This window comes from Marinobacter maritimus, from assembly GCF_007671675.1.
Lineage (GTDB): Bacteria > Pseudomonadota > Gammaproteobacteria > Pseudomonadales > Oleiphilaceae > Marinobacter > Marinobacter maritimus.
In genome coordinates this window covers 1-57,671 of sequence record NZ_VCGW01000007.1, presented here as the reverse complement: position 1 = coordinate 57,671, position 57,671 = coordinate 1, and the positions used below count along the sequence as shown (strand labels likewise).

Sequence of the window (57,671 nt, the reverse complement as noted above, 5' to 3'; positions counted from 1 at the left end):
CGGGAAACTTCCGTGCTTTTTCGTCCATTTTTACACGAAGATCCTTCAAAAAGCGCTGCATGTAGATCTTTCGGCTGCGCAAAGCCAGCATATCGGCACTGCCCGCAAGATCGCAGGGCACCGAATAAGCCACCGCCCCGCAGATTCGGCTGTCAACGCGCTCACCCTGTTCACCAAGATACAGAAGTGTAAGATTCCCCCCCATGCTGAAACCCGAGAGGAACACTGTCTGGTAACCCTGTTCCAGGCCATGGTCAACAACCTGGCGCAGATCTTCGGTGGCGCCGCTGTGATAAAACCTCGGTTGCAGGTTCATAACACCTCCACAGGAGCGGAAATTCCACGCCAAAACATCCCAACCCTGTGCCAACAATGCTTTTGTCAGCCCCAGTACGTAGGGTCGTCGGCTATGACCTTCCAAACCGTGTGAAACGATGGCCAGCCGACTGCTGCCCTGGCGATGCCAGTCCAGATGCAGCTCATCGTTGTCGGCTGTCGGAAGCACTTCTGTTACTGGATCCGCCACTTGAACCTTGCGAAACAGTACCGGCCATACAGACTGAACGTGACCACTGCGCAGCCAAGGAGGCGGACGATATTGATGAGCCATACTGGAGTACAAAATTTGACCTTTTATATCAGGGGGTTGACCAGCTAATGCAAAGCGCTTACTATGCCGCCCGACTTGACGCTGTTCCCCGATAGCTCAGTTGGTAGAGCAACGGACTGTTAATCCGTTTGTCGCTGGTTCGAGCCCAGCTCGGGGAGCCATTTAGTCAAAGCACCTGCTCACGCTGCATGAATTCTGCCAACACGCGGAACATCGTGAAGCCATCCTCAGTACCAATCAGTTCGCGAATAGAATGCATGCCGAACTGGGGTACGCCAATATCCAGTGTTGTCACACCCAGATTTGCTGCCGTCACCGGTCCAATTGTGCTGCCGCAACCCATATCGCTGCGCACCACAAACGTTTGGTGTGGCAATCCCAGCTCGTCACTGATATGCCGGTAAACAGCGGCTGAACGGCTGTTGGTTGCATAGCGCTGGTTATGGTTCACCTTGATGACCGGGCCTTTATTCAGGATGGGGCCATGATTTTCATCGTGCTTGTCCATATAGTTCGGGTGCACGCCGTGGGCATTGTCTGCCGAGATCATCATGGAACGGGCAATGGACCTGGCCTTGCCTGCGCCACACCAGCGATCCAGAACCGCTGTCAGAAATGGCCCCTGTGCGCCTTCGGAGGACATGCTACCCACTTCTTCATGGTCGTTGCAGACCAACAGCGCCGCTTCATCGCCGGAGGCATTCAGCAAAGCCTGCAGGCCAATGTAACAGCTCAGCAGGTTGTCCAACCGGGCGGAGGCGATGAAGTTATCACGCAACCCGACAACCGATGCAGCCTGGGCATCGTAGAAACTCAACTCATAGCCGAGGATCTTGTGAACTTTGGCGCCGGATTCACGGGCAATCTGCTGAGCCAGAAGCTCATTGAAACTGGTGGCGTCGTCTTCCGGAACCTGCATCAGTACAGGAGGAAGATCTGTCTGGGGATTCACTGTGCGACTGCTGTTGGCTTCCCTGTCCAGATGGATCGCGAGGCTGGGAATGAAGGCTACAGGTTTGCGGAAATCAACCAGTGTGTCACTGACCTTGTTATGGCCGTCAAGAAAGGTCACCCTTCCCGCCAGCGAGAGATCCCGATCAAACCAGGGATTCATCAGAACACCGCCGTAAACCTCAACACCGAGCTGGAAGAAGCCTTTGCGGCGCAGCTCCGGGTTAGGTTTTACTTTCAGACACGGGCTATCGGTGTGAGCACCTACCATGCGGATACCGGATGCGGAAGCGTCTCGGGCGCCGGTACGAAATGCCACGATTGAGGAACCGTTGCGAATGACGTAATAACTGCGATTCCGGTCAACAGACCAGTCGTCCTTTTCATCCAGCTCTTCGAAGCCGGCCGCATCGAGCTGACTTTTCATGGTCGCCACAGCATGCCAAGGCGTCGGTGATGCGTTCAGAAACTTCAGTAAACCTGTGTTGAATTCAGCGCGTTCCATGGTGTCCCTGATAGAATGATAATTATCGCAATAGTATGGCACGAAGCCTTGATACCTCATACCGGGTCAAAAGACATTACTCGCCCGCACCACGAATCCTGAGCTTACTTGCCCCCCTCATCGAACGGAGCCCGACATGCCTGCACCCAAATTTCTCGACATTGAATACTGCCAGACCGACGACGCCCTGTTCCCGATTGCCATGGCCTGGTCGCTGGAAGATGGCCAGATGAAAAACGTAGTGATTGCCCCGGCGGATGAATGGCTGCCTGAAGACGGCGATCTTGGCGATCTGGACCTGCTTTACCTTGAAGAACAAGGCGTTCCATTGATCGAGCTCGTCCATGAGCTGCACCAGGATCTGCCCGACCAGACGGTCTACGTTGATGGGCTGGACCCAGATGAGATCCTGGTGGATATGATTTTCAGCGTTCTGGAGCAAGATGCACCGTTTGAAATCGCCCCGATTACCGACCTGATCACCAACATGAGCAGCGATGCCCTGGAAGACCGTCGCCGTCAGCTTCTGTTCGAGGCAGGCCTCGAGCCACAGCTACCGGAAAACGGTGTATACGCCCTGCTTTTGATGGCGCAGGAAGAGGGCCTCTTTGACGATAACTGACGCTTCTGCCGAAGCGACACAGGAAGTGTGACACGGGTCGACGTAACAAACGGTTACACAAGGCAAACTCAGCCCGTAACCGCTCACGTCAGGATGCCCGATAACAATGAACAAGGTCGTGCGAACGTACCAGATACTTACACTGGTGCCGGCTTGCCTACTCTGTGCCCAAGCCGCCCAGGCCCAGGAAACGCCCCGGGAAGACAGACACTATGCAGGCCTGCTGGTAACGGCGTTCAACCACCGGACCATAGGCTCCTTCTCAAATGAGACTGCCACCGGAAGCGGTGGAACCTTGATTGCGGGCAGCCATATCAACCATTTATTTCACGCTGAGCTGCGAGCAGGAGGAGGTTTCAGGGATGCAGAGGTATCAGGAAGCGACCTGACCCTCTCTGTCGATTACTTTGCCAGCTGGTACATCGGCCTGCATTACCCCATTACAGACTACGCCAACGTCTATGCGCAAGGCGGGTTTTCCTTTGTTCACGGCACCGCCGACATCGCCAATACAGACGAAAAGCAGAACGCCGAGTTCCGCGACCTGGAAGGCGACTTTCCCGGCAGCAGCTTCGGTATGAGCTATGTGGTCGGTATGGATATTGAAGTGTTGAGCGACACCTATCTTGTATTCGAGGGTGGAAAACTGTTCAAAGACACCAGCACAGACATTAATACCTTTCAGTTTTCCACCGGACTCAAATACGAGTTCTGACGCGCACGGCGGCAGCCCCGTACCAAAAGACTACGCGCTTTGCCGAATGTGCCAGCACCGGTGAATCCGCGCGTTGCGCTGAAAATCCTTATCAAGAGTGCTGGCACTCACTTCCTTAATCTCAAACTCAGCGGCCAGATCTTCATCCAGTTTGAAGCGCCGGAAGTTATTGGAAAAAATCAGCAAACCATCTGAACTCAACCTCGACATCGCCTGCCGGATCAACTTTGCGTGGTCCTTCTGTACATCCAGAACGCCAGCCATACGGGCCGAGTTGGAGAAGGTTGGCGGGTCCATGAAGATCAGATCATAAAGCTGATCGGGCGTTGGCCTCGCTGCCAGCCATGCCAGACAATCCAGCTGCTCCACCTTATGCTTGCGGGGATCTGCCCGGTTAAGTGCCAGGTTATCCTGTGCCCAGCCCACGTAGGTTTTTGACAGATCCAGACTCAACGAGCGACTGGCGCCGCCGGCGACCGCATGAACAGTCGCCGCGCCGGTGTAACAGAACAGATTCAGGAAGCGCTTGCCCTGGGCGTTCTGCTGGATCCAATGGCGCACAGGGCGATGGTCCAGGAACAACCCGGTATCGAGATAATCTTTCAGGTTCACCTTGAGTGTGACGCCGTGCTCCTGCACCTGAAAGAACTCTCCGCTGACGTCCTGTTTTTCGTACTGACTGATGCCAGCCTGGCGCTGCCGCTGCTTGCAGACCATTTGATCCCGTTCAATGCCCAGAGCCTCTGGAATAACCGCCAGAGCTTCAGCCAGGCGGTCCCGTGCGGAGCGCTCATCAATCGATTTGGGCGCGACGTATTCCTGCACGTGGACCCTGCCCTCATAGATATCGATCGCCAACGCGTACTCCGGCATGTCTGCATCGTACAAACGGTAGCAGCTTATTTGCTGCTTACGCGCCCATTGACCTATCGTCTTCATGTTTTTCTTCAGCCGGTTGCGCAGCATATCGGCACGCTCTTCGTTCGCAATCCGGGGCAGAACTTCACCCGGCGCTGCCGGTTCCCGAGGCGTGCGCACACTGGCTTCGTCTATGGTAAACAGCAGAAGTTGCGCAGGCAGTTTGCCATTGAACAGCTTGTACTGCTTAAAGCTGCGCAAGCCAATGGATTTGCCGAACTCCGGGGCACCGGTAAACACGCCAAGGCGCCAACCTGGCGCAGCCTTTTTCACAGCATCGCCAAGGGATTCGTACAAACCTGCAAGGGCTTTTCTGTCGCTCAGGCGTTCGCCGTATGGCGGATTTACCAGAACAAGACCGGTTTCAGCCCGGTCGTCTCCCAATGAGAGCTCTTCTATCGGTTGAGCCTGGAAATCAATCAAGCTCTCCAGACCCGCTCGCTGGGCGTTATTGCGGGCGGTAGAAATAACCCGGCTATCATGATCAAAACCCGTGAACCTGGGTACCCGGCCCTGTTTACCTTCATAGGCACGCTTTTCTGCTTCCTGGCGCAAGCGTAACCAGGCTTCAGGCTGGTGCCCAAGCCATTTTTCAAAGCCAAAGCGCTCCTGACGACGGCCCGGCGCGATATCCAGCGCCATCATGGCAGCTTCAATCACCAGAGTACCTGAGCCACACATAGGGTCTGCAAAATCGCCCCCGGCAGCCGCAATTTCAGGCCAGCCAGCACGTATCAGCAAGGCCGCTGCGAGATTTTCCTTTAAAGGCGCCAGCCCCTGTTCTGTGCGATAGCCACGCTGATGCAAGCTGTGGCCGCTGATATCGATACCCAATGCAAGCTTGCCACGATGCAGTCGGGCAGACACGGTTACATCCGGCATTTTCGCTTCTACCGCCGGGCGCTTTCCGCCGCTCATAGTGAAACGGTCCACAATGCCGTCTTTTACTCTTTGGGCCCCAAACTGAGTGTTGCGAATAGCCTCATTCTCGCCAATAAAATTAACGCGAAAACTGCCATCAACGGGGATGTGCTTCTGCCAGTCGAGGTGAACGACACCGTCGTAAAGCTCATCGGCACTCGTAGCCGCCACCTCATCAATGTGAAGAATCACTCGGTTTGCCAAGCGCGACCAAAGGCAGGCCCGATAACCGGCTTCCAGCGGGCCTTCTACCCAAGCGCCCGCTGGTGCGTTTCTCACCAGCCCGAGACCAAGCGTACTGAGCTCGTCCGCCAGAAGGTATTCAACACCCTTTGGGCAGGTTACAAAAAAGACAGATTTGGACAAGTTCAACTCCAGGTTCTCAGGCGATTCCCGGTAAGTCCCGGGAATCGCAGCGGTCATAGGTTTGGGTAATTCTTTTTATCACCTTTAGGTCTATATAATGTTATTTATAGACCAAAATGATAGTGTACTTCTGCTCAAGGTTAATATTACCTTGTAGGTGACGCGTCGTTCGAGAAGGGTAACTCCCCTTCGTTAACAGGATCCTGACTGCTCTGGCTGGAGCTGGCAATAGTGGGTTTTCCATGAATGGATTCCACATGCCATAGCCACCGCAGAAGTGTACACGCTTGTTCTGTTAATCCATTAGTGAGGAACGGCATGAAAAGACAGAAAAGAGACATGTTCGCTCGAGCATTCAAGCGGGGTTATCTCGCTGGTGTGTCCGGAAAATCCAAAGACAGCTGCCCGCTTGAACAGGCAGAGGTTCGCCAGGAATGGTTGAACGGGTGGCGTGAAGGCCGCACAGATCAATGGGAAGGCATGACCGGCGTCTCCGGTATTCATAAACTGGCAAACGTCACCACCGCGTGATGCTTGTTCAAACCCCGATATCTTAATCTGATCTTTTATTACACAGTTTGATGCAGTATTCAGAGCAACCAAAACGGGGCCACCCGCCCCGTCTAACGCGCTGATGCGCAACGGGGTTAAGCCCCGCGAGGGCCCGCTTGGCGGGCCCTTCCTCGTTTTATACCTTCCGAATCGCCTCAACGGCTTCACTGATCAGTTCCGGCCCACGATAAATAAAGCCGGTATATAGCTGAACCAGCTTCGCGCCAGCACGGATCTTTTCCGCCGCGCTCTCACCATCGGTAATGCCGCCCACACCAATAATCGGCAGATCGTCACCAAGCTCGGCATAGAGCCCCTGAATAACTCTCAGAGATGCCTCACGAACCGGAGCACCACTAAGCCCTCCCGCTTCTTCAGCATGAATGTGGCCGGCAACGGCATCGCGGCTTATGGTGGTATTGGTAGCAATAACACCGTCCAGGCCTGCCTCTTTCAAGGCTGATGCGACAAACCGGATACCTTCATCGTCCATATCCGGGGCGATCTTAACGGCAACAGGCACGTAACGGCCAAACTGCTTCTGACACTTCACCTGCTCATCTTTGATGGCATTAAGCAGACCTTTCAGGGAATCACCGAACTGAAGATCTCGCAGGCCCGGGGTGTTGGGCGACGACACGTTCACCGTAATGTAGTCAGCTCGGGTGTACACCGCTGAAATACCCTGCCGGTAATCGGACTCAGCCTCTTCATTCGGTGTGTCTTTGTTCTTGCCCACATTGATGCCCAGGATTCCCCGGTAGCTGCGCTTGTCGACGCGATCCAGCATGTGGGCCAAACCTTCATTGTTGAAACCCATACGATTAATAATGGCCTCATGCTCCGGCAATCGGAACATGCGCGGTTTGGGGTTACCAGGCTGCGCCAACGGCGTAACGGTTCCAACCTCTATGAACCCGAACCCGAGTGCACCCAGAGCGTCCAGATGGTCTGCGTTTTTATCCAATCCCGCTGCAAGCCCGACCGGGTTGGGGAAATCAAGCCCCATAACCTTGACTGGCAACGCATCTGTTTTCGGTGAAAAAGCACCCAGTACGCGCAACCGGTGCGCCAGATCCAAACCGTTTAAGGCAACAGAATGGGCCTGCTCAGGTGGTAACCGGAAAAGCAGATTGCGAATAACGCCGTACATCTGAAAGCTCCTCAATAAAATATGGCCGCGAGTATACCGGAAGTTTTCCACAGCGACCCTGCTCCACGTAAAAACGGAGCTAAACAATTGTATCGATAAGCTCCCGGGAGCTTTTCCACGGAATCTGTGGATAACCCTGTTGAAAATTGCGGGGCAACAGTGCCAATCCCTTGTGATCTGCGCCAATCTACAGATTGATCATTTTTTGATCAGTTTATTTTTCGTTATTTTTCAATGTTTTAAATAATTTTTGGTTTAAATGAAGCGAAACCTGAACGGACTGTCATTGATGCACAAGATTGCTATGATGTGCATAAATCACGCAGACAAACATAAAAATTTGCCTTGGCGGCGCTACACCAAAAGCTCCCTACCCTGGCTGATAATAAGGTTATACTGACTCTCGCCAATTGATCCGGAGTTTTTAATGCAGCAGCCCGACTCCCCTGCCCGCCGCCATCGTGAAAATCTCGCGGTGGAGATGAAAGCTGCCTCGCGGGTTACGGTTATCGGAATGATTCTTGATGCTTTTCTGGGAATCATTAAAGTCATCGCAGGCATGCTTTTTCATTCTCAGGCTCTTCTGGTCGACGGAATTCACTCTTTCACGGATGTGGCGTCCGACCTTGTTGTCCTCGGAGTGATGAAACTGTCACGTCAGGAGCCGGACGAGAACCACCCCTACGGCCATCAACGCATTGAAACCTTCGGCACCCTGGTGCTTGGCAGCATTCTGATTGCTGTCGGTGCCGCTCTTGCGTGGGAAAATACCCTCCGACTGATTGAAGGCAACATCGATAATATTCCGGAATGGCCAGTACTGATCGCCGCAGGTGTGTCTGTTGTAGGCAAGGAATGGATTTTTCGCTACACACGACATATCGGCCAAGCCATACGCTCAGACCTTATTATTGCCAATGCCTGGCACAGCCGTACCGATGCGTTTTCTTCCGCGGTGGTTCTGGTTTCAACGGCCGGCGCCATGTTGGGCTTGCTTTGGCTGGATGTGCTTGCCGCTGTAGCGATTGCGATCATCATTATTCACATTGGTTGGAAGTTTACCTGGGACAGCGTTCAGGAACTGGTAGACACCGGGCTCTCCCCTGACGATACCGAGATGCTGACAGCCATCGCCCGCTCTACCGATGGCGTTCTCAACGTACATGAGCTCCGCAGCCGGCGCATGGGGCAGGATATTCTTCTGGATATTCACTTGGTCGTGCGACCAGAAATCAGCGTGTCGGAGGGGCATCAGATTGGCATGCAAGTGGTCGCCGGGATGCGTGATGCACTGGAGAACATTCTCGACATCAACTTTCACATTGATGCCGAGAACGACGAGGATGAGTATCCAACCATCGAAAAGCTGCCCTCCCGTGCGGAAGTGACAAGCATTATTGCGGAGCATCTGGGAGAAATTCCCCAGCGTAGCCGTTTAAGACTTCACTACCTGAGAAACAAGCTGCACCTGGAGATCTTTCTGGACGAGCCTGGACCGGAGACAATTTTTACTCCGGAGAACGTCCGACACCATCTGGAAAACTATCCCTGGTTTGGCAGTGTGAGAGTGTGGGCAGCCGGCCCTTGAGCCGGCTACCAGAACCCGGCTGGCCTCAACGCCGCCGGTTCTCTTCCATCCTGGAAAGAAACTCCTGCATGATCAGTGTGTAAAGCTCGCCGCCGAGAAAACGGTCTTCAACACCCGCATCAATACTGGGGTTATCGTTAACTTCGATAACCGCAACCCGGTTTCCGGACTGTTTGATGTCAACGCCGTAAAGCCCGTTGCCAATCAGCCGCGTAGAGTTCAGAGCTGCCTGTATCACGTTTCTGGGCACTTCATAGGTGGGCATGGTTTCAAATCCACCGCTCTCACTTTCTGACTCACTGTGTTGATAAATCTGCCAGTGGCCTTTCACCATCATATACTTACAGGCATAAATCGCCCGGCCACCCAGCACGCCAATACGCCAGTCGTAGTCGGTATAGAGATACTCCTGCGCAAGGACCAGCGCCGACTGACGGAACAGGTCTTTTAGCCCTGCTCTCAAAGATTTTTCGTCCTCCGCCTTGTTCACACCCCGGGAAAAGGCACCATCCGGTATCTTGATAACAACCGGGAAGCCCAACTCCTGAATCACCTGTTCCGCAGCGTCTTTCTGGTCTTTCGAAAGAATCAGGGTTTTGGGGGTCGGTATCTTGTTATTTTTCAAAAGGTCCGCCAAAAAAACCTTGTTGGTGCACTTGAGGATCGACACTGGATCGTCAATCACCACCATGCCTTCAGCCGCCGCCTTGCGGGCAAAACGGTAGGTGTGGTGGTCGATGGCTGTGGTTTCGCGAATGAACAGGCCATCGTATTCGGGCAGGCGCATATAATCCCTGCGCGTGATCTGCTCCACATTAATACCCAGTTTGCGGCCGGCTTTTTCAAAGCGTTTCAAGGCCACCTTATCACTGGGAGGCATTTCCTCTTCCGGATTGACCAGAATCGCCAGGTCATACCGATAGCGCCGGCGAGTTCTCGGTTTACGCCAGACCATACTGCTGAAGCGGTCCAACGCTGAGGCGAAGGTATCCTGCTCCTGTTCGCTCAAGTCTGCAGGTGCCGCCGGCTTCATGGACTCAATCTGCCAGGCCTTGCGGCGCCGGAAGACGACCTCAAGAATCGGGCAAGGGAACCGATCAAACAAAGCTCGCGCCACCGGTTTGAGGTCCGAGTGTTCCGTTTGCCCGAAATAAGTTCGAATCCGGACTTCATGAGTGGCATTGCGCTCGTCACTGGCCGGATCGATGGCGGAACCTTCCGCCTCCAGCCAATTGATCACGCTGGCGTCGAGCTCTTCGAGCTCCAGTGAAAACAGGCCTTTGCGACTGAGGTCGTTGAGCGTCATGACCGACGGCACAACGTGGTGCTCGCGGGCTTCCGCCAGCAACGAGCAGTAATAGCCACGGCTCAGGTATTTGGCACTTTGGCAGAGGTTGATAACACGCACGCGACTGTTCGCCGGCGCTGAAAACTGGAGGTACTGATCAAAGCTCAATACATCTTCGCTGGGATAATACGGAGCCCAGTCTTTGGTGCGGTCCACAACGATAAGCAAACGGGACATTAAAGGCGCTCCTCCCGGGAGATAATTGCCGATATAACTCGCCGCAACAATACGCCGCTGCGGGTGTTGGAACAATCGGCGGATAGTGCGTGCTTTTACGCATAATCCGCTTATATTCGTAATCTCAACTCTCCACCATAATAGCCGCACACGGGTAGCCTGCCAGCATGCCCCAGCCGATATTCTCAAGGCCGCTTTACATATGTCCGATCTGCAACTCCGGCAAGCCACCAGCGATGATCTGAACGCTCTTTTGCAACTTGAGCACCGCTGCTTTAGCGAAGACCGACTTTCCCGTCGCAGCTTCCGACGCTTTCTGGATATGCCCCGGGACAGACTGATTGTGGCTGAGGCCAAAAGTGAGGGTAAGAACGAGTTACTGGGCTACTGTCTGGTGCTGATGAGCGCAGCAACCCGAATGGCACGCATCTATTCCATTGCCGTGCTTCCAACCGCACGTGGACGCGGCATTGGTGAAAAGCTGGTTAAAGCAGCGGAACGTGAGGCGGCAGACGCGGGCCGTATTCTGATGCGCCTGGAGGTTCGGGAAGATAACAGTGGCGCAATAGCACTCTATAAACGCCTGGGCTATCGCCAATTCGGCACTTACCGGGACTATTACGAAGATCACGGTACGGCTCTTCGCTTTGAGCGGCGCATCCTGTTTTACGAGCCGACAAGGGATTTCATCCCTGTGCCCTACTATCCCCAAACGACCGACTTCTCTTGCGGCCCCGCCGCTCTGATTATGGCCATGGCGGCGCTTGACGAGCAGCAATCACTGACCACTCTGGAGGAACTCAAGATCTGGCGGGAAGCGACAACGATCTTCATGCTTGCAGGTCACGGTGGCTGCGGCCCCCACGGTCTTGCGTTGTCCGCCTGGAACCGGGGTTTTGAATCCAGCGCCTGGATCAGTACCGAAGGTCCATTGTTCCGGGACACGGTCCGAAACGACGACAAAAAACGGGTCCTGGAACTGGTGCATGAAGGGTTCTTGCACGACATAGGCAAGACTGGCATAGAGTTACACCACGATCCGCTCACACTTGATGCCATGGAGCAGGCACTGCACGAAGGCCAGATCCCGGTCATTCTGATCAGCACCTGGCAGTTGAACCGGAGCCGAGTGCCCCACTGGGTGACCGTATGCGCCATCGACGACCAGTTTGTATACCTCCACGATCCGGAAATCGACGTGGAGGAGGGAGAAACCGTGGCGGACAAGCAATATCTTCCGGTGGATAAACGGGTGTTCAGCCAGATTTCACGATACGGTCGCAACCAACCGCTTCAGGCCGCAGTGATTGTCGGCCCGAGGCGTTGATATGCACTTAGCCCGTTCGCAGCACGGCTTCTTTAAGACCTGAAATCTCGTCCCGAAGGCGGGCGGCAGCCTCGAAATCCAGATCCGATGCGGCTTTGTACATCTCGTCTTCAAGGCGCGACACTTCTTTAAGCAACTCGCCAGGCGTTCGGCGGCCAACCCGGGCGCGATACTGCTCAGCTTCTTCGGCGGCTTTGTCGCCAGGCCGCGCAGCTTTATTTCGGCCCCGGCCACCGCCGCCTGCGCCTTCCATAATATCCGCAATCTTCTTGTTGAGCCCCTGCGGTGTAATACCATGGGCTTCGTTGTGCTCGGCCTGTTTCGCCCGCCGGCTTTCGGTTACGTCAATGGCGCGCTGCATCGAACCGGTTATCCGGTCGCCATAAAGAATGGCCTTGCCATTAAGGTTCCGCGCAGCACGGCCAATGGTCTGAATCAGTGAGCGCTCGGAACGCAGGAAGCCTTCTTTGTCAGCATCCAGAATGGTGACCAGCGACACCTCGGGCATATCCAGGCCTTCCCGCAACAAGTTGATACCTACCAGCACATCAAATTCACCCCGACGCAGATCGCGGATGATCTCAACCCGCTCAACGGTATCAATATCCGAATGCAGATAGCGCACGCGGATATCGTGCTCCATCAGAAAGTCCGTGAGATCTTCGGCCATGCGCTTGGTGAGCGTGGTCACCAGAACCCTTTCATTGACCTTCACTCGGGCGTGAATTTCGGAAAGCAGATCGTCTATCTGTGTGGACGCAGGACGCACTTCAATGACAGGATCCAACAGGCCGGTTGGCCGCACAACCTGCTCCACCAACTGACCCGCGTGTTCCGCTTCGTAATTCCCGGGCGTAGCTGACACAAAGATCATCTGAGGCGCAATCCGCTCCCATTCATCAAACCGCATGGGGCGGTTATCCAGCGCAGACGGCAGTCGAAAGCCATACTGAACAAGGGTTTCTTTTCTGGAGCGGTCGCCTTTGTACATGGCACCGATCTGCGGGATGGTCACGTGGGATTCGTCCACAATCAGCAGCGCATTCGGTGGTAGGTAATCAAACAGTGTTGGCGGTGCCTCGCCTGGCTGCCGGCCCGAAAGATAGCGGGAATAGTTCTCGATGCCGTTGCAGTAGCCCAGCTCGTTCATCATTTCCATATCGTAGCGGGTGCGCTCTTCCAGCCTCTGTGCTTCCACCAGACGATTGTTATCACGCAGCTGCGGCAAGCGCTCATCAAGCTCTTTCTTTATCTCTTCAACCGCATCCAGCACCGTCTGGCGCGGCGTTACATAGTGGGACTTGGGGTAGATCGTAATTCGGGGCACGCGCCTGAGTACTTCACCGGTGAGCGGATCGAAGTAGCTGAGGTTTTCAACTTCATCATCAAACAACTCAATGCGGACAGCTTCTTTTTCCGACTCCGCGGGGAACACGTCAATCACATCACCGCGCACACGGTAGTTGGCACGGTGAAACTCAATGTCGTTACGGGTGTATTGCAGCTCAGCCAGCCTGCGCAAAATGTACCGCTGATCAATTTTGTCACCCCGATCCAGGTGCAACATCATTTTCAGATAGGACTTTGGGTCACCCAAGCCGTAAATGGCTGACACGGTTGCCACAATGATGGCGTCCGGGCGCTCAAGCAGCGCTTTGGTGGCAGACAACCGCATCTGTTCGATGTGTTCATTAATCGAGGCGTCTTTTTCGATAAAAGTGTCAGACGAAGGAACATAGGCCTCCGGCTGGTAATAATCGTAGTAAGACACGAAGTACTCAACGGAGTTATCCGGGAAAAACTCGCGGAACTCGCCATACAGCTGTGCAGCCAGAGTTTTGTTGTGAGCCATCACAATGGTTGGACGCTGCACGGCTTCGATCACTTTGGCAACGGTAAACGTCTTGCCGGAGCCAGTAACACCGAGCAACGTCTGGTGTGCCAGGCCCGAGTGAATGCCATCCACCAGCCCTGCAATGGCTTTAGGCTGATCACCCGCAGGCTCGAACGGTGAATCAACCGTGAAGACGCCTTCCTTACCTGAACTGCTGGAATCGTTACTGGCCATAATCGGCAGACAACCTCCGCTCACTCAACATGGATATCCTTGCCAGATCCTGCGTTTGCACGACCTGACCACAGAGAGAAATTTATTGTTGCTCCAGCTTCATGGTACCATCAACTGGATCGACGGCTGGGCGAAAGTCAGCCGCCCCGCCGGTCACAGACCTATCAGTCGCAGCTTTAAGGAGCGCAAGTTTGGACCTTCAACTTTCCAGCCGTGTACAGGCAATCAAGCCATCCCCCACCCTCGCGGTAACCAATAAGGCTGCCGAATTGCGCGCAGCAGGCCAGGATATAATCGGGCTTGGTGCGGGCGAGCCGGACTTCGATACTCCGGATCACATCAAACAGGCAGCCATTGAGGCCATAAAGAACGGCCAGACAAAGTACACCGCTGTTGATGGTACGCCGGCCCTGAAGAAAGCGATTATTGCGAAGTTCAAACGGGACAACGGCCTGGAATACGAAGCCAACCAGATACTGGTATCAAGTGGTGGCAAACAGAGCTTTTTCAACCTTGCGCTGGCCACACTTAATGCCGGCGACGAAGCCATTATCCCGGCACCTTACTGGGTATCCTACCCGGATATGGTTCTGGTTGCTGAAGGCAAACCGGTTATCATCGAAACCGGCGCCGAAACACGCTTCAAAATCACTCCGGAGCAGCTGGAAAACGCCATCACCGAGCGCACCCGTCTGTTTGTGATCAATAGCCCGTCCAACCCCAGCGGTATGGCTTACACCCTGGAAGAGCTGCAGGCGATTGGTGAAGTGCTGAAAAAGCACCCGAAAATCATGATCGCCACTGACGACATGTACGAGCCTATTCTCTGGACCGGCAAGCCGTTCTGCAACATCCTGAACGCTACGCCTGAGCTTTACGATCGCACCTTTGTTCTTAATGGTGTGTCCAAGGCCTACTCCATGACTGGCTGGCGTATCGGCTATGCCGCTGGCCCTGCCCGGATCATCGGTTCGATGAAAAAGATCCAGTCCCAAAGCACCTCTAACCCTTGCTCCATCTCCCAGGCTGCTGCACATGCTGCTCTGGATGGCCCGCAGGAATGCGTCGGTGAGATGGTCAAGGCGTTCAAAGAGCGCCACGACTGGCTGGTCGACGCTCTGAACAAGTTGCCAGGCGTTGAATGCCTCAAAGGCGACGGCACCTTTTATGTGTTCCCCAGTTTCCAGGGCGCGATTGATGCCGATTCCAGCGTCAGCAATGATGTTGAGTTTGCAGAAAAGCTTCTTAGCGACGCTGGCGTTGCTCTGGTTCCAGGTTCTGCGTTCGGCAGCCCCGGCCACATGCGTCTGAGTTTTGCGACCAGTATGGATAATCTGGAAAAGGCAATTGAGCGTTTGAAGAAGGCTCTGAGCTAAAAACTTCGGCAAAGGGTTGACGAGGCGGTGGGGTAATCTTAATATACGCGCCTCGTCATATGACGACGTTCCCCGATAGCTCAGTTGGTAGAGCAACGGACTGTTAATCCGTTTGTCGCTGGTTCGAGCCCAGCTCGGGGAGCCATTATTTTAAAACCCGTTAACTCAAAGAGTTAGCGGGTTTTTTCGTTTTATCCCTATGAACCTTGCTTTGACCCTAGCCTGAGCGGTTTGGTGCCTGGCGTAGTGGTGGGGTCAGGTGGGTGCCCCTCGGCACGCGCCCGCTCTAAATCGATCAACGTTTGCTTCCGCTCCAGGCCCCAACGATATCCTCCCAAGCCTCCATCCCCTCGCAAAACCCGATGACAAGGAATTAGCACGCCAATACGGTTTCTGGCACAGGCTGATGCCACAGCACGCACGGCTTTGGGCTTATCAATGCGCTTAGCCACTTCACTGTAACTGAGAACGTCGCCTTCGTGAGTACCCGTTAGAAACGTCCAGACTTTTATCTGAAACGCAGTGCCCCGCATATCAATTGGCAATTCGGGCCGCGGCGCCCCTTCGCTGAGATGTTGATCTAGCGCTTTTATCCAGGCATCAAGTTCCGGTACGTTACATGAGGTAGAAACGAGCAGCTTTGCATTAGGGAACTCGGCTGCCAGCTCGGAAACCAGCGCAGCTTCATCTTTACCAAACTGTGCAAAGCACACGCCTTTGTCCGTTGCCGCCACGGCCAGCAAGCCAAGCGCGGTGACGCGGCACGCGTATGTTATTACTTCACCTGCACCTCCCACACCGTATGCTTTTGGAGGCATTCCTATATTGCGAGTGGCCTCCCCATAGACACGACTGATGGAGCCAAATCCTGACGCAAAAATTGCTTCAGTGACGCCCTTGCCATCCTTGAGTGATTGCTTGAAGCGCCGCATTCTGGCGGCATCCTGATAAGTCTTGGGCGAGATGCCGAATGTTTCTTTGAAAACCCGTTGTAGCCGGGAAGGAGACAACCCTGCCATATCTGCCAGTGTAGAAAGTGTTAGTCGTTCCTCTGCGTTATTATCAATATAACGAGCTATTTTCGTTAGAACGACAACACGTGACGTCTCATCAGTGGCCAGACAGCGCTTGCATGGACGAAAACCTGCCATCACAGCTGTTTCAACGTTGGGGAAGAACCTCAGGTTTTCAGGTTTAGCAGAACGAGAGTGGCAAGATGGCTTGCAACATACGCCTGTGGTGATCACGCCATAGCAGAAATCTCCGTCACGGGACGGGTCTCTTGCAGCAACCGCTGCTTTCATTTCCTGTTCAGTTGGCACCGTCATGGCTTTGCACTCAATCGAAAGTCTATAACGCCATAAGACCCGACCAGGGCTGATACATCCATCCGTTTATTGCTGGGTAATTTTTGATCCAGCTTTTGGAACCTCATCGACTGATCAGTTGGTTACGGTCGTGATAATAAAAATTGGTGCGCAAGAATCAGATGGAATGTAATTCGAAGCCTCACTAATCTGTTTTTGCTGAAAAAACACGAACGAGGAATTCACAATGACACCATCTATAAATATCTCTGAGCGGATAATGCCTGGCACCCTGTCCGTGTTGTGGGGCGGCTCATTCTTCTTCGTTGGCGTTGCTGTGATGATCGGAACGCCAGTTATGGGCGAAGGTGGTAGCACACTTGCACAGGTGGCGATAATGGGTGCTGCACTATCCTATGCATTTGCAGATGTATGGTCGCCGCTCTAGGAGCATGCTGATAAGCCCATTCGTGACAGCAGCTGGCCAGGTTACCGCATCGGCGCTTGTCATGGCCCCAATTGCATTGATTATAGACGGCCCCCTCAATATTGCGGAGACAAGTGCACATGGATGTGCTCGTAGCGGTTTTTGGAAGGGGGATTCCACCGCACCCAGCACCAAGACTCGAAGGCTAGGGCCAGAGTTCAAACCCAAGTCCAAACTAGAAGCCAATCACCTCCGCATTAATAGCCTCCAAAGCAGCCAAAGGGTCTGCAGCCTGGGTAATCGGGCGACCTATAACGAGGTAGTCGGAACCTGCGTTGAGGGCATCGCTGGGAGTCATGATGCGCTGTTGGTCGCCTTTGTCGGCGGTTAAGGGCCGAATACCCGGAGTAACCAGTTTGAAGTCGCTGCCCTGCTCCGTTTTGAGTTTTCGGGCTTCCTGCGCAGAGCAGACCACGCCATCCAGGCCGCAATTTCTGGTTAGCGTGGCGAGGCGTGAAACCTGAGCCTCGGGGGAACCGGTAATGCCAATGCCGGCAAGGTCTTCAGCGCTCATGCTGGTGAGAACCGTGACGGCGATCAGGAGAGGCTTGTCCGTCCCAAAGGTGTCCAGGCGCTCACGGCACGCCAGCATCATCTTCTCGCCACCGGAGGCATGCACGTTCACCATCCAAACGCCCAGGTCTGCAGCCGCAGCCACAGCCGCTGACGTGGTGTTGGGGATGTCGTGAAATTTCAAATCCAGGAACACATCAAAGCCGCGCTTTTGCAAACCCTCAACAAGTTGGGGACCAGAACGGGTAAAGAGCTCTTTACCGACCTTCAGCCGGCACATGGCAGGATCCAGTTTATCTACCAGCTCCAGAGCCGGGTTTGCGGCCGGGAAATCCAGGGCTACGATGATTTTTGGGTCGTTAGAAGTTTGCACGTCGGAGTGTCCTGCAGAATGTCGATAGATGGTTATTCAGCTTCCACGCCCTGGATCGGGCGAACAGTTTCCCATTGCTTGCAACTCGGGCACAGCCAATGGAGTTGCTGCCCAGAGAATCCGCAACTTACACAGCGGTAAACCGGGCGATTGGCAAGGATCAGAAGGCCGATACGGCTGACCAGTCGGCCTTCGTCGGTGGTCATGCCCTTTTCATAGCCTGCCATTTCCACAAGTCGCAGAAGCGCTCGCACGCTGGGGCGAGTTTCGAGCTCCTGGCGCAACAGGTCAGTGGCAGCAGGACGGCCCGAAACGCGCTCAACCGATTCAACCAGCGCCAACAGCAGGCTGGTGCTCGGGTAGGTTTCGTAGAGCTTGCGCAGCTTTTTGACTAGCCGGCCGATATTGCCATGCTCATGCTCCAGCTTCATCAAACGATCAATGGCTTCGGGCCCGAAATCCGGATTCTGATCGAATACCTTGAGCCCCTGGTTACCTGCCTCCCGATAACTGCCCTGCCGGATCAGAATCTTCATCAGAATCAGTGTTGCGCGAACACATGAACGGTCGTAGTCCAGAGCTTCCTTGGCCAGCTTCTGGGCAGCCCAGCGATCATCCTCCCGAAGAGCCTGCTCTGCCAGCTCACAGGTGAGGTAAGCAAGGTCCTTGAACATCGCGGGATCCGCGTCATTTTTGGTCAAGGTGCGGGCTACGTCCGCCGCCTTACCCCACTCTCTCTCCTGTTGGTAAAGCTCGATCAGTTGCTGAGCAGCCTTTCGTCCGTACTCTCGATCACCCATGATCTGCTGCAACAAGGCCTCAGCTCGGTCCAGCAGTCCAGCCCTGAGAAAATCCATGGCTAATTCGAGTGTCACCTGAGGGGAAAATCGTGGAGGCAATTCGGGTCTTGCGAGCAGGTTCTGATGAACCAGTATGGCACGGTCTGTTTCACCCTTGTTCCGGAAGTGGCGACCAATAGAGAGGTGAAGGCTTACCGTCTCTTTGTTAACAGCCAGTGACTGCACAAAGTTATCGACTGCCTGATCGGAATAATTGGTGAACAGAAACTGCAGCCGGTCTTTTACAGACTCTTCGTCTGAAATCTTCGTTCGGGCTCGGGTACCCCCGCCACCCAGTCGGCCAACAAACCAGCCAACGGCGACTGCCATGGTCAACAGCAGCCACTGAAAAACTATGTCCATTAAATAGCCCGGTCGTTCTGGACCTTGGATTTCTCCAATGCCTGCTCTGCGCGATCAAGTCGCTTCTGAAGAGTGCGGCGGGAAACCGACGTACGGACGGTAGCTAGCATGGTCATCAGAACACCAACCAGTGCGCCAATCACGAAAGACATGATAATCCAGACAGCTACACCGTGAGGCTTGGTTTCAAACACCAGAAAATTAAGAGCAACAGCCATCTGATTGTTCAGCGAAAAAACAAGCGCCAGCAATACCAGGACCAATACCAACAGAATCAGTAGGATCTTCTGTAATCCTGCCATAGCTATAGCTCTCCCAAACGCTGATAGGTGCCCGAATTATAGGTGTTTTGCTTCAGAGGTGAAACGCCGTTAAAACCCCTGTTTCAAACTGTCATTCACCTGTTCACGCAGTTCCTTGCCGGGCTTGAAGTGCGGAACGTACTTTGCGGGTAATTGCACAGCTTCGCCAGTTTTCGGGTTCCGGCCAGTGCGGGCCGCCCGATGATGGAGAGAGAAACTGCCAAATCCCCGTATTTCAATTCGTTGCCCGCCAGCTAGCGACTGGGACATATGCTCAATAATTGTTTTTACTGCCAGCTCAACGTCTTTAACCGAGAGCTGTGTTTGTTTTGAGGCAATTAATTCGACCAGTTCTGACTTCGTCATGAGGCACTTTCCTCTTTTCTTTTTTATTCGGCCATTGATTGCCGAATTCCTATTCCCCCAGTTTAGCCAAATCATAAAAAAACACAAAAAAACGGGCTCTTAGAGCCCGTTTTTTTTCATACCAACCGGAGATTAGTCCTTGTTGGCGTTTTGCTGCTGCATTTGTTCCTTGATGAGATCACCAATGGTGGTCGCACCGGAAGCAGTTTCTGCAGTTTTAGTACGCACGCTATCAATGGCCTGCTTGTCGTCTTCTACGTCCTTGGACTTGACAGACAGGTTAATGATGCGGTTTTTGCGATCGATGCTGATAATCTTCGCTTCAACTTCTTCGCCTTCCTTCAGAGCGTTACGCGCATCTTCAACGCGGTCACGGCTGATCTCGGAGGCTTTCAGAATCGCTTCAACTTCGTCGTTCAAAGCAATGGTAGCTGCCTTGGCGTCGATGGCTGAAACAACGCCCTTAACGATGGAGCCTTTGTCGTTCAGCTGAACGAACTCAGCGAACGGATCGCTTTCAAGCTGCTTGATACCCAGGGAGATGCGCTCACGCTCGGGATCTACAGACAGGATAACGGTGTCAACATCGTCGCCCTTCTTGTATTCACGAACCGCTTCTTCGCCTGTCTCGTTCCAGCTGATGTCAGACAAGTGAACCAGGCCATCGATGCCACCGTCCAGACCGATGAAGATACCGAAGTCAGTGATTGACTTGATCTTACCGGAGATACGGTCGCCCTTGTTGAAGTTGCCGGAGAAATCTTCCCATGGGTTGGATACGCACTGCTTGATACCCAGGGAGATACGACGACGCTCTTCGTCGATGTCCAGAATCATCACGCCCACTTCATCGCCAACCTGGACGACTTTAGACGGGTGGATGTTCTTGTTGGTCCAATCCATTTCAGATACGTGAACCAGACCTTCAACGCCTTCTTCCAGCTCAGCAAAGCAGCCGTAATCGGTCAGATTGGTTACACGTGCAGTAACCTTGGTACCTTCCGGATAGCGACCTTTGATATCAACCCAGGGATCTTCACCCAGTTGCTTGAGGCCCAGAGATACACGGTTACGCTCACGGTCAAACTTCAGGACCTTGACGTTGATTTCATCGCCAACGTTCACGATTTCGCTCGGATGCTTGATACGCTTCCAGGCCATATCAGTAATGTGCAGCAGGCCGTCAACACCACCCAGATCTACGAACGCGCCGTAGTCGGTCAGGTTCTTGACGATACCCTTGATTTCCAGACCTTCGGTCAGGGTTTCAAGCAGAGCTTCGCGCTCGGCGCTGTTTTCAGCTTCCAGAACGGCGCGGCGAGAAACAACCACGTTGTTGCGCTTCTGGTCCAGCTTGATAACCTTGAATTCGAGCTCTTTGTTCTCCAGGTGCGCGGTGTCGCGAACCGGACGAACGTCTACCAGGGAACCCGGCAGGAAGGCACGAATACCAGCCAGATCAACGGTGAAACCACCTTTGACCTTGCCATTGATAATACCTTTGACCACTTCTTCCGCTTCGAAGGACTTCTCGAGTACCTTCCAGGATTCAGCGCGCTTGGCCTTTTCACGGGAAAGACGGGTTTCACCGAAACCATCTTCCACTGCATCCAGTGCTACGTCGACAACGTCGCCAATAGCTACTTCCAACTCGCCTTTTTCGTTCAGGAACTGGGAGGCGGGGATAACGCCTTCGGACTTCAGCCCGGCGTTAACTGTGACCCAGTCGCTATCGACATCTACTACGGTTCCCTGGACGATGGAACCTGGTTTCATGTCAATTTCTTTTAGGCTTTCTTCAAAAAGATCCGCAAAGCTCTCGCTCATTATGAGTCCTATAGGTTCAATGCAAGTATGCTCCGTGTCACCAGCAACACGGTCTGTTAATAAGTTCCGGAATCAGCCAGCGGCTGGCAGATTTCACTGTTTCCGGCATTTCAACGACAAAAAGGTGTAGTCAGGCCTGGCCTACTGCGGCCATACACCTGTCTAGCACCTCTTGTATACTCAAACCTGTAGAATCAATGACTTGCGCATCATCTGCGGGCTTGAGAGGGGCTGCGGAACGGTTCATATCCCGTTCATCACGGACCCGTATCTCCTCTAAAAGGGCGTCAATACTAACATCGACACCCGCAGCCTTCAACTGGCTGAAACGTCGGCGGGCACGCTCTTCAGCGCTGGCTGTCAGAAAAATTTTGACCGGGGCATTCGGAAACACCACGGTGCCCATATCCCGACCGTCTGCGACCAGGCCCGGCGGCTGCTGGAAGTCCCGCTGGCGCTGCAGGAGCGCATCACGGACCGGCTGCATGACCGCGATACGCGATGCATTGTTGCCACAGGTTTCCGTACGGATTTCAGAGGTGACATCCTCCCCTGCCAGAATAACTTTTGCGGGCTCGCCTTCCGGTGTTGGCTTGAACGCAACATCCAGAGACGCGGCCACCTTTATCAGTGCCGCCTCATCATCGAGCGATACGCTTTGGCGCGTTGCCGCAAGCGCTGTCAGCCGGTAAAGTGCGCCGCTGTCGAGCAGGTGCCAGCCCAGCTTCCTGGCCAGCATCTGAGTGACCGTACCCTTACCGGAACCACCCGGGCCGTCAACTGCGATGACTGGTGCATGCCCTTCCGACATCAATGTACTCCCTGTTCAGCGGCCCTTGCGGCCCCCTCGGCTGCGATGTTGATACCGGTTTTTTTCGCCAGTTCCACAAAGCCCGGGAAAGACGTCGCCACGTTCGCGCAATCGTCTATTTCAATCTCACCGGTCGCCCGCAGCGAGGCAACAGCAAAGGACATGGCAATACGATGGTCTCCATGACTGTGAACGGAGCCGCCTTTGATCGTCTGGCCACCTTCAATAACAATGCCGTCCGCCGTTACCGTTGTAACAACACCCAGCGCTGCAAGGCCATCGGCCATCACCTGAATGCGATCACTTTCTTTTACCCGCAACTCCTCGGCACCGGTCAGTACCGTGCGACCGGTGGCACAAGTGGCAGCAATGAACAGAGCCGGAAATTCATCAATGGCCAAAGGCACCTGGTCTTCCGGAATATCTATGCCTTTGAGCTCAGCGGAACGAACGCGCAGGTCGGCAACGGGTTCGCCGCCGATTTCCCGTTCGTCCATCACTTCAATATTTGCGCCCATCTGCTGCAGAATATTGATCACGCCCACCCTTGTCGGGTTCATGCCCACGTGGCGTAAGACAAGGTCAGACCCCGGAGCAATACTGGCCGCAACCAGAAAAAAAGCGGCCGATGAGATATCTGCAGGTACATCAATAGCAGTAGCCGTCAGCTTGCCGCCACCGTGAACCTTGGCAGTCGGGCCATGACGTTCTACTTTATAGCCAAAACCGGTTAGCATACGCTCAGTGTGATCCCGCGTTGGCGCTGGCTCGGTAACGGACGTAGTGCCTTCAGCATAGAGGCCGGCAAGCAACAGACAGGATTTTACCTGGGCGCTGGCAACCGGCATATCGTAATGGATGCCGGTAAGCTTTTTGTCTTTACTGCCCCTGATTTTCAGAGGCGGACGACCGCCCTCAGCCGTGTCGATAACAGCACCCATTGATCGCAGTGGATCCGCAACACGGTTCATCGGCCGTACTGAAAGACTGGCATCGCCGGTAAGCTCGGATTCAAAAGGCTGCGCAGCCAACAGGCCTGCGAACAATCGCATACCCGTACCGGAATTGCCTAGATAGATAGGGCCTCGCGGGGCCTGCAGGCCATGCATTCCAACACCATGAATGCGCACAAAGCCTTCGGTCGGCCCTTCAATCGCAACACCCATATCGCGAAACGCCTGAAGCGTTGCCAGGCTGTCCTCACCTTCAAGAAAGCCCTTTACGTCGGTTACGCCCTCAGCCAGAGCTCCGAGCATGATTGAGCGATGGGACATGGACTTGTCCCCGGGGACTCGTATATCACCGGTCACTGTGCCACCGGGCTGAAGACGGAACGTCACTTGATTTTCACTGTTTTTTGTCACGTAGGCCTGTCCTGAAAGCATTTTGGAAAAATGTTCGCGCGCCGCCTTGGCGCGACTGAATACGCTCAACAGCGTGGCACCATCCTGGTCAGCGATGGCAGTGCGCAACTGATCCAGATCGTGAGTGAAATGGTCAATCACCCGGAGAACGGCGTCACGGTTGGAAAGAAAAATATCGTGCCACATCACCGGATCGCTCGCGGCAATCCGGGTAAAATCGCGGAACCCGCCGGCAGCGTACCGGAAAATATCCATATTCTCGTCTTCTCCCGCCAGTGTATCGACCAGTGAAAAGGCAATCAGGTGCGGTAAATGACTGGTCGCAGCCAGAACTTCATCGTGATACGCAACCGACATGGTGAGCACGGTAGCACCGCACCCCTCCCATAACGCCCGGAGCCTGTCCAGATGAAAACGACTGACATTCTCAGGCGGTGTCAGTATGACTTTGTGGTTGGCGAACAAGTTCGGGTTAGCCGCGCGAATACCGCTTCTCTCAGACCCCGCAATGGGATGCCCGGGAATAATACGGGGCAGAAATTCCCCGAACACCGCTTCAACATCCTTTACAAAGCCCGATTTGGTACTGCCTACGTCGGTCAGAATCGCGCCTGCAGCAAGATGCGGGCGTATTTCTTCCAGCACCTTACGGGTCGCCTTTACCGGCACGGCCAGCACAACAAGATCTGAGCCCTGAACGGCCTCTGCGACCGTTTCTGCAATGGTATCAATCACTCCCAGTGACTGGCCCAGCAAAAGATCTTCTTTACGTTGATCCGCGCCAACGACTTCCCCTGCCAGACCGTTTTTGCGAATGGCGCCAGCCAGTGAGCCACCTATCAGGCCCAGACCGATTACAGCAACACGCTGGAAGAGCCGCTCGCCAGACGACACCTCAGGCTCCCTGCCCTGCGGCTGCCAACGCTTTTGAGAGCGCATCGATAAAATGTTCATTTTGAGCAGGCAAGCCCACTGACACCCGAAGGTGCTCAGGCATGCCGTAACCCGCGATGGGGCGCACAATAACACCGTGGGCCAGCAAAGCCTGATAGACGCCCATGGCTTGCGGACCGACTTCAACCGCTACAAAGTTTCCTGATGACGGAATATACCTGAGGCCCATCTGATCAAAAGCCTCTTCCAGCTGCTTTAAGCCGGTGCTGTTGGTTTCGCGGGAGCGCTGCAGATACTCTTCGTCGTCCAGCACCGCCGTAGCCGCTGCAAGCGCAACGGAGCTGACGTTAAAGGGCTGGCGGACACGGTTCAGAATGTCAGCAATGGCCGGTGAGCTGACACTGTAGCCGACGCGCAAGGCCGCAAGACCCCAAGCCTTGGAAAAGGTGCGACACACAATCAGATTCGGGAAGCGGGATAACAGCTCAACGCCGTCGGGATCCTTCTCACCGGTCATGTACTCACAGTAGGCCTCATCAAGAACCACCAGCACACCCTCGGGAACCTTGCCCAGAAACGCTTCAATGGCGCCTGCATCGTGCACGGTTCCCGTAGGATTGTTCGGGTTGGCTACAAAGATCAGTCGCGTGCGTTCGGTCACTGCCGCCGCCATGGCATCCAGATCGTGGCCCCAGTCTTTAGCCGGTACGGCAACCGCTTTGGCACCAATAGCTTGAGTAACAATTGGATAAACGGCAAACGCATACTGGGAAAACACAACCTCGGAACGGGTATCCGCAAAGCAACGTGCAATTACTTCGAGCACATCGTTTGAACCGTTTCCAAGTGTGATCTGGTCGGCGCCAACGCCCAGACGCCCAGACAGCTTCTGTTTCAGGTCAAACCCGTTGCCGTCGGGATAAAGGCAGAGGTCAGTCAATTCGTTTTGGGCAGCAGCGATCGCTTTCTTGCTGGGGCCCAAGGGGTTTTCATTACTGGCAAGCTTGATAATGTCTGCCGGATTCAGACCCAGCTCACGGGCCAGCTCACTGATTGGCTTGCCAGGCTGATAGGGAGACAAAGCCTGAACGCCTGTTACCGCAAGGCTCTGATAGTCAATGGCCATATACCCTCCTCAACTGGCTGATACTAAAGAACACCGATGGGGTAGGAGCCCAAACGCTTGAGCTCAACAGCTTCTTCATCCACTTCGGCGAGCACTTTGTGCGCCTGCTCGTCGTCCATGTGCCCTTCAAAATCTATGTAGAACACATAGGCCCAGGTGCCACTGGGCGAAGGCCGGGTTTCAATCCGGGTAAGGCTGATCCCATGGCTATGGAACGGCTCCAGCAACTGATACAGCGCGCCAGGCTTGTTTCTCATGGAGACAAGTATCGACGATTTGTCATGTCCGCTGGCTGGCACTTCTTCCCGGCCGATAATCAGGAACCGGGTGGTGTTGTCGGGTCGGTCTTCAATGCTATTCGCCAGTTTCTCCAGACCATACAGCTCGGCGGCCATATCACCGGCAATCGCAGCGGCACCTGGCTCCTTGGCCGCGCGACGTGCCGCTTCGGCATTACTGGAAACCGTTACTCGCTCAATACCATAGCGATGGGTATCCAGCCACTGACGGCACTGGGCGAACGACTGCTGGTGCGAGTAGATGCGGGTTATCTCCTGGTCCCGGAACTCCGGTGACACCAGAAGGTGGTGGTGAATTCTCAGCTGCACTTCACCGCAGATTTTCAGCGGAGATGACATGAACATATCAAGCGTGTGATTGATCATGCCTTCGGTGGAATTCTCAACCGGCACCACACCGTAGTGCGCGGCGCCGGATTCCACTTCTCGGAAAACTGCATCAATTGCCGGCAAAGGCACGCTGACAACAGAATGTCCGAAATGCTTGAGGGCTGCCGCCTGGGTAAAGGTGCCGATAGGCCCCAGAAAGGCAATGTGCATGGGCTTTTCCAGAGCCAGGCAAGCCGACATGATCTCGCGAAACAGTCGCGCCATCTCTTCGCCGGGCAGAGGGCCTGGATTGGCCTCCTTGATGCGACGCAAGACCTGCGCTTCCCGCTCAGGACGGTAGAAAAACACATCCTGCCCGGGGTTCGCGGCCATTTTCACATGGGCCACTTCCTGAGCGCATTTGGCGCGGGCACTGATCAACTCCATGATCTTCTGATCAAGATTATCTATTTCTACTCGAAGTTCTCCGAGACGGACTTGCTCATCACTCATGATCAGCCCCGCTCTCTGGCAAATTCTGTCATGTACTGAATCAGCGCATCCACGCCTGCCTCGGGCATGGCGTTATAGATGCTTGCGCGCATGCCTCCTACCGAGCGGTGACCAGCCAGGTTCAGCAAGTTCCGCACATTGGCGCCCTCGAGGAATGCACTGTTCAGGGCATCATCCCTCAGGGTAAAGGGGACGTTCATCCAGGATCGGAAGCGTGGTTCAATTGGATTGGCGTAAAATTCATTGGTATCAATGAAGTCGTACAGTTTTTTCGCCTTCCGCTGATTCGTCTCGCCCATTGCCTTAACGCCACCCTGGGCTTTAAGCCACTTGAACACCAGGCCCGCGAGGTACCAGGAGTAGGTTGCTGGCGTGTTGTACATGGAGCCGTTATCGGCAATCACCTGATAATTCATCATGGTCGGCGTTTCTTTGCGGGCTTTGCCCAGAAGGTCTTTCCGGATGATGACCACAACCAGCCCGGAAGGGCCGATATTTTTCTGTGCGCCGGCGTAGATAAGGCCGAACTTCGAGACATCCACCGGGCGCGAAAGCATGTTAGAAGACATATCCGCTACCAGGGGAACACCTGCGCTGTCCGGAACAAAATCGAATTCCAGGCCGCCGATGGTTTCGTTCGGCGTGTAATGCAGGTATGCCGCATCAGTACGGGTCTGCCACGAAGCCTGGTCCGGAATGCTGGCGAAGCCGTTACCTTCCGAGCTGGCGACCACGTTCACATTGCCGTAGCGTCTCGCCTCAGCAATGGCCTTCGTCGACCAGATTCCTGTGTTCACATAATCCGCAGACGCTTTGTCGCCAAGCAGGTTCAAAGGGATGGTGGAGAACTGGCTGGACGCCCCACCCTGCATGAAGAGAACGGCGTAATCGTCTGATACTCCAGCCAATTCACGAACATCCTGCTCAGCAGTTTCGGCAATTTCCACAAACGCATCGCTGCGATGGCTCATTTCCATCACCGACATACCCGTGCCACGCCAGTCCAGCATTTCATCCCGTGCCTGTGCCAGCACACTTTCCGGCAAGGTTGCCGGACCTGCACAAAAGTTATACGCCCTGCTCATGATCCTGTGGTCTCTCACGTCTTGCGGATTCTGTGTTCGGCAATGCTGGCTTATTCCTCGCCAGCATCCTGTTCCGGACTGTTGTTTGGGCTTTCGTCTGTCGAAGCGTCTTGGCCCTCAATATCAGTACCTTCTACCTCAGTACCTTCGATACCTACACTATCGATGTCATCTTCGTCGGTTTCGGCAATCCGCTCTACACCTACCAGGCGCTCGTCTTCCTGGCTCAACCTGATCAACCGCACGCCCTGGGTGTTCCGGCTGAGAATCGATACTTCATCCGTGCGGGTACGAACCAGCGTGCCCTTGTCGGAAATCAGCATCATTTCATCGCCGTCGAACAGCTGCAGCGCAGTTACCAGGTTGCCGTTACGATCTGAGCACTGCATGGCGATAACGCCCTGACTGCCGCGGCTGTAAGTCGGGAATTCATCAATCGCCGTGCGCTTTCCGTAACCGTTCTCACTGGCGGTCAGAATAACGCCGCCTTCCTGAGGAATGATCAGGGAGACCACCTGGTGGCCTTCCGGCATTCTGATACCACGTACGCCACGTGCTGTCCGGCTTAACGGGCGAACGGCTTCTTCATTAAAACGAACCGCTTTGCCAGCTGTGGAGAACAGCATGATTTCAGCATCGCCTTCGGTTATCGCAGCGCCAATCAATGTATCGCCTTCGTCCAGAGACAAAGCAATCAGGCCACTGCTGCGTGGGCGAGAGAAGTTTGGCAAGCGTGTTTTCTTGACGACGCCCGCAGACGTTGCCATCAGAACAAACTGGTTTTCCGGATAATCCCGCACGGGAAGGAAGGTAGTGATGCGTTCACCTTCATCCAGCGGCAGAATATTCACCATCGGCCGGCCACGGGATGCGCGGCTGGCACGGGGAATCTCGAATACACGCAACCAGTAAACCTTGCCCCGGTTGGAGAAGCACAGAATGGTGTCGTGGGAGTTGGCGACCAACAGCTTCTCAACGAAATCTTCGTCTTTCATAGAAGTCGCGGCTTTACCACGGCCACCACGGCGCTGGGCCTGATAGTCTTCTACTGCCTGGGTCTTCGCATAACCACTGTGGGAAATGGTGACAACCAGTTCTTCTTCATCAATCAGATCGGCAATCGTCAGATCGCGCTGGGAGCTGGTGATTTCCGTGCGACGCTCGTCACCGAACTCTTCGACCACGGCTTGCAGCTCTTCACGGATAACCTGCATCAGGCGATCCGGATCACCCAGAATTTCCAGCAGACCGGCAATCTTCTCGAGAATATCCTTGTACTCGTTCTGGAGCTTTTCAGTTTCCAGACCGGTCAGGCGGTGCAGACGCATGTCCAGGATAGCCTGGGTCTGCTCCGGAGACATGAAGTACAGGCCATCGCGCAGGCCGTAGATCTCCGGCAGGTCGTCCGGGCGGCAGGCGTCTTCGCCAGCACGCTCGAGCATCGCCATCACGTTACCGGGCGCCCAGCCCTTGGCCATCAGCTTTTCTTTGGCTTCCAGAGAACTCGGGGAAGCCTTGATCAGCTCGATCATTTCATCGATGTTGGCCAGCGCAACCGTCAGGCCTTCAAGAATATGGCCACGTTCGCGGGCTTTGCGCAGCTCAAAGATGGTGCGGCGGGTCACCACTTCACGGCGATGACGCACAAACGCGTCCAGCATTTCCTTGAGGTTAAGGATTCTCGGCTCGCCGTCGATCAGCGCAACCATATTGATACCGAATACCGTCTGCAACTGGGTATGGGTAAACAGGTTGTTAACAACAACTTCCGGGTTTTCGCCGCGGCGCAGCTCTATGAAAACCCGAATACCTTCTTTGTTGGACTCGTCCCGCAGCTCGGTGATGCCTTCCAGGCGCTTCTCTTTCACCAGCTCGGCGATCTTTTCGATCAGACGGGCCTTGTTAAGCTGATACGGCAATTCTGTGATGATGATGGCATCACGATTGGTCTTCTTATCGTGCTCGATTTCGTGACGAGCGCGAATGTAGATACGCCCGCGACCGGTACGATAAGCCTCAACAATGCCGGCACGGCCATTGATGATGCCTTCGGTCGGAAAGTCCGGCCCCGGGATGAACTCCATCAGTTCATCACAGGTAAGATCGGGATTATCAATCAGTGCCAGGCACCCATTAACCACTTCGGTCAGGTTATGGGGCGGAATGTTGGTCGCCATGCCCACGGCAATACCGGAAGAGCCGTTCACCAGCAGGTTGGGCACCCGGGTAGGCATAACCTCAGGAATTCGCTCTGTGCCGTCGTAGTTATCGACAAAATCCACGGTCTCTTTATCAAGATCCGCCAACAGGGAGTGTGCAATTTTCTCCATGCGGATTTCGGTATAACGCATGGCTGCCGCGTTATCGCCGTCGATAGAACCGAAGTTGCCCTGACCGTTTACCAGCGGATAACGCAGGGAGAACGGCTGAGCCATACGAACGATGGTGTCATAAACAGCAGAGTCACCGTGCGGGTGATATTTACCAATAACATCACCCACCACACGGGCGGACTTCTTGTAGGCCTTGTTCCAGTCGTTATTCAGTTCGGACATGGCGAACAGAACGCGACGGTGAACCGGCTTGAGGCCATCCCGCACGTCCGGAAGCGCCCGCCCGACGATCACGCTCATGGCGTAATCCAGGTAGGACTGCTTCAGTTCATCTTCAATATTGACCGGCAGGATCTCTTTGGCTAATTCACCCATCGAGCAAGGTTCCTTTGCGTTATCTGGAAGTCGTTTCAGGGCCGCTTCCCGGCCCCGTAGTTATTCTTTAATAAGCCGCCGATTCTACCACAGTCGCACCCCTTCAGGGGCATCTGTGAGGCAGCCTTAATCAAATACTACCGTCTTGTTTTCATGGGTGATCACGCGATCCTCAATATGAGAGCGCAATCCCCGGGCAAGAACGTTTTTTTCTACATCCTTACCAAGGCGCACCATGTCTTCGATGGTGTCACTGTGCGTGATGCGGATAACGTCCTGCTCAATAATCGGCCCTTCATCAAGATCCTGGGTCACGTAATGACAGGTAGCACCGATCAGCTTCACGCCACGGCCGTATGCCTGGTGGTAGGGCCTCGCGCCTGCAAAAGATGGCAGGAAGCTGTGATGAATATTGATCACCTTGCCTGAGTACTTTGCACAAAGCTCGGCAGGCAAAATCTGCATGTAGCGTGCAAGCACCACCACATCGGCTTCATAACTCTGAAAAAGCTCGTCTATGTGGGCAAACGCCTCATCACGGTTAGCCTTGCTCACCGGAATATGATGGTATGGAATGTCATGCCACTCCACCATACGGCGCAAATCATCGTGGTTGGAGATAACCGCGACGATTTCAGCGTTGATTTCGTTGCTGTGCCAGCGGTAAAGGAGGTCGGCCACACAGTGGGACTCCTTGCTGCACATCAGGATCACTTTTTTGGGCTGGGCCGAGTCGGCGATATGCCAGTGCATATCGAATTCCCGGGCAATCGGCGCAAACGCGGCGCGAAACTGTTCAAGACCAAACGGGATAGACTCGGCCTTGATTTCGTGGCGCATGAAAAACCAGCCACTATGAGTATCCGAGTGGTGGCTGGCTTCGGTTATCCAGCCGTTGTAGGTAGACAGAAAATTACTCACCTTGGCGACAATTCCCACCCCATCCGGGCAGGAAATCACAAGACGGTAGGTATGCTCCATGAAAGCCTTTCCTTAACTGACAAACGGGAAAGCAGGTACGCCGGAAACCATTGCCGGAAGCGGCAGCCGGATCAGGGACCAGAGTTTGCGGTACGCACCCTGTAAAATGACGGGCTATCATAGCCTATATGAACATCAGAAACGAGGAGTGGAGACATGGACAGAGGCCTGCACCAGCAATCATGGAAAACCCGCCTCACTGGGCGCTCAAGCGCCCTGCGCGCACTGACACTGAGCGTATGCCTTACAACCCTGACAACACCGGTTTTCAGCCAGGCCATCCTTGAAGGCGAGCGGTTTCACCCCGCCAGCGCCAGTAACGGCATGGTAGCAACCAGCCACACTCTGGCCACAAAAGTAGCATTAAGCGTACTGAAAAATGGCGGCAACGCAGTGGATGCCGCAGTAACCGCCGGGTTCGCGCTGGCCGTCACCCAACCAAGATCCGGAAATATCGGTGGCGGTGGTTTTATGCTGATCTCGAAAGGCGACGGCTCCGAGCCTGAAGCCATAGATTATCGGGAAAAAGCACCCTCTGGCGCCACCGAAACCATGTATCAGGATGAATCTGGCGAGGTGGTGCAGAACCGCAGCCGGTTTACCCATCTGGCCGCTGGCGTTCCAGGCACCGTTGCCGGCCTTGCCATGGCTCTGGAACGCTACGGCACCCTACCCCTGGAGCAGGCACTGGCACCGGCCATCAAGCTCGCCCGGGACGGCTTTATCGTTCCGCAACGCTTCAGCGAAGGTCTTGAGCAAGCGCGGGAGCGTCTTCAGCGCTGGCCTGTAACTCGAGCAACCTTTTACAAAGAGGACGGCTCTGCGTGGCAAGCCGGCGAGCGCTTTCGCCAGCCGGAACTGGCAGCTACCCTGCAACGCATTGCAGATGAAGGCGTAAAAGGCTTTTACCAGGGTGAAACCGCACAACTGATTGTTGAAGAAATGCAAAGGCACGGCGGCCTCATCACCCGGAAGGATCTTGAAGACTACCAGCCGGTTGTGCGTACTCCGGTGCATGGAAATTACCGGGGCTACGACATCTATTCCATGTCCCCACCCTCCTCCGGCGGCGCTCATATTGTGCAGATACTGAATGTTCTTGAAGGCTTTCCTGTTTCAGAACTTGGCCACAATTCGGCCGATACGATTCACTACATGGCCGAAGCCATGAAGCTGGCCTATGCCGACCGGTCTGAGTACCTGGGCGATACAGATTATGTAGACGTGCCCTTAAAAGGACTGACCAGTAAAACTTATGCTGAAGAGCTGCGGAAAGGCATCAAGCCTGACAAGGCACGCCCGGCAAGCGAGATTCGTCCCGGCCAACCCCAAGGCTACGAAAGCCCGGAAACCACGCATTTTTCGGTGGTCGATAAGTGGGGCAATGCGGTATCGAACACCTACACCATCAACTTCAGTTACGGCTCGGGCATTACCGTGCAAGGGGCCGGCTTTCTGCTCAATAACGAGATGGACGATTTCAGCGCCAAACCCGGCGTACCCAATGCCTACGGCCTGATTGGCGGTGAGGCAAACAAGGTGGAACCCGGCAAACGCATGCTCAGCTCCATGTCACCGACCATCGTTCGCAAAGGCGACCGCAACTTTCTGGTAACCGGCAGCCCGGGAGGCTCACGCATTATCACCACTACCCTGCAGGTCATCATGAACGTAATCGATCATGGTATGAACATACAGACAGCCGTCAACGCCCCCCCGCATCCATCACCAATGGCTCCCGGATCAAATACGCATTGAACAAGGCATCAGCGCGGACACCGTGCGATTGCTGGAAAGCCGTGGCCACAAAGTGGCGACCGATTCGGCTATGGGGGCCATCCAGAGTATCATGATCGGAGAAGATGGAACGCTGTACGGCGGCGCAGATCCGAGGCGCAGCACTTCCTCGGCCATGGGCTACTGACAATCAGATACAACGATAGACAGAGAAGCTGGAGGCAATTATGTTCCTGTCGGTACAATTAAGCTGCTACCCCCTGAAAGAGGACTACAAACAGCCCATTCGGGATCTGATCGCCCGGCTGGAAAAAACCGGCCTGGAAGTCTTCGCCGGCCGGATGAGTACAGAAATTTTCGGTGAGTACGACGAAGTTATGACCGTGCTTTCAGATACCATGAAGTGGTCTTTTGAGACCTACGGAAAGTCCGTTTTTGTTGCGAAAATCATGGAGGGGGACCGGAGACCAAAATGACCACCCCCAATCACTCCGGAAAGCTGACACCCTCGCCGGATCAAAAGCCGGAGATACCCAAGCAGTATTCATTTCTCTGGTTCAGCGCCGCCATCTTTCTGGCGTTTATGTGGCTACAGGACAGTGGCACACCAAAACTTCAGGAACTGGCGTACTCTGAATTCAAAACCGCTGTTGTTAACAACCAGATTTCTGAAGTAACACTCAAGGAAGAGAATATAACCGGCGTGTTCAGCGACCAGGGGCGAGCAGCCCTGAGCTCCGGCGACACCTCACAGGGCTCAAGTCCCGGTTTTGATACGACACGGCCTCCCATGGAGGATTCTGAACTTCTCACTCTGCTTGAGGCACACAATGTCACTATCCGGGCCCAATCTTCGGGGCTGCCCTGGTGGCAAGAGCTGATTCGTGGCTTCTTGCCCTGGATACTGCTCCTGGCGCTGATGTACTGGTTCTGGGGCTCCGCACAGAAACGCATGATGCAGGGTGGCGGTATGTTTGATCAGGGCCGGTCGAAAGCTCGCCGGGCCGAGAAAGAAACTTCTACCACCAGGCTGGATGATGTGGCCGGCATTGAGTCGGCCAAACGTGAGATCGCGGAGATAATCGACTTTCTGAAATCCCCGGATAAATACCGGGCCTTGGGCGCATCCATGCCCAAAGGTGTTCTTCTGGTAGGCCCGCCGGGTACAGGTAAAACCCTGCTTGCCCGCGCCATTGCCGGAGAAGCCGAAGTGCCCTTCTTCAGCGTTAGCGCTTCAGAGTTCATTGAAATGTTTGTGGGTGTAGGCGCCTCAAGGGTTCGGGACATGTTTGCGAATGCCCGCAAGGAGGCACCGGCACTGGTTTTCATCGATGAACTGGATGCCATCGGCCGCGCCCGCGGTGCAGGCCTGGGTGGCGGGAATGACGAGCGGGAGCAGACGCTGAACCAGATTCTTACAGAAATGGACGGCTTCGAATCTCACGAAAACATACTGGTGTTGGCTGCCACCAACCGCCCGGACGTTCTGGACAGCGCCCTGCTGCGGCCTGGCCGCTTTGATCGCAAAATTACCCTGGAGCTCCCACACAAGAATGCACGGGATGCCATACTTGCGGTGCACGTTCGTAAAGTGCCTCTGGCAGCCGACGTAGATCTGGAGCAACTTGCTGCGCGCACCATTGGTTTTTCCGGCGCAGATTTGAAGAACCTGGTAAACGAGGCAGCTTTAACAGCCGCCCGGAAAAATCTGAGCGAGGTTACGGCCCATTGCTTTGAGGTTGCCCGTGACCGCATCGTTCTGGGTGAGAAGCGCGATGCCCGGCTATCACAGGAGGAGCGGGAAGTAGTGGCCTACCACGAGAGCGGTCACGCCATCATGGCCTACTATATGCCAAAGGCCGATCCCCTTACCCGGGTTACGATTATCCCCCACGGCATGGCTCTGGGCGTCACTGAGCAAACACCAAAGGAAGATCGTTACAACTACTCCGAGAGCTATCTCAGAGACCGTATCAAGGTGATGCTCGGCGGACGCTCAGCAGAAAAGATTGTCTATGGTGAAGTAACCACCGGCGCCCAGAACGATCTCAAGGAAGCCACCAAACTGATCCGCCGAATGATCGGCCAGTGGGGCATGAGCGAAAAGATCGGCCCAGTAAGCCTGAGTATCGGCGAGGAGCACGTATTCCTGGGCCGCGAGATGGGCTCGCAACGGGAGTATAGCGAGAAGATGGCAGAGCTGATTGATGCAGAAATCCAGTCAGAACTTCTGGCCATGGAAGCAGCCACCATCGAATTCCTGACGGATCACAGGGACCAGCTTGAAGCCCTGGCAAAAGCCGTGCTCAAAAAGGAAAACCTTTCAGCAGAAGAGGTCGAAAAAATCCTCCACGAAGAGGCCGCTCGAAAAATTGCTTGAGCTGCTCTACCCAGGCCTAAAGCTCTCTCACAAGCCTCAGGCCTGCGCAACCAGCATATCGCTGAGCAGCGCCAGGCAAAAACCGAGCACCGCGCCCAGCGGGGGGGCCCAGTGCTTGTCCAACCGGGACTGGGGCGCAATATCCTGGAAAATCAGGTACAGAATGCCCCCCGAGGCCACCAGCATGATGGTTCCCAGAACCACTGGCTGCCCGGACAGGAAAAAATACCCCAGCAGCCCCGCGATGGGCCCGGCAGCTGCCAGGCCGGCCATCACTGTCAGAGTCTTTCGTGGTGTATAGCCAGGCTTGTCAAGAAACTCACGGTAGGCGTTAAACCCTTCAGGCAGGTTTTGCATGGCAATCAGCACGGCCATCAAGGGCGCCAGGCTTGGGTTGACTATAATCAGCCCACCCAGGGCGGCTGCTTCCGGCACAAAATCCAGCATCACGCCCATTAACTGTGGTGATTCCCTGTGATGAACACCCAGCACTCGTTCGATCCAGAAAAACAGCATACCACCGGCAATGATGGCGGGTATGGCCCAGAACGAGCCACCAATGCTCGACTGCCCTTCCGGTATAAGCACAATGGTCACGGCACCCAGCAAAATGCCACCGCCCAGAGCGATCAGGAAGTGCCGAAACTCCTGCTCCAGCCAGTTAGGGCCGATGCGCTCAACACTTGCCAGTAATCCGCCAAGGGGAATACAGATACCGGCAAGTGCAGTCAAACCAACAATGTAGACAATTTCAGAACCCATCAGAAAGCCCGGACTGAAAAATTGATGAATCAGGAGTCGTCAGAGGCCCCTGCAATTTTATCCTGGGTTTTGAGATCAAAATCGCTCGCGTCGTGGCGCTCATGAAGCTGGCTTGCCGGCTCGCCCCAGGCGCGGTTAACCATTCGTCCACGTTGAACAGCCGGCCGCTCTTTGAGCTCAAGGGCCCAGCGCATCACATTAGTATAGGTGTGCGCTTCAAGAAACTCGGCCGCATCGTAAACCTTGTTGGTTACCAATGCGCCATACCAGGGCCAGATGGCCATGTCCGCAATGGTGTATTCATCGCCGGCAACATACCGGTTATTGGCTAGCTGGCGATCCAGCACATCCAGCTGCCGTTTGACTTCCATGGTATAGCGGTTAATCGGGTACTCGTACTTTTCGGGCGCATAGGCAAAGAAGTGTCCAAAACCACCGCCCACAAACGCCGCACTGCCCATCTGCCAGAACAGCCAGTTAAGGGTCTCGGTGCGCCCGGCTATATCCGAAGGCAGAAACCGACCAAACTTTTCCGCCAGATAAAGCAGAATGGAGCCCGACTCAAACACTCGAACTGCAGGGTCCTGAGTGCGGTCCTGCAGCGCCGGAATTTTGGAGTTCGGGTTAATATCCACAAACCCGCTACCAAACTGCTCACCTTCGTTAATGCGGATCAGCCAGGCGTCGTATTCAGCCTCACGGATGCCCAGTTCCAGCAACTCCTCCAGCATAATCGTGACTTTTACACCGTTTGGTGTAGCCAGCGAATAGAGCTGGAAAGGATGATCGCCAACCGGCAACTCTTTCTCGTGAGTAGGGCCCGCGATGGGGCGATTGATATTTGAAAAAGCACCACCGCTTGCAGACTCCCACTTCCAGACTTTGGGCGGGATGTAGCTGGAATCGCTCATATTTAAGAGTTCCTTGATTGCTGTTTGTTTGCTGATGAATCTGCCTGTGCTGAAACCTGACCCTCAGACCGGTCCGCCCGTGAACGGAAAGTCGATCTGTAATAGTTTTACCACCTGTTAGCACTCCTGTTTTCGGCAAACACTGCCATAATGCTTGATAGGGGATGGAGTGTTCCGCCAATCTGGCCGGGATACCCCACTATAAAAAAACCATCCCGACAACTCTACTCCAACCAAAAGGGAGTCTGATGTATGCCAATGATAGGATGGATTTTTATACTCGTTGCCTTGGCTCTGGTCCTTGGCAGCTTATTCATGCTTCGGGATTCAGGCAGCAAGATGTATATCCCGAAAGACAAACTTGAGAAAGTCCGCAAGCGCAAGGCGGAGCTCGAAGCTGAGGAAAAATCAGAGGATCAGTGGTAAGCCGAGTCTGTTCTCGCTGCCATGATGAAATCATTTTTATGTAGCCCACCGATTGCGTGGGTCCACCAGCTTATGGTCGTCTTCCCGTATTCCAGCAAGATGGCCGGGTGATGATCTTCTGCCTCAGCCAACTCACCCACCTTGTTGGTAAACGCCAAAGCCTGAGAAAAGTTCCGGAATTTAAACGTTTTGCGTAATTGCTCTTCGCCGTCCACGCTGAGAATTTCCCAATCCTGAATGTCTTTGTGCAGCATGCGTTTTTCTTCATCGTTTGCCTTGGGAGCATCCGCATTACAAGCTTCACAGTGCTGATCAGTCAGACCACTCATGCATAACCTCCGAGTCCATATCCGGATTTTTTACCCTCACACCTGATACAAGATGGGCTCGGTTACTCAATTTATCAACCAGCTTCTTGAAATCAGGCTCTCTTCGGAATACTGTATATTTAAACAGTATTCAGAGATTGCACCATGAGCGAGCTTCTTAACACGCTAATGCAGGATGCCCGTGTTTGGCAGGGGCACAAACACAACAAAACCACTCAGCCGGCAGAGCTAACGGGTTATCAGGCCCTGGACAATCAGCTTGGGGGCATCGGCTGGCCCCGGGGCGCGTTGAGCGAATGCCTGCTGGACGCGCCCGGCATTGGTGAGCTGACCCTGCTAATGCCGCTAATGCAGCGGCTGTCACAGGCCGGTAAAACCGTATTCTGGCTGAACCCTCCGCACACGCCTTATGCTCCGGCACTGGCGCGGGAAGATATCGATCTGGACCAGATAATCATGATCCACACCGAAGACAAAGGCGATTTTCTGTGGACACTGGAAAACTGCCTGCGTTCCCCGGTTACGGGCCTGGTGATGGCCTGGCCCGGCAAACTGGCCGCCCGGGAGATCCGGCGTTTACAGTTAGCCGCCGAAGCCGGAAGCAACGTCTGCGTACTCTTTCGCGAACGCCACTACGCTGATCAGAACTCCCCTGCTGCCTTGCGTCTTGAACTGGAGCCGGGCGATCAACAGGGCTTGAAGATAAGCGTGGTGAAACGCCGCGGGAGCTGGCCAGGCCAACGCTGCTCGCTTGCCATGACTCACCGGGCTGGCCTGTTTCATCATGAAGCGCCCCGCGTGGTTCAGGGGCCCTGGCCCTTATCAGCTCGGTAATTTTCCATGCTTTGGCTGTACCTGCACTTTCCTCACTTGCTGCTGGACCACATTCGTCGCTCCAGTGAAAACACCTCTGCGCTGGTGATTGTGGAAGGTTCCGGACAAAAAGTGATACAGGCCTGCCCGGCTGCCCGGGATCTGGGCGTGGACGCCAACATGCGTCTGAAAACAGCAGTCAGCCTGGCACCAGAGCTAGGCATAGCAAGGGCTGATCAACAACAGGAGACCCGGATTCTCGAAGACCAGGCTCGCTGGCTATACCGCTATGCGGCGCATATTGTTCTGGTTCCGCCAAACGGCTTGTTAGCTGAAATCGGCAGTCTGCAAAGGCTGTATGGTGGCGTTCCGGCAGTCTGGCAAACGGTGGAAGATGTACTGCAGAAGCATCAGCTTACTGCCTGGCCAGGTATTGGCCACACACCACTGGCAGCGCGCCTTATTGCGCGGAACGGCAAGGGAACGTGCACAGCTGACAAAAGCCATTGCCTTCAGACTCTTGGTAAGATGTCCCTGCTGGCTGCAGAGTTTGACGAACGCACCTGCACCCGCCTGCAGCGGCTTGGGCTGAGCACTCTTGGCGAGGTGTTCCGTTTACCACCGGCAGACATGGCGCGCCGGCTATCCCCGGAAACCCTGGCGTATATCCAGAAGATTCAGGGTTCCAGGCCCGACCCCCAAACACCCTGGCAACCGCCCCATTATTTCCAGCAGCAAGCAGATTTTGTGCAGGACATTGAACAATCACAGGGGCTGCTGTTCCCGTTGCAACGCATACTTTCTGAACTGGAAAAGGATTTGTGCTGGCGCCAGCAGGATACGGACTGCTTACTGCTAGTGCTCCAGCATCGACACGCAGAGCCAACACGTCTGCGTATCCGCACGTCGGGCCCGGAGCACCGGGCAGAGGCGTTTCTCAGCCTGATCAGCCTGCGATTTGATCAGCAACCGCTGCAAGCCCCGGTTGTATCGCTGCGCCTCACTGTTAAACGCTTTCTAGGGCGGGAAGCACCCGGCGGGCAGGACCTTCTGGGCGAAAGCCAGGATCTGAACGAAGCCTGGCACACCCTGATTAGCCGCCTCCAGGCAAGACTTGGAGAAAACGCTCTGAAGCAACTTGCACCCCAGGCAGATCACCGGCCCGAACGAGCCTGGATCGCGTCAGGAGTGCGACGTACCAGCCGAGCTATGAAAACAACAGCCAACCAACTGCCTCAACGCCCCCTATGGCTTCTGCGAGGGCCGCAACCGCTTACGGAAATCCCACAGGCATGGTTTACCGGCCCGGAGCGGATCAGCGGTGGCTGGTGGGACGGCCAGCGGGTCCATCGGGATTACTACATTGCTCAACTGAATAATGGCCAGCTCGCCTGGGTGTTCCGGGACGTGCAGGAAGGCTGGTTCGTGCATGGATGGTTTGGCTGATGAGTGAACCGTCTTACGCCGAGCTGTTCTGTTTCAGCAACTTCACCTTTCTGACCGGGGCGTCTCATCCTCATGAGCTTGCGCAACGCGCCGCAGAGCTTGGATATACCGCGCTGGCGATCACCGATGCCTGCTCAGTGGCGGGCATACCCCGTGCCTGGGCGGCATTGAAAGAGAGCCCCGTAAAACTGATTACCGGGAGCTGGTTTGAGCTGGACGACGCCCCACCCGATGCTTGCACACCCAGGTTCATTCTTCTGGCCCGTACCCGCAAAGGCTATGGCCAACTTTGCCAGCTTATAACCACCGCTCGCCGCCGGGCAGAAAAAGGTCAGTATCAGTTGTTCCATGACGACATGGGAACACATGTTCTGGATGACTGCCTGTGCCTGTGGTTGCCGCCCTCGCCGGCCGAAGCCAACGCGGACCAGATTTTGGCCTGCGGTGAATGGTTGCTCCTGTTGTTTGAGCACCGCCTCTGGATTGCCGCCGCTCGCACCCTGGAGGCCGGCGAAGAGCAGCAGTTGGCCCGGGCCCGCTGGCTTTCTGAGCACTTGCGTTGCCCAATTACCGCCATAGGCGAAGTTCACATGCACCGCCGGGAACGTCAGCCCTTGCAAGACGTACTCGCTGCCCTGCGTAATCACACCAGCCTGGAAAATGCCGGCCACTGCCTGTTCCAGAACGGTGAGCGCTACCTGCGCCCGTTACCGGTACTGCAACGTTTATTTCCCGAGCCCTGGCTGGAAGAATCTTTGCGCATTGCCCAGCAGTGCACCTTTGAGCCTGGCAGCCTGCGCTACGAATACCCTCCGGACCTTGTACCGAAGGGGGAAACCCCGGCGGCCTATCTGAAACGGTTAACTCGGGAAGGTGAACAGCAACGCTACCCGGCAGGCACCCCAATGACTGTTCAGGCCCTGATCCGCAAGGAGCTGGGGCTGATTTCAGAGATGAAGTATGAGCACTACTTCCTCACCATCCACGACATAGTTGCCTTTGCCCGCAGCCGCGGCATTCTGTGCCAGGGCCGTGGCTCCGCCGCCAACTCCGCTGTGTGTTATTGCCTGGGCATTACCGAAGTAAATCCGGCTCAGGTAGACCTGCTGTTTGAACGTTTTATCTCCAAAGACAGAAACGAGCCGCCGGATATCGACGTGGATTTTGAGCACGAACGCCGGGAAGAAGTTATTCAGTACATTTACCGGCGATACAGTCGGGAGCGGGCAGCACTGGCAGCAACGGTTATCCGCTACCGCCCCCGCAGCGCTATCCGCGACGTTGGCAAGGCGCTCGGGTTTGATCCGGCACTGGTGGAGCAGTTGCTGGAAGGCATCGACTGGCGCGACAAAGCTACCAACTGGCGCCAACAGATTCTCGACAAACGCCTCACCCGCAACCCCAAAGTCGCCGACCAGTTCTTTACTCTGGTAAACACCCTGCTCGGTTTCCCTCGCCACCTGTCACAGCACGTGGGCGGCTTTGTGATCAGCTCCGGTCCGCTGGCCGAACTGGTGCCGGTCGAAAACGCCGCCATGGCCGATCGCACCGTTATTCAATGGGACAAAGACGACCTGGAAAGCCTGGGCCTGATGAAAGTGGACGTGCTCGCACTGGGCATGCTCACAGCCATCCGCAAAGCCCTGGAGCTGATCAGCCAGCAGAAAGACCAGCCCTTTCGCATGCAGGACATTCCCCAGGAAGACCGGGCCACCTACAATATGCTTCAGAAAGGCGACAGCATTGGCGTATTCCAAGTGGAATCCCGCGCTCAGATCAATATGCTGCCCAGACTGAAACCCGAAACTTATTACGACCTGGTGATCGAAGTTGCTATCGTTCGCCCCGGCCCCATTCAGGGCGACATGGTGCACCCTTACCTGCGTCGGAAACATGGCCTGGAACCGGTGGCCTACCCCAACGAGGCCATCCGTAGCGTGCTGGAACGCACCTTGGGCGTGCCCATTTTCCAGGAGCAAGTCATCAAACTGGCCATGGTTGCCGCCGGGTTCACAGCCGGCGAAGCTGACCAATTACGCCGCGCCATGGCCGCCTGGAAATCCCACGGCGACATGACACCGTTCCGGGAAAAACTCATCAACGGCATGCTTGCACGCGGCCACGATGCCGACTTTGCCGAACGTCTTTACTTGCAAATTTGCGGCTTCGGCGGCTACGGCTTCCCGGAATCCCACGCAGCCAGCTTCGCCCTGCTCGTTTACGTCTCCGCCTGGCTCAAACGCCACTACCCGGCTGCTTTCTACTGCGCCCTGCTAAATAGCCAACCCATGGGATTTTACTCCCCTTCGCAACTGCTTCAGGATGCCAAACGCCACAGCGTTATCGCACTACCAGCAGACATCAACAGCAGCCAGTGGGAGCACACGCTCCAGGGCGTTGACCACCAACTACGTTTGGGCCTGAGAATCATCCGAGGTTTCTCAGCAAGTACCGCCGAGCGCCTGTGCCAGAACCGCCCCGAAACTGGCTACCGATCCTCCGCTGAATTACGCCGCCTGGCAGGCCTCAACCAGCGCGAAATGGAACTCCTTGCCGGCGCCAACGCCATGCCTGCCTTCGCGGCCAACCGCCACCAGGCGTACTGGCAACTGCTGGGCCACGAAAAACCCACAGAGCTTTTCGCCGCAGCAGAAGACGACGAAAACTACGAGCTGGAAACCTGCAACCAGCTACCGGCACCCACCGAAGGCCAAAACGTCCTCGCCGACTACGCCAGCCAGGGCCTCACCCTCCAGCGCCACCCACTGGCCCTGCTCCGGGAACAAGGCCACTTACAGTTCTGCCTCAGCGCCGAACAACTAAAAACCACTAAGGCCGGCATACCCGTACAGGTAGCCGGCCTCGTAACCGGCCGACAGCGCCCCGGTTCTGCATCCGGAGTTACCTTCGTAACCCTGGAAGACGAAACCGGCAACGTAAACGTCGTCGTCTGGCTGGAAACCGCCAGAAGACAACGCAAGCCGTTGCTCACCGCGCGGTTGTTACACGTGAAAGGCATACTGGAAAGAGAGGGGGAAATTGTTCATGTCATGGCGGGAAAACTCTCGGATCTGAGCCACCTCATAAAAACACTCCCGATAAATTCCCGGGATTTTCACTAATAAATCTTTGAGAAGGCAAATACTGAAACTCAAAAAGCTGGTGCGGGGCTGCTGTTCAGGAATGTCGGAGGCCATGGATGGCCGGAGTCAAGCGCACAGGGATGTGCTTGTAGCGATTCCTGAACAGCAGCCCCGCACCGGCTCAAACTCTCAAGATGGGGCCATATAAACAGAAAACCCCGCACCATGGCGGGGTTTTCTGGACTACAGGACGAATAATCAGCTTAGCAGCTTGATCATCACACCCGCAGCAACAGCCGAACCGATAACACCAGCAACGTTCGGCCCCATGGCGTGCATCAGCAAGAAGTTATGCGGATTCGCCTCAAGACCAACCTTGTTGGAAACCCGCGCTGCCATCGGCACCGCAGATACACCGGCAGAACCAATCAACGGATTGATCGGATCCTTACTGAACTTGTTCATCAGCTTGGCCATAAGCACGCCGCACGCAGTGCCCACACCAAACGCCACGATACCCAGCCCCAGAATACCCAGCGTTTGAGCATCCAGGAACTTGTCCGCCATCAGCTTGGAACCAACAGACAGGCCCAGGAAAATCGTAGTGATGTTGATCAGCGCGTTCTGGGAGGTATCGCTAAGACGCTCAACCACACCACACTCACGCATCAGGTTACCAAAGCAGAACATACCCAGCAGTGGCGCCGCATCCGGTAAGAACAGAACAACAGCAATAAGAACAACCATCGGGAAAACGATTTTTTCACGCTTGCTGACCGGCCGAAGCTGAGACATCTTGATGGCACGCTCTTTCTGCGTAGTCAGCGCCTTCATGATTGGCGGCTGAATCATCGGCACCATGGCCATATAGGCGTATGCGGATACTGCAATGGCACCCAGCAGATGCGGAGCCAGAACACTGGACACATAGATAGACGTTGGTCCATCAGCGCCACCAATGATGCCGATAGCAGCGGCTTCCAGAATGGTAAAGTCCAGAACACCAAACCAATCCAGCAGTGCCGCACCCAAAACAGTTCCGAAGATACCGAACTGGGCTGCGGCACCCAGCAGCATGGTTTTCGGGTTGGCCAGCAGCGGACCGAAATCCGTCATCGCGCCAACCCCCATGAAAATAACCAAGGGACCGATGGTGCTGCCAATAACGACAGAATAAAAGTTATACAACATGCCGTTGCCATAACCCAAATCCTGAGCAATGGCGTTGGCCATTGCCATTTCGGAATAGCTCGCCTCTTTCACCGCTACCTTGAAGGCCTCTTTCAGTTCGGGCGTCACTGCCTGCCCAGCCTGATAAGCCACATCCAGAGGCGCTGCCAAAGCAGCCAGAATCTCGGCATTCCCGCCATTCAGGGCAAAGTGAATGGCATTTTCCGCGGCAGTCAGGGCAAGCCCCGCCTCCGGGATGTTCGCCAAAATACCGCCGAAGCCGATAGGTACCAGCAGCAATGGCTCAAACCCCTTGCGAATCGCAAGGAACAGAAGAAGCAGACCAACGGCGATCATAATCACCTGGCCAAGTTCTATATTGAACAGGCCACTACCCGTCCATAATGTCATTAATTTATCCATGGAATGCTGGCCCTTTATGCGATTGTCAGCATTTCATCATCAGGAGAGACGGCATCACCGACCTTGATGAAGACTTCGCCGACAGTGCCGGCCTTGGGTGCACGAATCTCGGTTTCCATTTTCATGGCTTCGAGAATAATCAGCACATCGCCTTCTTCAACGGCATCACCTGGTGAAACCAGTACCTTGAAGATGTTGCCGCCCAGAGGTGCGATAACAGGTTCGCCTTCGCCGGCCGCCGGAGCTGGCGCAGAAGGCGCCGCCGGTGCGGATGCAGCACCGCTCTCGCCCTGAATCTGGGAAATTTCACCACCTTCAGAAACCGCAACCACGTACTGCTTGCCGTTAACATCAACGGTGTAAGTTTCGGGGCCACTGGCCTTCTTGGCTGGAAGCGCATCTTCAGCAGTAGGCACCGGCTCAAAGGCATCCGGATTGCCACGGTTTTCGAGGAATTTCAGACCAATCTGCGGGAACAACGCATAAGTCAGAACATCATCAACGGTGTTGTCCGCCAGCTTGATGCCTTTCTCTTCCGAAAGCTTTTTCAGCTCGTCGGTCAGCTTGTCCATTTCCGGCTCAATATTGTCCGCCGGACGGCAGGTAATGGCTTCTTTTCCATCCAGAACCCGCTCCTGCAGTTCCTTGTTGAACGATGCCGGCGCGGAGCCGTACTCGCCCTTCAGGATGGCGGAGGTTTCCTTGGAAATGGACTTGTAGCGCTCACCGGTCAGAACGTTCAGAACCGCCTGGGTACCTACAATCTGAGAGGTCGGTGTTACCAGCGGGATGAAGCCGAGGTCTTCGCGAACCTTGGGAATCTCCGCCAGAACTTCATCAAATCGATCAGCGGCATTCTGTTCTTTGAGCTGGCCTTCCATGTTGGTCAACATGCCGCCCGGCACCTGGGCAATCAGGATGCGGGAGTCGGTACCACGGAGGCTGCCTTCAAACTTCGCGTACTTCTTGCGAACTTCGCGGAAGTAACTGGCGATCTCTTCCAGCAATACCAGATCCAGACCCGTGTCACGCTCGGTACCTTCAAGAATCGCAACAATCGCTTCCGTGGGCGAATGGCCGTAGGTCATACTCATTGAAGAGATGGCCGAATCCACGTTGTCGATACCAGCTTCCGCTGCCTTGATAGCTGTAGCGGTAGACATGCCGGTGGTCGCGTGGCACTGCATGTGAATCGGGATATCCAGTTCTTTCTTCAGGCGGCTAACCAGATCAAAGGCCACATACGGCTTGAGAATACCCGCCATATCCTTGATCGCGATGGAGTCGGCGCCCATGTCTGCGACTTCCTTCGCCAGCTCAACCCACATCTCGATGGTGTGCACCGGGCTGGTGGTATAGGAAATAGTGCCCTGCGCGTGCTTACCTGTTTTCCGGACGGCCTTGATGGCGGTCGCCAGATTGCGCGGATCGTTCATGGCGTCAAAAATACGGAAAACGTCAACGCCATTTTCGGCGGCACGCTCTACAAACCGCTCTACCACGTCGTCTGCGTAATGGCGGTAGCCCAAGAGGTTCTGACCGCGCAGCAGCATTTGCTGGGGCGTATTGGGCATCACTTTTTTCAGTTCACGGATGCGCTCCCAGGGGTCTTCGCCCAGGTAACGGATACAGGAGTCGAAGGTAGCTCCGCCCCAGGATTCCAGAGACCAGAAACCAACTTTGTCGAGCTTCTCGGCAATGGGCAGCATGTCATCAAGCCGCATACGGGTGGCAAGCAGGGACTGGTGGGCGTCACGAAGTATAACGTCCGTAATACCCAGCGGTTTCTTTGTATCAGTCATCGTGTCAGCCTTCTGTTTAAAGGTTGTATCTAATCGGTTGCCGGGTCACTTCTTGTGGCGCGACCGGAATTGTGCAATCGCCTTTTTGATCGCCTCTGCTGTATCAGGGTCAACTGCAGCAGATGCCTTGGACTTGGCACGAGGCGTTTTGGCCGGGGTTGCCGGCTCTGGCGGTGCAAACCGGGTCAACAGTTTGGACATAAGCAGTGTCGCGAACACCAGAACAATCAGGAACACGAACACAAAGCCCATACCCGCAACCATCAGGTCGACGGCTTGTGACATCAGGTCATCCATATTGAACAGCTACCTGTATTGATTTATGGATTTTCCCCAGAGCAACCGAAGCGCATAAGACTTATGTCTTATACCGCGCCGGAGCAAACCGGGAGGCAAAATCCTGCGTAATTTACCGGTTTCGCAAGCTGTGAGCAACCAAAATGCAAATGACTATACGGAGTTTCCGAGTGTCCCGGAGCACCTTCGACTCGCCGAAAACTCCTGAAACACCCGCTCTCAGACCAGCCTGACTCTTAGCTTGCGACCCTTTACCTTTCCATCTTCGAGGCGTTTCACGGCGCGCTTGGCCTGCCCGGCATCTACAGCCACAAAGCACTGAAAATCGAACAGATCAATCTTGCCAACGGATTTCCCATTCAATCCGGCTTCGCCGGTTAAAGCACCGAGCACATCACCCGGCCGAAGCTTTTCCTTGCGACCTGCAGCGATGCAAAGCGTTTTCATTGCGGGCGCAACCGGTTGTGGCGGAACAGATAATAAAATCTCCGTATCACCCCAGGTAACCTGGCTACCACGCTCAGTCTCAAGACGGTTGATCTTGTGGCCCTGAGCCGGACTGCACAGAGTAACCGCCAGCCCCGCCTCACCTGCACGCCCCGTTCGCCCTACCCGATGGGTATGCACTTCCGGATCCCGGGCAGGCTCTGCGTTGATAACCAGTGGCAAAGCTTTGATATCCAGCCCGCGGGCGGCAACGTCTGTGGCCACCAGAACCTGACAGCTCTGGTTGGCAAAACGCACCAATACACTGTCTCGCTCACGCTGTTCAAGATCGCCGTGCAAAGCCAGAGCCGAAAAACCCTGGGCACCCAACTCTGCCGCCAGTTCGTCGCACTGTTGTTTCATGGAGCAGAACACCAGGCAGGAAGCCGGTTGGTGCTCTGAAAGCAGGCTTACGATGGCACGGGTTCGCTCCGGTGCAGGAATTTCGTAAAACAGCTCACGGATATCAGCATTTGCGCTTTGAGCCTCTGCTCGCACATCCACCGGGTTCTGCTGAAAGCCTGCACTGAGCTTACGGATAGATTCAGGCCAGGTAGCGGAAAACATCAGTGTCTGGCGCTGTTTGGGCGTATAACCCAGGATTTCTTCCATAGCATCCTGAAACCCCATGTCGAGCATCCGGTCGGCTTCATCCAGAACCAGGGTTGTGAGACGATTCAGGTCCAGAGTGCCTTTGCGCAGATGATCCGCGATTCGCCCAGGAGTGCCCACGATAATGTGAGCACCATGAGCCAGGGAACCAATCTGTGGGCCGATAGATACACCGCCACAAAGTGTGAGGATCTTTATATTTTCCTGGGCCCGCGCCATTTCGCGCAGTGCTTTGGCAACCTGGTCTGCCAATTCACGGGTCGGGCACATAACCAACCCCTGAACCGCAAACAGTTTCGGTTTGAGGCTTTCGATCAGCCCGATACCAAAAGCCGCCGTTTTACCGCTGCCGGTCTGTGCCATGGCGATCACATCACGCCCGGCCAGACAGTGAGGTAGCGCCCGGGCCTGAATATCAGTCGGCTTGGAAAAGCCCAGTTGTGCAAGATTGGCCTGCATCGCTGCAGACAGATCAAGATCTTTAAAGGAAGGCATACAAGAAAATCCCGGAATCAGCAGTTGCTGGTTAAGAAGGTCGGTACGAGGGCGTATACTGTTGCGATAGAATATCAGAATTTATGACCAATTAATGGAGTTATCCCATGCCGTCCCTGCAGGATCAGCTTATGAAAGCGGGCCTGGCCGACCCGAAGAAGGCCAAGGCTATTCGCAATGAGAAACATAAACAGCGTAAACAACAGCCCAAAGGCTCCGTGCAGGTCAATGAGACAGAAGTCCGTGCTCGTCAGGCCCGTGAAGAAAAAGCCGAGCGTGATCGCCAGCTGAACCTCAAGCGCCAGCAAGAGGCTGAGAAAAAGGCCATTCAAGCGCAGATTCGCCAGCTGGTGGAAACCAACAAGCTGGATCGCAGCCGGGGTGAAACGTCTTATCAGTTCGTTCACGACAAAAAAATCAAAAAAATGTATGTGGACGACACTCAGGCTGATCAGCTGTCACGCGGCCGGCTCGCTATTGTGTTCGTGAATGATCAGTATGAAATTGTCGCCGACGGAGTGGCCCGCAAGATTACTGAGCGCGATGAACAGGCAGTTGTTGTGCTCCACGACCGCAAGAAAGACGATGTGGGTGAAGATGACCCCTACGCAGGCTATGAAATCCCCGACGATCTTATGTGGTAGCCGTTGGAGCCGGTTTACTGATCAATCAGAAACCGGCTATTCCTCCTGCCTCTGAGTAGCACCCGACAGTTCATACACTCGCGTCCAGGGTGACGCCCCCTCACAGCGACACTTTTGTTTGTCACACCAAGACGCTCAGCAATCAACTGTTACTGTAAAGAACTGGAATCCGGGCCTGAAAACATTCCTAATACAGTCACAATTAAAAAACTGACCTCTCCATTTTTTTGTATCAGAAACGTCACCTCATCTTCGATGGAATCAGGGTGGTGGCGTGGCTGGCATTACTACCGGGCTAAGGAAACACTATGAAACTGGCAACCTTCTTCGGCGATATGACCATCCGGAGCAAGCTGGCTGGCGGCTTTGCGCTGTTATTACTTCTCACTATTGTTGTAGGGGTTGTTGGCAACCAGGCATTGGAAACCTATAGCCAGCGTTCAGAAATCGTAAGCATGCTGGGCCAGGTCAACACAGGCCTTACTGAGGCAAGAGTCGAAGAGAAGAACTTTTTACTGTCGGGTGATGCAGCCGATGTGCAGGCATCCCGAGCCCACGGTGACGACGTGCTTGGCATCACCCAGCGCATCAAGCCCCTATTGGCTATTAGCTCTGACATTAGCACGCTGGAGAGCATTCAGGCGGATATACGGCAGTATCAATCCCTGATGAGCGATGTTGAAACGAATACCACCCAGAGGGATGAAGCACTCAACAGCCTTGAAACCAAGGCCAGGATACTGGGGTCTTCACTCAAAGCACACAGCTCTCTGTTTTTTGCATCGGCGATGTTTGAGGATATGCGCCGTGCAGAGCGAAAATTTCTGGTAGAACGGGATTCCAGCAGTGTTAAATCGTACCTGGAAGATGCAAAACGAATGCAGGGGCCATTGAAATCCGCCTCCATCAGCGCGGAAGAAAAAGCACAGGTAGCAAAGGCTCTTGAATCCTACTCAAACGAATTCCAGAGCGTCGTAAGGCTGACTGAATCCGGCGAACAGCTTTCACAGGACATGGTCGCGACGGCCAACCGCGTTATCGAGTCGGCGAACAACCTGCGCGAGGCGCAGGCGGAGAAGATGGAGTCCGACCGTAAGCAGGCTACCACCCTGATTTTTGGTGCAACCGGCGTAGCCGTTTTGCTTGGCATTCTAATGGCTTACCTGATTACCAGAGCCATCACCTCCCCCATCAATCACGCCGTTGCAATCGCTTCAGAAGTTGCCTCCGGCAACTTGTCTGTTCGCATCGACAACAACCGGACAGATGAGATAGGTCGCCTGATGGCCGCTCTGGCAACGATGGTCAGCGGCCTGCGGGAACTGGTCAGGAGCATTGAGTCCGGCGCCTCTAACATCGCGGCATCTGCTGAAGAGCTTTCGACGGTCACCGGCCAGACCAGCGACGGGATCAATCGCCAGAAACAGGAAACCGATCAAGTAGCTGCGGCGATGAACCAGATGACGGCAACCGTTTCGGAGATTGCCCGCAACGCGGAGCAGGCATTTACGATTGCCTCCGATGCGGCCAATCAGGCTACGGACGGTGAGCATGAAGTAAAGGAAACAGTGAGCCAGGTGAACGGGCTGGCGAAGGAAGTAAGCCAGAGCATGGAAATCATTCAGGGCCTGCAAGCGGAAACCGCTAACATAGGAACGGTTCTGGATGTCATCAAGTCCGTTGCAGAACAGACAAACCTGCTGGCACTGAACGCAGCAATTGAAGCTGCCCGGGCCGGCGAGCAAGGCCGTGGCTTTGCCGTCGTGGCAGATGAAGTGCGGTCCCTGGCTCAAAGAACACAGAGTTCCGCTCAGGAAATTGAAGCCCTTGTAACGTCATTGCAAAGCAGTGCAGAAAACTCCGTATCTGCAATGAGCTCCAGCGCTACCCTGGCTTCTGACACCCTCGAACGGGCCACTGCGACAGGCGCGTCTATTGAGCGGATCACTCGGGCTGTAGAGGAAATCAAGCAATACAACAGTCAGATTGCAACAGCCTCCGAGCAGCAAACGTCTGTAGCGGAAGAGATCAACCAGAACATCACCAGTATTCGCGACGTGACCGATCAATCTGCGTCATCCTCCCATCAAACCGCCCGTTCCAGTTCAGAGCTTGCCAAGCTTGGTAGCGAGCTGCAGACGTTGGTCTCCCGGTTCAGGCTCTGAAAACGCTCAGCCTGCCTGCGCCTCCAGCGCCTCTCGAATAGCCCGCACGGCGGCAACGGACTCCGGGTTGTCGCCGTGCACACAAAGAGTATCCGCCTCAAGCACCAATGGCTTGCCGGTGATGGTCTGTATCGTCTCGCCCCTTGAAATAGCGAGTACCTGACGCAGAATTGTGCCTGAATCATGATGCACTGCGCCCGGAATTTTTCGGGATACAATATATCCTGCATCGTCATAGGCACGGTCAGCAAACGCCTCCAGCAACAATTTAACTCCATACTTGGCACAAAGGGCTTTCAACGACTGATTGTCGGCGGTAGTCATTGCCATCAGCGCGAGCTCTCCCGGAGATTGGCTTAATGCCTCGAGAATAGCCTTCAGAATGGATTCATTCCGCGCCATGTCGTTGTAGAGCGCGCCATGCGGCTTTACATAGCTCAGACTCCCTCCTTGCGCCGCCGCAATCTGGCTCAGAGCACCAACCTGATACAACACCATGGCGCGAACTTCATCAGAGGTGCAAGCCATTGAGCGACGTCCGAACCCCTGCAAATCGGGATACGCCGGGTGCGCACCCATAGCAACCTTATGCTTCAGCGCCAGGCCCACCGTTTTGTGCATAACCAGTGGATCTCCGGCATGGAAGCCACAGGCGATGTTCGCCTGATCAATATAGGGCATTACCTGACCATCGAGACCCATCGTCCAGGCGCCATAACTTTCACCAATGTCACAGTTCAATAGCATGTCAGTACCTTGTCAGAGTGCGTAAATTAATGGCGGCTGAAGCCAGCCGCCATTCTCTCCAAATATCCCGGCCTCTCTGAAGTCTACATCAATCGTACCGGGGAACTCATACGCAAAGTGCAGGTCGTAGGCCAGCCAACCATCACAAGGAGTAATGATGTTATCGGTAAATATCGGTCCGCTGAGCCTGCCTTTGGCTCAGCTTCTGCTGCTTAGCGCGTTTGTCGTTGCGTTAATTGTTGGCGCCATCACGGGGCGCAAAGAAGGGGTTCCCATAGCGGGAACTCTGTCTGATATTTTTCTGACTGCCCTGGTGGCCGCGCGTATCGGCTTTATTGTCCAATACTTCGAACATTATCGGGACAACCTTTGGGGCATTATTGATATCAGGGACGGCGGCTTCAGTGTGATCGCCGGGCTGGCCGGCGCCATGGCACTCATCGCCTGGAAGCTCTGGCGCCAACCGAAAATTCGCAGATCGCTCACCATTGCAAGCACTTCAGGCTTGTTGGTTTGGGGCTCGATATCATTGCTGGTAACACTGATGGAGAGCAGCTCCAGAGGCCTGCCCCAGACAACGTTCACCTTGCTGGACGGCAGCCCGGTTGCGCTTGCAGAAGTAGCTGACGGCACGCCCTTGGTCGTCAACTTATGGGCCAGCTGGTGCCCGCCCTGTATCCGGGAAATGCCGGTACTGGAAAAAGCCCAACAGGAGAATCCGGACATCACCTTTGTTTATGTGAATCAGGGTGAGCACCCTGAGACAATCATCCGCTTTATGAGTCAGCACGAGCTCTCACTCCAGAATGTTCTAACGGACACCAGTGCCAGCCTTGGCCGCACCACTGGCAGCCAAGCCCTGCCAACCACACTGTTTTACGACTCCAACGGTCAGCAGGTTAATGCGCACCTTGGTGAGCTTTCGCGGGCCTCATTGGCGCACAACCTCAGAAGCTTTGACACTGACTGAGACGGCAGCGCCCCCCCCGAGAGCCCGGAGCCTTGCTCCGGGCTTTTTTATGCCTGCTAAACACATTTAAAAAACACTTTATTGATAAATTATCATCAATACACCTGCATTTTAACAACACATTTTCGACATCCGGTTTGACAGTGGCCTGTCGCACAACTAATTTTGATCAGGTAAAGCACACCACAGGCTGGGACAACCGCATTCGGCTCTGTGCTTTGAAAAAGACAACAACAGACACAAACGCCATGCAGCGTCCATGTCACTGCCAGGAGGCAAACGTCATGCAAAAAAGCACCCGTCCCATTCGCCAGAACCCGGTTTCCGCTCCCTACCTAAAGCGTCTTGGCGGTATGCTCACAGCCGCAACGCTCGCGTTTTCAGTCGGCAATGCCCAGGCGACTGACTGGGATATGCCAACGCCTTACGGCGATTCAAACTTCCACACCGTCAACATCCGGCAGTTTGCGGACGATGTGCGAGAAGCTACCGACGGCGAGCTGGATATTACAGTTCATAGCAGCGGCTCTTTAATCAAGCATCAGGAAATCAAAAACTCCGTGCGCCGCGGACTGGTACCCATCGGCGAACTCATCATGTCACGCCTGGCAAACGAAGATCCGCTGTTTGAAGTTGACTCAGTACCCTACCTCGCCAGCGATTATGATCAGGCATGGAAACTCTGGCAGGCATCGAAAGACGTGCTAGCCCAGCGCCTGGAAGGCCAGCGCCTGAAACTGCTCTTTGCCGTGCCCTGGCCTCCCCAAGGTATCTATACCCAGTTTGCGGTTAACACCGGCGAAGAACTAAAGGGTGTAAAAATGCGCGCTTACAATAAATCCAGCGAACAACTTGCCGACCTGCTGGGCGCCTTGCCGACTCAGGTTGAAGTACCCGATATTCCCACCGCCTTTGGGACCGGCCGTGTTGACGCCATGATCACTTCCCCTTCAACCGGCGCCAACACTCGGGCCTGGGACTACCTGACACACTTCAATCACGCCCAGTTGTGGCTGCCCAAAAACATGGTGGTCGTAAATGCCAAAGCCTATGACAGGCTATCTGAAGAGGCGCAGAAAGCTCTGAAAAACGCAGCCGAAGTGGCAGAGAAGCGAGGCTGGGAAGCCAGTAAAGCGGAAACCGAAGCCAAGATAAAAATCATGCGTGATAACAGTATCGAGGTCTCCGAACCCTCACCACAACTGGTCAAACATCTACAAGAAATCGGCGAAGCCATGACAGAGGAATGGCTCGAGCGTGCCGGCGAAAGCGGCCAGGCCTTGCTTGACGCATACAACCGGCAGTAATCACCTGGCAACGTCAGGACCACCGGCCGCCGGGGGCCTGACGTATGAATGACTCCTTCCCTGCAATACGGGTCACAACACGAGGACGGGCCCATGCGCAGAGCACTTGATGCCTTTTACAGACTGGGGGGTGCACTTTCCGCAGTGCATCTGACGCTCATCATGGTATTGATTGTGGCGCAAGTGCTTGGCCGCGTTCTGGACAAGCTACTGGGGTGGGCGGGTTTCGACGCTCTGGGACTTAACGTACCCGGCCTTGCGGAAATCGCCGCGTTCATGCTGCTTGGCGCAACGTTTTTTGGCCTTGCCTATACATTCTGGCAAGGCGGCCACATCCGCGTCACTTTGGTACTTCAGTATTTACCCAAACCGTTGCATCGCGTCATGGATATAGCGGTAACCCTGGTTGCCGCTTCCATTACCGGCTTTGCCGCTTGGCACAGCGCACGGCTGGCACTCGACAGCCTCGATTATGGCGACCTCTCAATTGGCATGGTGCCGGTACCACTCTGGATTCCACAGGCGGCCATGACACTCGGTTTGGTCTGGCTGCTGATTGCTCTGCTGGACGCGCTGTTTTTGCTCGTCAGTGGCAGGATTACCCAACTCAAAAACGAAGCACCTCAGGAGTAAGCTCATGGAAATGATCTGGATGAGTTTGCTGCTGCTATGCGTACTTCTGGCACTTCTTGCCAGCGGGCTGTGGGTCGCTTTTTCATTAACCACCATTGGCTGCATTGCGCTGTTTTTTTTCAGCGGCATTCCGGTCGGCGACAGCCTCTCCACGGCGTTTTACAGCGCCAGTGTATCCTGGGATCTGGCGGCGCTGCCCATGTTCATCTGGATGGGCGAGGTTCTGTTCCGTTCGCGTCTGTCCGAAGAGATGTTCCGGGGCATTTCCCCCTGGGTCGGTAAAGTACCCGGGCGACTGCTGCATACCAACATCATAGGCTGCGGCATTTTCGCGGCGATCTCCGGTTCTTCTGCTGCCACAGCCGCAACCATCGGCAAGATGTCGATACCGGAGCTGACCAACCGTGGTTACGACAAGAACCAGATCCTAGGTACGCTGGCCGGATCAGCAACCCTGGGCCTGCTGATTCCACCCTCCATTATTCTCATTGTTTACGGGGTAGCAACCGAGCAGTCCATCGCCCGCCTTTTCGTTGCGGGTATCCTCCCCGGGTTGATGCTGATGTCCCTGTTTGCGGGCTACGTTATGATCTGGTCCCTGATGAACCCGTCCGGCGTGCCCGCAGGCGAAGCCGAATCCTTTTCCTTCGGTGAAAAAATACGCCGCAGCCGCCCCCTTATTCCCGTAATGCTGCTGATAATCGGCGTTATCGGCTCGATTTACACGGGATTGGCATCGCCCACGGAATCAGCCGCGATCGGCGTGGCTCTGGCACACCTTCTGTCCTGGAAAAGCGGCTCACTGAACTGGAACACCTTTTCAAGCGGGCTAATGGGAACCGTAAAAACCTCATCAATGATTGCGTTCATTCTGATAGGCGCCCATTTCCTGACCAGTGCAATGGGCTTTACCGGTATCCCGCGCGAGCTTGCCGCCTGGATCGACACTCTCGGCTTGTCACCCTACATGTTGTTGGTGGCACTGACCCTGTTCTTCATTCTTCTGGGCTGCTTTCTGGATGGCATTTCGGTTGTAGTGCTTACCACGTCGGTCATTCTGCCGATGGTTGAGGCTGCTGGCATTGACCCCCTGTGGTTTGGTATTTATCTCGTGATCGTCGTGGAAATGAGCCAGATTACTCCGCCTGTCGGGTTCAACCTTTTTGTAATCCAGGGACTGACTGGAGAAAACATTCTGCGAATTGCCTGGGCCGCACTGCCCTACTTTCTTTTAATCCTGAGTGGCGTAATTCTCATCACCCTGTTCCCGGAAATTGTGACCTATCTACCCGGGAAAATGGGGAATTAGAGAAACCCTGAACGGGCGAGCCAAAGAAACGCTGTTTACAGAAGGCACTTATTTCATCATGAAAAAGACCAACGAATCCCCGGAGAATCCGGATCAAGGCAACACGCATCGTAAAGTGGGCCCGATCGTGTCCTCCGCTCACTTGGCCTCTGACAGCGCGATGGAGTTGTCTGAGCTGGAGTTCGGTCTGATTGTGGCCGGCAATGCTTTTAACCGGTGGATGGTGCGCTGCATGAACGCTGCCGGCCTGCCGGAGCTAAGCCCGCTGGACATACTGGTTTTGCACAGCGTGAACCATCGTGACCGCGCAAAAAAAACAGCTGACATTTGCCTGGTACTGAACGTGGAAGACAGCCATACCGTGACGTATGCGCTCAAGAAGCTCCTGAAGCACAAGGTTGTTGTATCCGAGAAACACGGTAAAGAGACTTATTATTCAGCCACTGAAGAAGGCAAGGCGGTATGTCGCCGCTACCGCGAAATCCGTGAAGAATGTCTGGTGGACTCACTGCGGACTTTAGGATTCTCTGGCGCCGACACTGGAGCGGTAGCAGGCTTCCTGAGAGGTATATCCGGGCTTTATGACCAGGCTGCGCGCTCAGCTGCGTCACTTTGAGTCGCTGCGCTCCCGCGTTCTTCAACCTGCTTTGCAGGTTTCGGTCGAACCTCTTTCGGTTCAAATTCTCCCAGCTATAGAATGCAAAACGCCTCAGGCTGTGAGGTGCACAAGCTGAGGCGTTTTGACTTTAATATGGCGCGGCTGGGAGGATTATTCGGGCCTTTGGCCCTCACCCCTTCGGGGTCGCCGTCGCTGCGCTCCCGCGCTCCTCAACCTGCTTTGCAGGTTTCGGTCGAACCTCTTTCGGTTCAAATTCTCCCAGCTGTAGAATGCAAAACGCCTCAGGCTGTGAGGTGCACAAGCTGAGGCGTTTTGACTTGAATATGGCGCGGCTGGGAGGATTATTCGGGCCTTTGGCCCTCACCCCTTCGGGGTCGCCGTCGCTGCGCTCCCGCGCTCCTCAACCTGCTTTGCAGGTTTCGGTCGAACCTCTTTCGGTTC

At 54.9% G+C, this 57,671-nt stretch carries 47 protein-coding genes, 2 tRNA genes and 1 pseudogene (1 of these 50 running past the window's edge); 23 read left to right on the top strand and 27 right to left on the bottom strand.

Going from position 1 to position 57,671, the window contains the following annotated elements; genetic code table 11:
* On the bottom strand, nt 1-622 hold the 5' portion of the coding sequence (locus FFI90_RS18735; RefSeq protein WP_342779394.1) for a YheT family hydrolase. Its footprint begins 344 nt before the window's first position; only the first 622 of its 966 coding nucleotides appear in the window; its start codon is at nt 620-622; its stop codon lies beyond the left edge, outside the window.
* 73 nt (nt 623-695) lie between these two features.
* Here FFI90_RS18735 and FFI90_RS18730 point away from each other — a divergent pair.
* Nucleotides 696-771 (top strand) — tRNA-Asn (locus tag FFI90_RS18730).
* A gap of 5 nt (nt 772-776) precedes the next feature.
* Here FFI90_RS18730 and FFI90_RS18725 read toward each other — a convergent pair.
* On the bottom strand, nt 777-2,066 hold the full coding sequence (locus FFI90_RS18725) for a M18 family aminopeptidase (RefSeq protein WP_144780286.1): 1,290 nt from the start codon (nt 2,064-2,066) through the stop codon (nt 777-779).
* 136 nt (nt 2,067-2,202) lie between these two features.
* Between FFI90_RS18725 and FFI90_RS18720 the strand changes: the two genes are divergently transcribed.
* Together FFI90_RS18720 and FFI90_RS18715 are read left to right on the top strand one after the other, a co-directional pair.
* Complete coding sequence (locus FFI90_RS18720; RefSeq protein WP_144780285.1) at nt 2,203-2,688, top strand: hypothetical protein; 486 nt, start codon at nt 2,203-2,205, stop codon at nt 2,686-2,688.
* Between the two features lie 106 nt (nt 2,689-2,794).
* A complete protein-coding gene (locus FFI90_RS18715; protein ID WP_144780284.1) occupies nt 2,795-3,403 on the top strand; it encodes a porin family protein in 609 nt (202 codons plus the stop codon).
* Nucleotides 3,404-3,433: 30 nt separating this feature from the next.
* On the opposite strand, the gene rlmKL is transcribed toward FFI90_RS18715, so the two are convergent.
* The gene (gene rlmKL, locus FFI90_RS18710; RefSeq protein WP_144780283.1) at nt 3,434-5,608 is read right to left on the bottom strand and encodes a bifunctional 23S rRNA (guanine(2069)-N(7))-methyltransferase RlmK/23S rRNA (guanine(2445)-N(2))-methyltransferase RlmL; all 2,175 of its coding nucleotides are present in this window, start codon (nt 5,606-5,608) and stop codon (nt 3,434-3,436) included.
* A gap of 318 nt (nt 5,609-5,926) precedes the next feature.
* On the opposite strand from rlmKL, the gene rmf reads away from it, so the two are divergent.
* Nucleotides 5,927-6,139, top strand: a complete 213-nt coding sequence (rmf, locus tag FFI90_RS18705; protein ID WP_144780282.1) for a ribosome modulation factor — start codon at nt 5,927-5,929, stop codon at nt 6,137-6,139.
* Nucleotides 6,140-6,296: 157 nt separating this feature from the next.
* Here rmf and FFI90_RS18700 read toward each other — a convergent pair whose 3' ends face one another.
* Nucleotides 6,297-7,313, bottom strand: a complete 1,017-nt coding sequence (locus FFI90_RS18700) for a quinone-dependent dihydroorotate dehydrogenase (RefSeq protein ID WP_144780281.1) — start codon at nt 7,311-7,313, stop codon at nt 6,297-6,299.
* A gap of 427 nt (nt 7,314-7,740) precedes the next feature.
* Between FFI90_RS18700 and FFI90_RS18695 the strand changes: the two genes are divergently transcribed.
* Nucleotides 7,741-8,901: a cation diffusion facilitator family transporter gene (locus FFI90_RS18695; RefSeq protein WP_144780280.1), complete on the top strand. Its 1,161-nt coding sequence runs from the start codon at nt 7,741-7,743 to the stop codon at nt 8,899-8,901.
* A 25-nt stretch (nt 8,902-8,926) separates the two neighbouring features.
* Here the strand turns inward: FFI90_RS18695 and FFI90_RS18690 are convergent, their stop codons facing one another.
* On the bottom strand, nt 8,927-10,426 hold the full coding sequence (locus FFI90_RS18690; protein WP_144780279.1) for a RimK family protein: 1,500 nt from the start codon (nt 10,424-10,426) through the stop codon (nt 8,927-8,929).
* A 202-nt stretch (nt 10,427-10,628) separates the two neighbouring features.
* Here FFI90_RS18690 and FFI90_RS18685 point away from each other — a divergent pair, with 202 nt between their 5' ends.
* Nucleotides 10,629-11,753 carry a GNAT family N-acetyltransferase/peptidase C39 family protein gene (locus FFI90_RS18685; protein WP_144780278.1) on the top strand — a complete coding sequence of 375 codons (1,125 nt, stop codon included), beginning with the start codon at nt 10,629-10,631 and terminating at the stop codon, nt 11,751-11,753.
* Nucleotides 11,754-11,760: 7 nt separating this feature from the next.
* On the opposite strand, the gene uvrB is transcribed toward FFI90_RS18685, so the two are convergent.
* Nucleotides 11,761-13,821, bottom strand: a complete 2,061-nt coding sequence (gene uvrB / locus FFI90_RS18680) for an excinuclease ABC subunit UvrB (protein WP_144780277.1) — start codon at nt 13,819-13,821, stop codon at nt 11,761-11,763.
* Nucleotides 13,822-14,012: 191 nt separating this feature from the next.
* On the opposite strand from uvrB, the gene FFI90_RS18675 reads away from it, so the two are divergent.
* A complete protein-coding gene (locus tag FFI90_RS18675; RefSeq protein WP_144780276.1) occupies nt 14,013-15,197 on the top strand; it encodes a pyridoxal phosphate-dependent aminotransferase in 1,185 nt (394 codons plus the stop codon).
* A 69-nt stretch (nt 15,198-15,266) separates the two neighbouring features.
* Nucleotides 15,267-15,342 (top strand) — tRNA-Asn (locus tag FFI90_RS18670).
* 52 nt (nt 15,343-15,394) lie between these two features.
* Here FFI90_RS18670 and FFI90_RS18665 read toward each other — a convergent pair.
* A complete protein-coding gene (locus FFI90_RS18665; protein WP_144780275.1) occupies nt 15,395-16,525 on the bottom strand; it encodes a bifunctional transcriptional activator/DNA repair enzyme AdaA in 1,131 nt (376 codons plus the stop codon).
* Between the two features lie 226 nt (nt 16,526-16,751).
* Between FFI90_RS18665 and FFI90_RS18660 the strand changes: the two genes are divergently transcribed.
* The gene (locus FFI90_RS18660) at nt 16,752-16,952 is read left to right on the top strand and encodes a hypothetical protein (RefSeq protein ID WP_144780274.1); all 201 of its coding nucleotides are present in this window, start codon (nt 16,752-16,754) and stop codon (nt 16,950-16,952) included.
* A gap of 214 nt (nt 16,953-17,166) precedes the next feature.
* Here FFI90_RS18660 and pyrF read toward each other — a convergent pair whose 3' ends face one another.
* The 12 genes from pyrF to purU all read right to left on the bottom strand — a co-directional run bounded on the left by pyrF (nt 17,167) and on the right by purU (nt 31,664).
* Nucleotides 17,167-17,877 (bottom strand): orotidine-5'-phosphate decarboxylase, encoded by a 711-nt coding sequence (gene pyrF / locus FFI90_RS18655; protein ID WP_144780273.1) that lies wholly within the window; start codon nt 17,875-17,877, stop codon nt 17,167-17,169.
* 32 nt (nt 17,878-17,909) lie between these two features.
* Nucleotides 17,910-19,079: a lipopolysaccharide assembly protein LapB gene (gene lapB / locus FFI90_RS18650; RefSeq protein WP_144780272.1), complete on the bottom strand. Its 1,170-nt coding sequence runs from the start codon at nt 19,077-19,079 to the stop codon at nt 17,910-17,912.
* On the bottom strand, nt 19,079-19,381 hold the full coding sequence (locus FFI90_RS18645) for a LapA family protein (RefSeq protein WP_144780271.1): 303 nt from the start codon (nt 19,379-19,381) through the stop codon (nt 19,079-19,081). The genes lapB and FFI90_RS18645 overlap by 1 nt, the downstream gene beginning before the upstream one ends.
* Before the next feature lie 69 nt (nt 19,382-19,450).
* The gene (locus tag FFI90_RS18640; protein WP_072798035.1) at nt 19,451-19,747 is read right to left on the bottom strand and encodes an integration host factor subunit beta; all 297 of its coding nucleotides are present in this window, start codon (nt 19,745-19,747) and stop codon (nt 19,451-19,453) included.
* A gap of 132 nt (nt 19,748-19,879) precedes the next feature.
* Nucleotides 19,880-21,574 carry a 30S ribosomal protein S1 gene (rpsA, locus tag FFI90_RS18635; protein ID WP_144780270.1) on the bottom strand — a complete coding sequence of 565 codons (1,695 nt, stop codon included), beginning with the start codon at nt 21,572-21,574 and terminating at the stop codon, nt 19,880-19,882.
* A 130-nt stretch (nt 21,575-21,704) separates the two neighbouring features.
* A complete protein-coding gene (gene cmk, locus FFI90_RS18630; protein WP_144780269.1) occupies nt 21,705-22,385 on the bottom strand; it encodes a (d)CMP kinase in 681 nt (226 codons plus the stop codon).
* Nucleotides 22,385-24,688, bottom strand: a complete 2,304-nt coding sequence (locus tag FFI90_RS18625) for a bifunctional prephenate dehydrogenase/3-phosphoshikimate 1-carboxyvinyltransferase (protein ID WP_186318021.1) — start codon at nt 24,686-24,688, stop codon at nt 22,385-22,387. Before FFI90_RS18625 ends, cmk begins: the two co-directional genes overlap by 1 nt.
* Nucleotides 24,645-25,769: a histidinol-phosphate transaminase gene (gene hisC, locus FFI90_RS18620; RefSeq protein WP_144780268.1), complete on the bottom strand. Its 1,125-nt coding sequence runs from the start codon at nt 25,767-25,769 to the stop codon at nt 24,645-24,647. The genes FFI90_RS18625 and hisC overlap by 44 nt, the downstream gene beginning before the upstream one ends.
* A gap of 23 nt (nt 25,770-25,792) precedes the next feature.
* Entirely contained in the window at nt 25,793-26,890 is a 1,098-nt protein-coding gene (gene pheA, locus FFI90_RS18615; RefSeq protein WP_144780267.1) for a prephenate dehydratase, read from the bottom strand.
* 2 nt (nt 26,891-26,892) lie between these two features.
* Entirely contained in the window at nt 26,893-27,975 is a 1,083-nt protein-coding gene (gene serC / locus FFI90_RS18610; RefSeq protein WP_144780266.1) for a 3-phosphoserine/phosphohydroxythreonine transaminase, read from the bottom strand.
* A 50-nt stretch (nt 27,976-28,025) separates the two neighbouring features.
* The gene (gene gyrA, locus FFI90_RS18605) at nt 28,026-30,683 is read right to left on the bottom strand and encodes a DNA gyrase subunit A (protein ID WP_144780265.1); all 2,658 of its coding nucleotides are present in this window, start codon (nt 30,681-30,683) and stop codon (nt 28,026-28,028) included.
* A gap of 126 nt (nt 30,684-30,809) precedes the next feature.
* Nucleotides 30,810-31,664 (bottom strand): formyltetrahydrofolate deformylase, encoded by an 855-nt coding sequence (gene purU / locus FFI90_RS18600; protein WP_144780264.1) that lies wholly within the window; start codon nt 31,662-31,664, stop codon nt 30,810-30,812.
* Between the two features lie 156 nt (nt 31,665-31,820).
* On the opposite strand from purU, the pseudogene ggt reads away from it, so the two are divergent.
* From ggt to ftsH, 3 genes and pseudogenes are all read left to right on the top strand, one after another.
* A pseudogene (gene ggt, locus FFI90_RS18595) lies at nt 31,821-33,588 on the top strand (gamma-glutamyltransferase).
* Between the two features lie 40 nt (nt 33,589-33,628).
* Nucleotides 33,629-33,877, top strand: coding sequence for a YkoF family thiamine/hydroxymethylpyrimidine-binding protein (locus FFI90_RS18590; RefSeq protein ID WP_144780263.1), 249 nt, complete (start codon nt 33,629-33,631; stop codon nt 33,875-33,877).
* Nucleotides 33,874-35,781 carry an ATP-dependent zinc metalloprotease FtsH gene (gene ftsH, locus FFI90_RS18585; protein ID WP_144780262.1) on the top strand — a complete coding sequence of 636 codons (1,908 nt, stop codon included), beginning with the start codon at nt 33,874-33,876 and terminating at the stop codon, nt 35,779-35,781. Before FFI90_RS18590 ends, ftsH begins: the two co-directional genes overlap by 4 nt.
* Before the next feature lie 36 nt (nt 35,782-35,817).
* Here the strand turns inward: ftsH and FFI90_RS18580 are convergent, their stop codons facing one another.
* A complete protein-coding gene (locus tag FFI90_RS18580; RefSeq protein ID WP_144780261.1) occupies nt 35,818-36,543 on the bottom strand; it encodes a ZIP family metal transporter in 726 nt (241 codons plus the stop codon).
* 29 nt (nt 36,544-36,572) lie between these two features.
* The gene (yghU, locus tag FFI90_RS18575; protein ID WP_144780260.1) at nt 36,573-37,454 is read right to left on the bottom strand and encodes a glutathione-dependent disulfide-bond oxidoreductase; all 882 of its coding nucleotides are present in this window, start codon (nt 37,452-37,454) and stop codon (nt 36,573-36,575) included.
* 252 nt (nt 37,455-37,706) lie between these two features.
* On the opposite strand from yghU, the gene FFI90_RS18570 reads away from it, so the two are divergent.
* Nucleotides 37,707-37,880 carry a DUF2897 family protein gene (locus FFI90_RS18570; protein WP_144780259.1) on the top strand — a complete coding sequence of 58 codons (174 nt, stop codon included), beginning with the start codon at nt 37,707-37,709 and terminating at the stop codon, nt 37,878-37,880.
* Here FFI90_RS18570 and FFI90_RS18565 read toward each other — a convergent pair.
* Nucleotides 37,871-38,209, bottom strand: coding sequence for a 4a-hydroxytetrahydrobiopterin dehydratase (locus FFI90_RS18565; protein WP_144780258.1), 339 nt, complete (start codon nt 38,207-38,209; stop codon nt 37,871-37,873). The genes FFI90_RS18570 and FFI90_RS18565 overlap by 10 nt on opposite strands.
* A 144-nt stretch (nt 38,210-38,353) precedes the next feature.
* On the opposite strand from FFI90_RS18565, the gene imuA reads away from it, so the two are divergent.
* From imuA to FFI90_RS18550, 3 genes are read left to right on the top strand one after another with little or no spacing between them, the layout of a single operon-like run.
* Nucleotides 38,354-39,043 (top strand): translesion DNA synthesis-associated protein ImuA, encoded by a 690-nt coding sequence (gene imuA / locus FFI90_RS18560; protein WP_144780257.1) that lies wholly within the window; start codon nt 38,354-38,356, stop codon nt 39,041-39,043.
* 6 nt (nt 39,044-39,049) lie between these two features.
* The gene (locus FFI90_RS18555; RefSeq protein WP_144780256.1) at nt 39,050-40,468 is read left to right on the top strand and encodes a Y-family DNA polymerase; all 1,419 of its coding nucleotides are present in this window, start codon (nt 39,050-39,052) and stop codon (nt 40,466-40,468) included.
* The gene (locus FFI90_RS18550; RefSeq protein WP_144780255.1) at nt 40,468-43,590 is read left to right on the top strand and encodes an error-prone DNA polymerase; all 3,123 of its coding nucleotides are present in this window, start codon (nt 40,468-40,470) and stop codon (nt 43,588-43,590) included. Before FFI90_RS18555 ends, FFI90_RS18550 begins: the two co-directional genes overlap by 1 nt.
* A 219-nt stretch (nt 43,591-43,809) precedes the next feature.
* Here the strand turns inward: FFI90_RS18550 and FFI90_RS18545 are convergent, their stop codons facing one another.
* The 4 genes from FFI90_RS18545 to dbpA form a co-directional block, all read right to left on the bottom strand.
* Nucleotides 43,810-45,144, bottom strand: coding sequence for a sodium ion-translocating decarboxylase subunit beta (locus FFI90_RS18545; RefSeq protein WP_246123669.1), 1,335 nt, complete (start codon nt 45,142-45,144; stop codon nt 43,810-43,812).
* Between the two features lie 14 nt (nt 45,145-45,158).
* Complete coding sequence (gene oadA / locus FFI90_RS18540; protein ID WP_144780253.1) at nt 45,159-46,946, bottom strand: sodium-extruding oxaloacetate decarboxylase subunit alpha; 1,788 nt, start codon at nt 46,944-46,946, stop codon at nt 45,159-45,161.
* Nucleotides 46,947-46,991: 45 nt separating this feature from the next.
* Entirely contained in the window at nt 46,992-47,243 is a 252-nt protein-coding gene (locus FFI90_RS18535) for an OadG family protein (protein ID WP_144780252.1), read from the bottom strand.
* Between the two features lie 219 nt (nt 47,244-47,462).
* Nucleotides 47,463-48,836: an ATP-dependent RNA helicase DbpA gene (dbpA, locus tag FFI90_RS18530; RefSeq protein ID WP_144780251.1), complete on the bottom strand. Its 1,374-nt coding sequence runs from the start codon at nt 48,834-48,836 to the stop codon at nt 47,463-47,465.
* Between the two features lie 107 nt (nt 48,837-48,943).
* Between dbpA and FFI90_RS18525 the strand changes: the two genes are divergently transcribed.
* Both FFI90_RS18525 and FFI90_RS18520 read left to right on the top strand, forming a co-directional pair.
* Entirely contained in the window at nt 48,944-49,480 is a 537-nt protein-coding gene (locus FFI90_RS18525) for a DUF2058 domain-containing protein (protein WP_144780250.1), read from the top strand.
* 308 nt (nt 49,481-49,788) lie between these two features.
* A complete protein-coding gene (locus FFI90_RS18520; RefSeq protein WP_144780249.1) occupies nt 49,789-51,645 on the top strand; it encodes a methyl-accepting chemotaxis protein in 1,857 nt (618 codons plus the stop codon).
* Between the two features lie 6 nt (nt 51,646-51,651).
* Here FFI90_RS18520 and FFI90_RS18515 read toward each other — a convergent pair whose 3' ends face one another.
* Nucleotides 51,652-52,392, bottom strand: a complete 741-nt coding sequence (locus FFI90_RS18515; protein ID WP_144780248.1) for a 5-oxoprolinase subunit PxpA — start codon at nt 52,390-52,392, stop codon at nt 51,652-51,654.
* Nucleotides 52,393-52,546: 154 nt separating this feature from the next.
* Between FFI90_RS18515 and FFI90_RS18510 the strand changes: the two genes are divergently transcribed.
* The 5 genes from FFI90_RS18510 to FFI90_RS18490 all read left to right on the top strand — a co-directional run bounded on the left by FFI90_RS18510 (nt 52,547) and on the right by FFI90_RS18490 (nt 57,227).
* Entirely contained in the window at nt 52,547-53,362 is an 816-nt protein-coding gene (locus tag FFI90_RS18510) for a prolipoprotein diacylglyceryl transferase family protein (RefSeq protein WP_342779393.1), read from the top strand.
* A 284-nt stretch (nt 53,363-53,646) separates the two neighbouring features.
* The gene (locus FFI90_RS18505) at nt 53,647-54,669 is read left to right on the top strand and encodes a TRAP transporter substrate-binding protein (protein ID WP_144780247.1); all 1,023 of its coding nucleotides are present in this window, start codon (nt 53,647-53,649) and stop codon (nt 54,667-54,669) included.
* Between the two features lie 93 nt (nt 54,670-54,762).
* A complete protein-coding gene (locus FFI90_RS18500; RefSeq protein WP_144780246.1) occupies nt 54,763-55,302 on the top strand; it encodes a TRAP transporter small permease in 540 nt (179 codons plus the stop codon).
* Between the two features lie 4 nt (nt 55,303-55,306).
* Nucleotides 55,307-56,611 carry a TRAP transporter large permease gene (locus FFI90_RS18495; RefSeq protein ID WP_144780245.1) on the top strand — a complete coding sequence of 435 codons (1,305 nt, stop codon included), beginning with the start codon at nt 55,307-55,309 and terminating at the stop codon, nt 56,609-56,611.
* Between the two features lie 58 nt (nt 56,612-56,669).
* Complete coding sequence (locus FFI90_RS18490; RefSeq protein WP_144780244.1) at nt 56,670-57,227, top strand: winged helix DNA-binding protein; 558 nt, start codon at nt 56,670-56,672, stop codon at nt 57,225-57,227.
* Nucleotides 57,228-57,671 lie beyond the last annotated feature (444 nt).

Bases quoted from the DNA above. Each gene is read 5' to 3' on its own strand.
- FFI90_RS18725 (WP_144780286.1), bottom strand. From the start codon at position 2,066: ATGGAACGCGCTGAATTCAACACAGGTTTACTGAAGTTTCTGAACGCA.
- FFI90_RS18720 (WP_144780285.1), top strand. From the start codon at position 2,203: ATGCCTGCACCCAAATTTCTCGACATTGAATACTGCCAGACCGACGAC.
- FFI90_RS18715 (WP_144780284.1), top strand. From the start codon at position 2,795: ATGAACAAGGTCGTGCGAACGTACCAGATACTTACACTGGTGCCGGCT.
- rmf (WP_144780282.1), top strand. From the start codon at position 5,927: ATGAAAAGACAGAAAAGAGACATGTTCGCTCGAGCATTCAAGCGGGGT.
- FFI90_RS18700 (WP_144780281.1), bottom strand. From the start codon at position 7,313: ATGTACGGCGTTATTCGCAATCTGCTTTTCCGGTTACCACCTGAGCAG.
- FFI90_RS18695 (WP_144780280.1), top strand. From the start codon at position 7,741: ATGCAGCAGCCCGACTCCCCTGCCCGCCGCCATCGTGAAAATCTCGCG.
- FFI90_RS18690 (WP_144780279.1), bottom strand. From the start codon at position 10,426: ATGTCCCGTTTGCTTATCGTTGTGGACCGCACCAAAGACTGGGCTCCG.
- FFI90_RS18685 (WP_144780278.1), top strand. From the start codon at position 10,629: ATGTCCGATCTGCAACTCCGGCAAGCCACCAGCGATGATCTGAACGCT.
- uvrB (WP_144780277.1), bottom strand. From the start codon at position 13,821: ATGGCCAGTAACGATTCCAGCAGTTCAGGTAAGGAAGGCGTCTTCACG.
- FFI90_RS18665 (WP_144780275.1), bottom strand. From the start codon at position 16,525: ATGACGGTGCCAACTGAACAGGAAATGAAAGCAGCGGTTGCTGCAAGA.
- FFI90_RS18660 (WP_144780274.1), top strand. From the start codon at position 16,752: ATGACACCATCTATAAATATCTCTGAGCGGATAATGCCTGGCACCCTG.
- lapB (WP_144780272.1), bottom strand. From the start codon at position 19,079: ATGGACATAGTTTTTCAGTGGCTGCTGTTGACCATGGCAGTCGCCGTT.
- FFI90_RS18645 (WP_144780271.1), bottom strand. From the start codon at position 19,381: ATGGCAGGATTACAGAAGATCCTACTGATTCTGTTGGTATTGGTCCTG.
- FFI90_RS18640 (WP_072798035.1), bottom strand. From the start codon at position 19,747: ATGACGAAGTCAGAACTGGTCGAATTAATTGCCTCAAAACAAACACAG.
- rpsA (WP_144780270.1), bottom strand. From the start codon at position 21,574: ATGAGCGAGAGCTTTGCGGATCTTTTTGAAGAAAGCCTAAAAGAAATT.
- cmk (WP_144780269.1), bottom strand. From the start codon at position 22,385: ATGTCGGAAGGGCATGCACCAGTCATCGCAGTTGACGGCCCGGGTGGT.
- FFI90_RS18625 (WP_186318021.1), bottom strand. From the start codon at position 24,688: ATGCGCTCTCAAAAGCGTTGGCAGCCGCAGGGCAGGGAGCCTGAGGTG.
- hisC (WP_144780268.1), bottom strand. From the start codon at position 25,769: ATGGCCATTGACTATCAGAGCCTTGCGGTAACAGGCGTTCAGGCTTTG.
- pheA (WP_144780267.1), bottom strand. From the start codon at position 26,890: ATGAGTGATGAGCAAGTCCGTCTCGGAGAACTTCGAGTAGAAATAGAT.
- serC (WP_144780266.1), bottom strand. From the start codon at position 27,975: ATGAGCAGGGCGTATAACTTTTGTGCAGGTCCGGCAACCTTGCCGGAA.
- gyrA (WP_144780265.1), bottom strand. From the start codon at position 30,683: ATGGGTGAATTAGCCAAAGAGATCCTGCCGGTCAATATTGAAGATGAA.
- purU (WP_144780264.1), bottom strand. From the start codon at position 31,664: ATGGAGCATACCTACCGTCTTGTGATTTCCTGCCCGGATGGGGTGGGA.
- FFI90_RS18590 (WP_144780263.1), top strand. From the start codon at position 33,629: ATGTTCCTGTCGGTACAATTAAGCTGCTACCCCCTGAAAGAGGACTAC.
- ftsH (WP_144780262.1), top strand. From the start codon at position 33,874: ATGACCACCCCCAATCACTCCGGAAAGCTGACACCCTCGCCGGATCAA.
- FFI90_RS18580 (WP_144780261.1), bottom strand. From the start codon at position 36,543: ATGGGTTCTGAAATTGTCTACATTGTTGGTTTGACTGCACTTGCCGGT.
- yghU (WP_144780260.1), bottom strand. From the start codon at position 37,454: ATGAGCGATTCCAGCTACATCCCGCCCAAAGTCTGGAAGTGGGAGTCT.
- FFI90_RS18570 (WP_144780259.1), top strand. From the start codon at position 37,707: ATGCCAATGATAGGATGGATTTTTATACTCGTTGCCTTGGCTCTGGTC.
- FFI90_RS18565 (WP_144780258.1), bottom strand. From the start codon at position 38,209: ATGAGTGGTCTGACTGATCAGCACTGTGAAGCTTGTAATGCGGATGCT.
- imuA (WP_144780257.1), top strand. From the start codon at position 38,354: ATGAGCGAGCTTCTTAACACGCTAATGCAGGATGCCCGTGTTTGGCAG.
- FFI90_RS18555 (WP_144780256.1), top strand. From the start codon at position 39,050: ATGCTTTGGCTGTACCTGCACTTTCCTCACTTGCTGCTGGACCACATT.
- FFI90_RS18550 (WP_144780255.1), top strand. From the start codon at position 40,468: ATGAGTGAACCGTCTTACGCCGAGCTGTTCTGTTTCAGCAACTTCACC.
- FFI90_RS18545 (WP_246123669.1), bottom strand. From the start codon at position 45,144: ATGGATAAATTAATGACATTATGGACGGGTAGTGGCCTGTTCAATATA.
- oadA (WP_144780253.1), bottom strand. From the start codon at position 46,946: ATGACTGATACAAAGAAACCGCTGGGTATTACGGACGTTATACTTCGT.
- FFI90_RS18535 (WP_144780252.1), bottom strand. From the start codon at position 47,243: ATGGATGACCTGATGTCACAAGCCGTCGACCTGATGGTTGCGGGTATG.
- dbpA (WP_144780251.1), bottom strand. From the start codon at position 48,836: ATGCCTTCCTTTAAAGATCTTGATCTGTCTGCAGCGATGCAGGCCAAT.
- FFI90_RS18525 (WP_144780250.1), top strand. From the start codon at position 48,944: ATGCCGTCCCTGCAGGATCAGCTTATGAAAGCGGGCCTGGCCGACCCG.
- FFI90_RS18520 (WP_144780249.1), top strand. From the start codon at position 49,789: ATGAAACTGGCAACCTTCTTCGGCGATATGACCATCCGGAGCAAGCTG.
- FFI90_RS18515 (WP_144780248.1), bottom strand. From the start codon at position 52,392: ATGCTATTGAACTGTGACATTGGTGAAAGTTATGGCGCCTGGACGATG.
- FFI90_RS18510 (WP_342779393.1), top strand. From the start codon at position 52,547: ATGATGTTATCGGTAAATATCGGTCCGCTGAGCCTGCCTTTGGCTCAG.
- FFI90_RS18505 (WP_144780247.1), top strand. From the start codon at position 53,647: ATGCAAAAAAGCACCCGTCCCATTCGCCAGAACCCGGTTTCCGCTCCC.
- FFI90_RS18500 (WP_144780246.1), top strand. From the start codon at position 54,763: ATGCGCAGAGCACTTGATGCCTTTTACAGACTGGGGGGTGCACTTTCC.
- FFI90_RS18495 (WP_144780245.1), top strand. From the start codon at position 55,307: ATGGAAATGATCTGGATGAGTTTGCTGCTGCTATGCGTACTTCTGGCA.
- FFI90_RS18490 (WP_144780244.1), top strand. From the start codon at position 56,670: ATGAAAAAGACCAACGAATCCCCGGAGAATCCGGATCAAGGCAACACG.